Raw genomic sequence first — 57,671 nt, 5'->3', positions numbered from 1 at the left:
AACAAAGCCTGTAATTGCTTATTTGGGGTTAATTTGTTTCTATATCTCGATGGAATATTTACATGAAAGCTGGGATTTAGCCTTTCCGTGGATGACATTAGGAAATGGTTTTGCAGGAATGCATCAATTGGCACAATGGTACGAGTACACGGGCATTTACGGTGGCTCTTTATGGATTTTGTTAAGCAACATTTTAGCTTTTGAAGCTTATAAAGCATTTAAAAAAGGTTCGATTGCTAAAGTTAAACTGACTTTGAGCTGGATACTGGTAGTTTGCCTGCCTATCGGATTTTCCTTGTATACCTATTTTAAATACGAAGAGAAATCGGTGCCAATTAATGTGGTAACAGTACAGCCCAACATCGACCCATACGAAAGGTATGGCAATATATCCACTACTGATCAAATTGCGACACTAATAAAATTATCAGACTCTGTTGCTCAAGTTAATACAGAATACTTTTTATGGCCCGAAACTGCCATACCAAGATATGCTGATGAAGAAACTATTAGAACCAACCCAGATTATTTGCAGGCACAGCAATTTTTAAATAAGTATAAAAATGGCACCTTGATCACAGGTATAGAAAGTGTTAGATTTTATGAGGATAAAAAAACTATTTCTGCAAAAGTGAATCCGAATGGTGGCTTTTATGATAATTATAACTCGGCTGTACAAATAGAAAATTCAGCTCAAGTTTCGTTCTATCATAAGTCAAAATTGGTTCCTGGTGCCGAAAAACTACCTTTCCCAGCGGTATTTTCATTTATTGCTCCTGTTTTTGATAAATTAGGCGGCAGTGTATCAGGTTGGGGATGGCAAGAAAATCCAGCTGTTTTTTATTCGCAAAGCGGAGTTGGCGTGGCACCTGTAATTTGCTACGAATCTATTTGGGGAAGTTGGGTTGGTCAATCGGTTAAAGATGGCGCACAGTTTATCGCCATCATTACTAACGATGGTTGGTGGGGAAATACTTCGGGAAAAGACCAGCACATGTTATATGCTAAACTTAGAGCTATCGAAACCAGAAGATACGTTGTTCGCTCTGCGAATACTGGTATTTCATGTTTCATCAATCAGCGGGGTGATGTAGTTAAACAATCTAAATGGTGGACTAGAGATGCCTTAAAATACGATATCAATTTAAATGATGAAATTACAACCTATGTAAACAATGGAGATTATTTAGCGAAGATATTGGCAGTTATCGGGTTAATCTTGGCCTTAATTATCCCTTATAAAACTTGGATTAAAAAATAGGCGATGAAACATCAAAAGAACTTGCGATTATTTCTTATACTGTTAATTGTAGCGTTAAATACTGGTTGCGATCAGGTATCTAAAATTATAGTTAGAGAAAAAATAGATTACCATGAGCAAATCAGCATTATTAAAGATTATTTTATATTAATTAAAGTAGAAAATACGGGAGCCTTTTTAAGTGCAGGAAACGATTTACCTGATGCCTTAAGATTTATCTTGCTTAGCATTTTACCAATAATTGTTTTAGGTTTTGGCTTATACTATTTAATTGTGAAAATTAATCTGCCAAAAACAATGCAAATTGGCATGTGCTTTTTAATTGGTGGTGGTATTGGTAATATTATTGACCGCCTACTGTATGGCTCGGTTACTGATTTCCTACATATTGATTTTGTTTTGTTTAGAACTGGTGTATTTAACCTAGCTGATGTATCTATTATGATTGGCATAGGCATCTTAATTATCAATTCCATTAAACAAAAAATACTTGTTTAAACACCTATAAATCAATTTGTTATATACTTAATTAGTTTTATATTTGATGTTCATCTAGATAATAACAAAATGAATATCGAAAATCAACAACCAGAAGAAGAAAAAGGCTTTTTTGATAACCTTTCAGACAAGTTTGAAGAATTAAAAGACAAAGCTGAAGAGCAATTTGAGGTTTTAAAAGACAAAGCCGAAGATAAATGGGATGAATTGACTGAAGAAGCAGAAGAGCTTACTTCAGAAGCTAAGGTTAAATTGGCTGAACTAAAAGACAAAGCAGAAGACAAATGGGATGAGCTAACTGGCGAAAATCCTGCTGCAAAAGTTTAAAAAAATGTCCCGATAAATAATCGGGACATTTTTTTTATCTATTAATTTCAATTATGGGTGATATTTACCAACAATTGGCATTCTTCGGCCCATGCCAAAAGCTTTTGGCGAAACCCGTAATATTGGCGGCGTTTGGTACCGTTTAAATTCTGCTTGTGTAACCATCTTTAAAATCCTGTTTACCAATGCTTCATCAAATCCTTGATTAATTATAGATTTAGAGCCTTTTTGAAGTTCGATATGTTCAAATAAAACCTTATCTAAAACATCATATTCAGGTAGAGAGTCAGAATCTTTCTGGTCAGGCCTTAACTCTGCCGAAGGTGGTTTAACAATTGTATTTTCTGGTATAATTTCTCCATCCTTGTTTATATATCTTGCCAGCTGAAAAACTTGCATTTTATATACATCACCTATAACACCAATTGCCCCACACATATCGCCGTATAGGGTTCCATAACCTACTGCACATTCGCTTTTGTTAGATGTATTGAGCAAAATGTAACCAAATTTGTTAGACATGGCCATTAAAATAATTCCTCGGCATCTGGCCTGAATATTTTCTTCTGTTAAGTTTGGCGCCAAACCTGCAAATGGTTTAGCTAACATCGCATCAAAAGCATTGGCTGCATCTTTAATCTCGATAATCTCATGCTTACATCCAATATTATTTACCAACTCAAGCGCATCTTTTACAGAATGATCTGATGAATATTTAGAGGGCATTAAAACAGCCATTACGTTTTCTGAACCTAAAGCCCTACATGCCAATGCACATACAACAGCAGAATCTATTCCGCCAGATAAACCCAAAACAGCTTTTGTAAAACCAGATTTTTTAAAATAATCTTGAATTCCTAAAATTAAAGCATCATGTATTTGGGCAATATCATTAGCTCTTTCTGCTGCAGGATATTTATTCTTAACGTTTTGTACTTCTTCTAAATCAAATACCTGAAGATCTTCTTCAAAATATTTCATCTCAGCTTTTACCTCACCAGTTTCATCAAACACCAAAGATCCTCCATCAAAAATAATTTCGGTTTGCGCCCCTACTTGGTTAACATAAAATAATGGCAGCTGATATTTTTTTGCGTTATCAGAAAGTACTTGAATGCGATCTTCATCGTGTCGGTAATTAAAAGGCGAAGCGGCAATATTGATCATCAAATCTGGAGATTGTTTTATCAATTCATCCATCGGACAAGAAACATAAAGTGGATTATCATTGATGTTCCACAAATCTTCGCAAATCGTTAATGCAATTCTTTTGCCTTTAAAATCTATACAATTAAATTCTGTATTGGGCTCAAAATAACGATACTCGTCAAACACATCGTAAGTTGGCAACAAGGCTTTTTTGGTAATTGCTTTAATTTCACCATTCTCAATAAAGTAGGCTGCATTGTATAAATCCTTACCCGCTAAAATTGGGTTTTTTAATGGCAAACCTACAACACAGGCAATATCATGGCAATGTTTAGCTATTTCATGAGCCGCAGCATCACACTGTGCAATAAAATCTGTAAATTCTAAAAAATCACGAGGTGGATAACCACAAATTGCCAACTCGGCAAAAACTACAATATCTGCACCTTTGGCTTTTGCCAAAGCAATGTTTTCGATAATATGTTTTGTATTATTTTCGAAGTTTCCGATGTGATAATTGAGTTGCGCAAGTGCTATTTTCATCTTCAAATTTTATATTTTACTTTTCTATTCTTTTAAAAAAACACAGCTACATTAATCCCAACGTAATGATTTCTAACCGAATAGCTGTTTTCTGTTAATTTGGTAAATCCATTATTAAAAGTTAAGCCACCCATAATGCTTGTTTTTTCATCAATTGCAAACTCTCCGCCTGCACCAATAACAAGTCCTGCTCTATAAAAGTTAGTAAAATCTGTAGCATTGATATCATCAGCAACAACATTTCCGCCCAATTTAGCATCCTGTCTAGCTCCAATTCTAAAACCACTAGATAAACCAAATTGTCCGTACCAACGGATATCCTTAATTTCTCCAGTTTTTAATTTGATCGTTAGCGGAACTTCAATATACTGCATCATATATTTTAAATCGTAAGTTCCTGGGGCTGTGTATTGAATCGGATTAATTTCGGTACTTTTCCCATTAATAGTAGTAATGGTTAAACCTGTGGCAAAACTATAATTTTCAGCAAAGTTAAAATCGCCTAAAAGACCATAAGTAAAACCTAAATTAGTTCCATTTCCCTTTCCACCTTCGGCTTTAATAAATCCAAAATTAGGATGTGCAGTTAAACCTAATCTAAATCCATTTTTTTCTTGAGCGTTTGTGGTGGCTGCAAATAATACGCATGCAATTGCGATAAGTGTTTTTTTCATCGTACTTGTTATTATATTTGTTTAAATGAATAAAAAGGGAAGATCTCTGCAAAGCTATCTATTTTTTTTGTGTGTAGCTGTAATTTTTTCTTGTAAACAAGATAAAAGACCAGACATAAGCAATATTGATTTAGCTATAAAAATTGAACGGTTTGATCAAGAGTTGTATCAAGCCAAAAATAAAGATATTAAACAAACGGACCTTGCTTTGAGTAAAAAGTATGGCTCATTTTATGCTGATTATATTCAAAAAATGGTCGGTACACCTGAGTTGAATGGCACAGATGTGCTCAATATTTTGTACAAAGACCAAGCTTATGAAATGCTTGCCAAAGAAGTTGATAGTGTTTATCCAAATACAAACAAAGTTGAAACTGAACTTACCGAGACTTTTAAATACATCAAATATTATTACCCTAAAACCAAAGTTCCAAAATTTATTTCTTACCTATCGGGATTTGCTTATCAAGTCGTTTTAGCAGATGATTATATAGGTATTGGCTTGGATATGTTTTTAGGCAGCAACAGTAAGTTTTATCCAGCAATAGTACAAAGTGTGCCTTTATATGCATCTAAAAGATTTACACCGGCTTATATTACACCAAGAGTAGCAGAAGTTTATGCAAGAGAAGAGCTTTTTCCTGAAAAAGATGCAGATCGAACTTTATTAGATAAAATGATTTACAATGGTAAAATTTTGTACTTTTTAGATCAGGTTTTGCCCACAAATACTGCTGACAGTATAAAAATTGGTTACACGCAAAAGCAAATGGAGTGGAGCACAAACTACGAAGGAAACATTTGGGGATTGTTATTGCAAAACGAACTGCTTTTTCAGACTGACATGCAAAAAATACAACCTTTTCTTAGTGATGGTCCGTTTACAAATGGTATTGGCAATAAAAAAGAATCGGCACCAAAGTTGGGATACTTTATAGGGTGGCAAATCGTTAAAAAATACATGGCAGAAAACCCTAACGTTACTTTGCAGCAAATGATGAAAAAAACAGATGCTCAGCAGTTTTTAACCGATGCAAAGTACAAACCAAAGGAGAGTTTGTAGTTCTCAGTTTGCAGATTGCAGTTTACAGTTCTCAGTTTGCAAATGGCGATTTGCAGATTAGACAAGTGAACGAATGAACTAATGAACCAATGACATTATTGAACTAATAAACAATGACACAAATTAAAGCAAAGAAAAAAATAGGTATTGTACTTTCTGGAGGAGGAATTAGAGGAATTGCCCATTTAGGCGTTTTAAAAGCATTTACCAATTTAGGTTTAGAGTTTTGTCATGTAAGCGGTACAAGTGCTGGCTCAATTGCAGGTTCATTTTTCGCAGCGGGCATCGATCCAGAAGAAGGACTAAATATCTTCATTAAAACCAAATTATTGCGCTTTATTCGTCCGGCTTTAGGTTCACTAGGATTAATTAACATCGAAAATGTAAGAGATATTTTGAAAGATCATTTTCCGCATGATAAAATTGAAGAATTAAAAATTCCATTAACCATTTGTGCAACCAATTTTAGCGAAGGCACACTCAAATATTTTACCGAAGGCCCATTAATTAGAGCAATACTGGCATCTAGTTGTATACCAGGTATTTTTAAACCCATCATGATTGACAACCACATGTATGTTGATGGCGGAATTTTAAATAACTTTCCGGTAGAACCATTGCTGAACAATTGCGATTACATCATCGGCTCATCATGCAATCATTTAAAACCTGTAGATAAAATCACAAAAATATCAAGCCTCATGCAAAGAGCAGGCATCATGTCTATCAATCATGATATGGAAAGAAAAGTAAAGTTTTGTGATTTGTTAATTGAGCCCAAAGGAATGGGAGAAATCAGCACCTTCGACATGAAAAAAGCAGAATCTATTTATTGGACTGCTCATGAAGAAGCGCTAAAAGCGATTAAAAACAGTGAAAGTTTTCAAGAATTGATGAAAAGTTAAGTCGCTCTCTTAACCGTCATTTCGAACGAGTTTTTTAGGAGGAGAAATCTGCCAATTTAGCACCACAAGCTCAACATATTTTGATGATCCTTAAGCGGACGGATCTCTCGTCGCTGCGATCTGTCGAGATGACAAAATTTACATTAAGGCCACCAACTTCTCACCTTCCAATACCGGTATAACTTTACACATATCAACCTTCAAACAAAACTTCACATCTTCTTCAATGTTCAGTTGTTCTAAGCGATGATTGTGAGATGATTTTTTCAAATAACCCCTCAAATCATTTTTAGCTAGTACATACATATCCTCTGCGGCTACGCAAGCATCATCAAAATGTACAAAATCTTTGCGCAACACATTAACAACAGCACCTGCAAATAAGGTATCTTCTAAATTAAATTTATCTTTCCAACCAGCACAAAGCAAAAGCACATCTTTATCTTGTATTTTTAACCAGTCACAAAGTGATGTTAAATTTAAAAAAGAACCTACTACTACTTGATGTGCTCTTTCTTGCGCCATATGCATGGCTTTGGTACCGTTAGTAGTGGTTAACACTATAGTTTTGCCAGCAACTTTCTCTTTAGTATACGAAAAAGGCGAATTACCAAAATCATAACCAACAACCACTTCACCATTGCGCTCTGCGGCTAAAAGATATCCCTTATCGGCATAAGCCAAACAATCTTCTACCTGCGCAACCGGAATAATTGCTGCTGCACCATTATCCATACCATAGGTTATAGATGATGTTGCTCTTAAAATATCAATTACCACTACAATACTATTTTCAATATTGTACAGATGTAGTAAGGCGGGTGTAAGGCAAACTTCGATGGTTCTAGACATGAAAATGAGATGTGAGAAGTGAGAAGTGAGAAGTGAGATTTAAGCCATCTAGGTCTCAAATCTCATATCTATTGTCTCAAATCTTATTTATAAAAAGGAAACTTAACTACTTTGGCTTTAACCTTGTTGTTTCTAATGTCAATATAAATTTCTGTACCTTCTTTAGCCAATTCTTTGTTTACATAACCCATACCAATAGCTTTTTGTAAAGATGGCGATTGTGTACCAGAAGTTACCTTACCAATAACATTTCCTTCTGCATCAACAATCGGGTAATCATGTCGAGGTATGCCTCTATCAATCATCTCGAAACCAATTAATTTACGAGAAATACCTGCTTCTTTTTGTGCTTGTAAAGCTTCTGAGTTGGTAAAAGGCTTGGTAAACTTGGTAATCCAACCTAAGCCTGCTTCAATTGGCGAAGTTGTATCATCAATATCATTACCATATAAACAGAAACCCATTTCTAAACGCAAAGTATCACGAGCAGCTAAACCAATCGGTTTAATACCATACTCAGCACCAGCTTCAAAAATTGCATTCCACATGGCATCCGCATGTTCATTATCAAAATAAATCTCGAAACCACCCGCACCTGTATAACCTGTTGCAGAAACTAATACGTTGTCTATACCTGCAAATTTTCCCTTTTTAAAGGTGTAGTATTCCATCGATGCCAAATCAATGTCTGTTAAACTTTGTAAAGCATCTGCAGCTTTCGGCCCTTGAACGGCCAACAAAGAAGTTTTATCAGAAATGTTATGCATTTCTACATTGGCAGTATTAAATTTTTGGATCCAGTTCCAATCTTTTTCAATATTACTGGCGTTAACCACCAACATGTAGCTTTTTTCGTCTATACGGTAAACCAATAAATCATCAACAATACCACCCTCTTCATTAGGTAAACAAGAATATTGTACTTTGCCATCGTGTAATTTCGAGGCATCATTACTAGTAACACGTTGTATTAAATCTAAAGCATTTTCGCCTTTTAAAATAAACTCTCCCATGTGGCTCACATCAAAAACACCAACGGCATTTCTAACTGTAGCATGTTCTACGTTTATGCCTTCGTATTGCACAGGCATGTTGTAACCGGCAAAAGGCACCATTTTAGCACCTAATGAAATATGTTTATCTGTTAATGCGGTATTCTTCATTTATTTTGTATTAGTAATTTAAAAACTGATAACTAATTTGGGTGGCCTAAATTACTAAGAATACAGCAATATTTATTGCCTTTTTTTTGGGTTTTGTCATTCTGAGCTTGCGAAGAATCTCTAGATGAAAAATTACCATTATAATAAACACGCAGCTCAAGAGTTGATTAAATTAGAAAAACAAAGTCAACATTTCATCGCGAATTCAGCCCCACTTTTCGTTTCAATCTTTTACCCCTTAATCCCAGCCGCGGCTGGGAGTGGCAAAAGGATTTACACTACAATTGGGTTTAGATAACGAGGGGATTTTGGCAAGACGTCTAAGTTTATCTGTGAATAAACCTCAAGATCCCTCTTTCCTCTGAATGACAAAAACACCGTTTCACCTTAATGAATCTAATCTGCTAATCATTCACTAATTAATTTACAATCAACTCCTGATAAATCTTAAGCATTCGCTCTGCGTTACTATTCATCTCATGGTCTCTTTTTACTGTTTTACGGGCATTTTCTCCAATCTCTCGCCATTTGTTAGGTTTGGTAATACATTGTAAAATAGAACGGTAAAATTCATCAGCAGTATTTGCAATTAAAATGTCTTTACCTGGTTTACAATTAATACCTTCTGCTGCCATTGTGGTGGCAATAATGCACTTTTCCATTGCCATCCCTTCAATAATTTTAACCCGCATTCCGCTTGCAGAGAGCAAAGGCACAATCATTATCGCTTTCGAGTTCATAAACTCTACCGCATCAAAAATCTCCCCTTCAACAATTAAGTTTTCAGAATCGTAATCAAAAAACTGCTTTTGCATATTCTTACCCGCAATGTAGAAACGCAACTCTCCATTAAGTTTTTCTATATCTGGCCAAATTTCATCCAAAAACCATTCTAAACCTTCTTTATTTGGTCGCCAGTCCATCGCACCTAAGTGAAACAAAGTCGGGAAACTCGTTTTACTGGTATCAACATTGTACTTATCAAAATCTATCGCCACTGGAAAAACATCTAGTCTGGTTTCGCATCCCATCAGCAAAATATGTTGCCTATCTGGTTCACTTATGGCAAAAACCTGGTGAAAGCGATTGATCTGCTCCGTCTCATAACTTTTTAACCTTCGAGATAGAAACTCCAGATATTTTCTTCTTGGTCTAAACTCTTCTCTGGCGGCAAGTCTTTCCCAAACATCAAACTCAATATTATGCGCTCTATAAATCAGCTTTGCTTTACTCAGCGCCTTAACAGTATCTAAGTAAGGTACCACAAACAAACCCTCGAATTGTACAATATCGAATTCATTTTCATGCAGTACATTTTCTAAAAGTTTAGCTGCATCTTCATCGTAAAAGCGAGATACATTGTAAGACTGGTTAGAGAAAATATTAAAAAAAGCACCCCAAATATTTACTTCGGTATCAATACTGTAAGAGTGAAAGGTAATTTTTTCAAATACTGGATCGTATATATCATCAACATCCACATTGTGTTTAGAAGTGTTAATACTAAACAAAGTAACTTCTACACCTAATTTAAGCAATCCCTTTATGGTGTTATAAACCACAATGGGGTAGCCGCTATTTGGCGGAAAAGGTACACGATTGGTTAGTATTAAGACTTTCACAAACCGAAATTACAAATTTTAAATTTGCTTAAAAAGAAAGTACCAATTGTGGATCGCTAATGTTGAAGGTTTTTCGGTGAAAAGGGGACAATCCGTTTTCCATTACAGCGTTGCGGTGTTGAATAGTTGGATAACCTTTATTCTGTTTCCAGTTGTAATGCGGAAAGTCATTGTGCAGCTTTGCCATATACTCATCTCGATGCGTTTTAGCTAAGATAGATGCAGCAGCAATATTTAGGTATTTACCATCTCCTTTTACAATACAACAATGAGGTATTTCAGCATACTTTTTAAATCGATTACCATCAATTACCAAGTGTTGAGGAACCACCATTAATTTCTCAATTGCCCGGTGCATAGCCAAAAAAGAAGCATTTAAAATATTAATCTGGTCAATTTCTTCATGATCGACAAAAGCAACTGCCCAATCTAAAGCCTCACGTTCAATAATTGGTCTTAGCTCATCACGTTGTTGGTGTGTTAACTTTTTAGAATCGTTTAGCCCTTCTAAATAAAAATCTTTTGGCAAAATAACAGCAGCAGCCGATACTGGGCCAGCGAGGCAACCTCTACCTGCTTCATCGCAACCAGCTTCAATTAAATCTATATTATAGCAATTGATTAACACTTTGCAAAGTTAAATAAATTAGTTATAGAATGCGACCTAATGATACGCAGCGCAAATTCAATTTAAACTTATCAACTGGTAAGTTATACCGTTACATTTTGTCCTTTTACATCAAAAGCATCGCGTAAGCCAATAGCAATTAAATTAAAAGCATACACTGTAAGCATAATTGCTATACCTGGTAATAGAGCTAAATAGGCTGCATCCATAATGATGTAACCGTAATGTTCTTTTATCATAGTGCCCCAGCTTGGCATTGGCGGTTGGGCACCAAAACCTAAAAAGCTTAAGCCTGTTTCTAATAAAATTGCTGAAGCAAAATTGGCAGATGCAACAACCAAAATCGGCCCCGCCACATTTGGCAAAATATGTTTTATAATTGTTCTCGAAGTAGAAAAACCTAAAGCTTTTGATGCTTCTACAAATTCAACTTCTTTTAACGACATTACTTGTCCACGTACTAAACGAGCAACATCTACCCATGTAGAGAGACCAACGGCAATAAAAATTTGCCAAAAGCCTTTACCCAAAGCAAATGATATAGCAATAACCAAAAGCAATGATGGTAAAGACCAAACCACATTCATGAACCAGCTGATTGCAGCATCTATTTTACCGCCAAAGTAACCTGCAACTGCGCCTAAACTAATACCAATAAATAACGAAATTATAACAGCCATTATGCCTACTGATAGCGAAACGCGAATGCCCAAAATGAGTCTACTGAGCATATCTCTACCATTAATATCTGTTCCTAAATAAAAGGTTTGTTTATATATATTATGTTTAGCAAATAGCTGTTTAGTATTACCTAGCTTGCTTGGCAATGTGCAAGTAGAACATAAATCTCTTAAATTATAAACACTTTCCTTCGCAGTTTCTTCATCCCCAATATATTCGTATGCATAAACTTTATTTTCAGCTATGCGATAAGATGTAATGGGCACGCTTCTGAAATCTGCTTTTTGTCCGTAAAGCATTTTTTCGAAAAAGCCAACCTTTTCTATATTTTTAATTCGTTCTGTTATTAAAAACTGAAACGTTCTACCAGGTTTAACTTTGTTAAGCTGCAGCTGATAAGTATTTGCATAAGGCGTTTGATCTGGAATAATCAAGTAACCTAAAATTCCCAAAATCATTAAAATAGAGATGAAAATCAATCCACCAAACGCAAGTTTATTACGCTTAAATCTTTTCCATATTTTACTCGAAGGACTGTTACCCATGATTAATTAACCATTCTACCTTTCCAGTTGTATTTACCAGAATTACCCAATATGCCGATGTATATAAAGTATAAAATATGCGGAATATTAAGAATGGGAAGTAAAACTAACAAATGTTTTCGTTTAAAGAAATTAGTTACATCAAACAAGAAAATGAACTCAATGAGCAACTTCAAACCTAATTGTATTAATAAGAATTTTAAACTTTCTCCCGATGGAAAAACTAAAGCCAACAAGGCATTTACCAATATGCTTAGATTAAATAACCATATACTGGCACCAAGAATCAGCACCACTTTATCTTTGTATTTTGTTGTTTTAGATGCCCATCTCTTACGTTGCTGTATAAATTCACTAATTGTTGGTTTGGCATGTGTGTAAACAATAGCATCCTCATTTTTCAAGAAACCAATTTTGTTATCATACATCGCTGCCATTTTATGTAATAGCAGCTCATCATCTCCAGAAGCTAAATCATCTATTCCAGTAAAGCCACCAACCTCAAAAAAAGCATCTTTTTCATAAGCTAAATTGGCCCCATTACAAGTGCTTGGATTGTTGTTTCCAATTGTTGATGCTCCTAGACCAATTAAATAGGAGAACTCCAATGTTTGCATACGTTCAAAAAAACTTTTTTCTTCAAAATAAGCCACAGGCGATGATATCATTTTATAACCTCTTGTTTCGTAGCAATTTACAATTGTTTTTAACCAACTTGGGCCCATCCTGCAATCTGCATCAGTGGTAATAATTAACTTTCCGGTTGTAGTATTTATTGCCGTTTGTATGGCCTTTTTCTTATAAGAATTTAAAGCATTTGCTTCTTTTAAAGTAATCAACTTTACACCATCATTTGTATAAGATGAGATAATGTTTGATGTATTATCTGTAGAATGATCGTCGATAACAATTATTTCCATTAGTGAGCGATCATAATCTTGAGCCAGCAAATCATCAATTGTTTTACCAATTAAGCGTTCTTCATTTCTGGCAGCTATTAAAACTGAAACTTTTGTTTGAGGTTTATTTCCATCTATTTTAAAGCGTTCGAGTTTTGCCCAACCTCTAATAAAGGTTGCTACTACGAAAACGTAAATGATGGTTAAAAAAATAGAAAAATAACTAAGTATGCTGATTACTTCCAAAAAAATTGAGTTTAAAAACGAAATAAGATCCTAATATAGCAGGAATAATAATATTAATTAACCAAATACTCGCAGTAACTGCCACTACTGCTACATGATCTGTGGTAACATATTTGAAAAAAAATACTGCGGTAATACTTCTTATGCCAATATCTAGTATATCTAATGATGGCAATGATGATTGTACAAAAAACAATATACTAACCAACATAATCACATCAAGAAAATGAATATCCGGAATAAACCAATTGAACATCACAAAATATTGAGTGCTAAAAACGAAATATCTTGCAAAGCAAAAACCCAAAATTTTAAGCAATTCTGCTTTCTTATATCTTCCTAAAATAGCGTAAAATTTTTTGTATTTACGGGTAAACTTCATCGATAATAAAATCCCATTTAACCATTTGATGTTAAAAAAAAAGATAATAAAAAAAAGACAAAATGCAATTGTAATAGCTAATACAGCTAAGTATAAGATCAATTCTATATTCGTAAAACGATATACAAAAATACAAACAGCTATGGCACCAAAAACATTAGTAAGCACCAATTGCCCAATATTTCCTACGGCCATCGCAACTACACCAACAATTCTTCTCTTGGGCGATAAAAAAAATACTCTACCACCATATTCTCCTAACCTGTTTGGTGTAAATATTGCCCAAGTTAAACCACAAAAAACAGATTGTATGGCCAACCAATTATCAATAGGTTCTATTGGTTTTATTAATCGCTTCCATTTTAAACCTTCAATACCCCAATTAAAAAACATTAAAAGAATTACAGCCGTTAAGGTGAGCCAAATTTGAGCTTTTGGCATTGTGCTGATTAATGTTAAAAACTGTTTTAGATCTTTGTGACCAATTAATTTTACATATATAAACCAAAAAGCAACTAAAACAATCACTATTTTAATAAGTAGAGAAAATATCCTTTTATTTTTCGCTGACAACTTTTTTGCTTTTTGTGTGTGCAAATATGCTTAATATTGTTGTAATGTTAATCGAAAAAAAAGAACGAGTGATAATGGGCATTGACCCAGGCACAGCAATTATGGGCTATGGCATTGTATTAGAGAAGGGTAGCAAAATAGAATTGGTGAGTATGGGAATTGTAAGGATGGATCATTTGGATGATCATTTTTTAAAATTGCAGCGTATTTTTGAAAAAACCATAACATTAATTGATGAATACAAACCAGATGTTTTAGCTATTGAAGCTCCCTTTTATGGCAAAAATATTCAGGTAATGTTAAAATTAGGCAGAGCTCAAGGTATTGCAATGGCTGCTGCATTATCTCGAAATATTTCAGTTACTGAATATGCACCACGAAAAATCAAACAATCTATTACAGGTAAAGGAACAGCTAGCAAAGAGCAAGTTGCAGCTATGCTGCAAAGGCTTTTAAACTTCAAGGAAACGCCAGAGTTTTTAGACGCAACCGATGGTTTAGCGGTCGCTGTATGCCACTCTTTCCAAAGAATAAACACGAGCTATACTGGCAAATCTTATTCAGGTTGGGATGCTTTTGCAAAGGACAATAAGAAAAGAGTTAAAGGATAGCAGTAACCACAGATTTACACAAATAAACAGAGATTTATCTACTCATTTGTCTGTGTTCATCCTTTTTATCTGTGGTTAATAATTAAACTTTCCTACTCTTCAAATAGTATCTAATTCCAAAAAACATCACAAATCCCATCACAAAGAACATCCATAAATGCGATAGCGCTAATATTAATTCTTTAAAGTATTTCCATCCATCAAGCATGTTCAAACCTAAACGTTTAAAAAAGCCAGGTTTGTAATCAGATAGATTATCGTTACCAACAATTAATGTTTTAACCGTATGATCTTGATAGAAGTTTAGCGTAATTGTACTATACTTTACACGCTGATCGATATTCATATTCTCAATCTTTTTATCAACAAAATCATCTTTTATGTAAAGAGATGTTTCTACATTGTTGCCTTTTCTTTTAGCGGTTTGATTGATGGTATTTATTGCTTCGCTTCTATTTTGAGCTTTTAGCTTATTTGATAGATAGGCAATACTCTGATCATCCATTTTCATAGCTTGGTTATCTACAAATACAGCCATTTTTGCCACATCATTTGTAAATTGGTCTAATCTTTCAGACGGAATTTTGGCGACTAATAAACCTTCCTTTTTATAGGAGGTAATTTCTGTTAAAGAATCAATAGAATATCTAACTTTTGTAGTTTCGTTGATATAACTGTTAATCGAAAATTCTGCTACAGTTCCACCTTGAGATTTAATTACTAAACTCAGCTTTTCTTTGGTGTCTTGAACATCTTTAACTCTAAACCGCATATCTGCAGTTTTTATTATTTTTTCTTTTACACTTGCGGAAGTATCTGTAGAAATTGCAACTTCCATTGCTTTTTCACCACTTGTAGAATCTGCATAGTCTGCTTTTTGCTCTCTGCTACAGCCAAACATGATTACCATGATAGCGGCACAACATAAATATTTTTTCATCCTGTTTAAATAAGGTTGTTATTTCTTAATGCTATTATGTCGTAGTTATTGCTACGCAATTTCTGCATCAAAATTTAAATAGTTAATTGTACCGGCCGGTATTGCTTAATGCTGATAAGATGCAGAAGTAACCTAAAATATTTAATTGTAACAGAGATGTTTCAATTAAAAAATCCTCTTCGGCTTAAAACCGAAGAGGATTTCTATTATGATTTAGTAGGATATTACTTTGCGTCTAAAATTTTAAAAACCGCTTTGCAGCATATAAAAGAGCCTATAAATAAAATTACCCATGATACAATTGAAAGAATTGTAGAGTCGAAAGCGAAGCGTAAAAACACACCGATCATACTTACAATTACACCAACTGCAATTAACATATAAATTGGAGATTGATTTGCACTTTCCATGCTTTTTTCTCTTTCTTCTGCTTGATTCATCTTTTATATTTTTTAAAAATGTGTGGTACAAAAATAATACTTATTCATTAAATAAAGCAATATTTTAGTAACTTTTAAGTTTATTCAATCTTTGTTTTGACTTTTCAGCCTCATTTTGCTTTTCATTGCTGTATAGTAACTTTTCCCAATCGCCATACATTGGGTTAGGTAAAACAATAAATCTTTTTCCAAACTGGTTCTGCAATAAGTCTACTTGCTCCCTAGTATTTTTTCCTTCACGGTAAAAAACATTCGAAAAATCACTTAAATTATCTCCACATAATAACAAAATATTATACTTCTCTAAAATCTTTTGCCTGCGAGGTTCTTTATCAGAGCTTATAGTTTTCAATAATAGATGGGTTTCATCAGCATTTGGAAACCCAAATTTTCGTAAGTTTTTTAAGGTACCGATGTGGTCTGCTTCTTCCCTATTGGTTACATAAAATATTTCTACATTCTTAGTAGCTGCAAATCTTAAAAAAGACAATGCTCCAGGAACTGTATCCGCTTGCCCTAAAGCAGTCCATTCTGTCCAATCGCTTTGCACATAACTCACTCCTTTTTTTATCTCATGACCTTGAAATGCTGAATTATCTAAAACCGTCTCATCAACATCTACAATTACACAGTTCGGTTTGCCATTTGCTTGCTCCCACAAAGCCTCTTTAAGAGATAGCTTAGCAAAGTTATAGGCTTGAAAAGCTAATGCCCTATACTCACCGCTATGTTGCTGCCAGAGGACTGCATTGGTATAGTCTCTTTCTGGATTTTTTTGTGCAATAGATAGCATTGGCAATAAACCAAGTATTAGCACTAAAAGATATTTTTTCATCGATATTGTTTTATTTAAATCCATAGAAATATAACAATTATACATCATAAAAATTACAGTTAACAAAAAACCCTTACCAATTAAGATAAGGGTTCGTATTTTTTTAAAGTCTCCGCCTCGGCGGGGATTTAGGGGTTTATCCATTTAACGCAGCAGCACCACTAACAATCTCGGTCAACTCTGTAGTAATAGCAGCCTGACGAGCTTGGTTATATGCCAATTTCAACGATTTAATCAAATCACCAGCATTTTCAGTTGCTTTATCCATCGATGTCATACGAGCACCATGTTCTGAAGCGTGAGAATCTAAAACTGCTTTGTACAATTGAATTTTAATCGACTTAGGAATCAGCTGTGTTACAATTTCTTCTTGGTTAGGTTCTAAAATATAATCAACGTTAGTAGTTTTTGCATCTGCAGTTGGCTCAGCTTTAGGCAAAGGCAATAGCTGTTCTGATGTTAATATTTGTACAGCAGCATTTTTAAATCTGTTGTAAACTAATTCAACTCTATCAAAATCACCTTTTGCAAAACCTTCCATTATTGCATCAGTAATTTTGCTTACGTTATCAAAATTTAAAGCCATGTAAACATCGTTGTTGTTACCAACAACATTATAATTACGCTTTTCATAAAAATCCTGAGCTTTTTTACCAACAGCAACAATACTCACGTTACCATTTTTTAGTTGCTCACTATATTTTTCGGCAATTAAATTATTCGCAGTTTTAATAACGTTCAAGTTAAAAGCACCAGCCAAACCACGGTTTGACGATACCACAACAACCAAAACTTTATTAGGCTCACGCTCCTGAATATAAGGAGATGAAGAACCTTCTAAGCTTGCCGAAAGATTTCCTAAAATCTCTTTCAATTTAGTTGCGTACGGGCGTAACTGAACAATAGCATTGGTAGCACGTTTTAACTTCGCAGCCGAAACCATTTTCATAGCTTTGGTAATCTGCTGGGTAGATTGTACCGATGATATACGAATTCTTACTTCTTTTAAATTAGCCATTTTTTATTGAGTGAGTATCAAGCTTTGAGTATCAAGTATCAAGATTTGGGCATATAACCTTTCTCGATACTTGATACTTACTACTCGATACTTATTAGTATTTACTTGAAATCTCTTTTGCTACTTTTTCCAACACTTCAACTGCATCATCTAACTTTCCTGCTTTTAATGAAGCTAAAGCTTCTGGATGACGCATTTCTAAAGCTTGTAAAAACTCAACTTCAAATTCTTTTACCTTGTTTACTGGCACAGAACGCATTAAGTTTTTAGTACCTAAGTAAACAATCGCAACTTGTTTCTCTACAGTAAATGGTGAGAACTGAGCTTGTTTTAACATCTCTACGTTACGAGCACCTTTATCTAGTACAGATTTTGTAGCAGCATCTAAATCAGAACCGAATTTAGAGAACGCCTCTAACTCACGGTATTGAGCCTGATCTAACTTTAAAGTACCAGCTACTTTTTTCATCGATTTAATTTGAGCATTACCACCCACACGTGATACCGAAATACCTACGTTAATAGCCGGACGAATACCAGAGTTAAACAAGTTAGACTCTAAGAAAATCTGACCATCAGTAATCGAAATTACGTTAGTTGGAATGTATGCAGAAACGTCTCCCGCTTGAGTTTCGATAATTGGTAAAGCTGTTAATGAACCACCACCTTTAACAATATGTTTAATCGACTCAGGTAAATCATTCATGTCTTTTGCAATCTCGTCGTTAGAGTTGATTTTTGCCGCTCTTTCTAATAAACGACTGTGCAAATAGAACACGTCACCTGGATAAGCCTCACGACCTGGCGGACGACGCAATAACAATGAAACTTCACGATAAGCAACAGCTTGTTTAGATAAATCATCATAAACAATTAAAGCTGGTCTACCCGTATCACGGAAAAACTCACCAATTGCAGCACCTGCAAATGGAGCGTAAAACTGTAATGGAGCTGGCTCAGCAGCCGAAGCAGCAACAACAACAGTATAAGCCATTGCACCGTTTTCTTCTAAAGTACGTACAACGTTTGCTACTGTACTTGCTTTCTGTCCACAAGCTACATATATACAAAATACAGGGTTACCTGCTTCGTAGAATTCTTTTTGATTAATAATGGTATCAATACAAACCGCAGTTTTACCAATCTGACGATCGCCAATAACCAACTCACGTTGTCCACGACCAATCGGGATCATCGCATCAATAGCTTTGATACCAGTTTGTAAAGGCTCAGTAACTGGCTGACGATAGATTACACCTGGTGCTTTACGCTCCAAAGGCATCTCATAAGTTTCACCTAAAATTGGTCCTTTACCGTCAATAGGTTCGCCAAGCGTGTTTACCACACGACCCAACATACCTTCACCAACTTTAATAGAGGCAATTTTTTTAGTACGTTTAATTGTATCACCTTCTTTAATCTCGTCAGATGGGCCTAACAAAACCACACCAACGTTATCTTCTTCAAGGTTCAATACAATACCTTGCAACCCGTTAGCAAACTCAACTAACTCGCCACTTTGAACTTTAGTTAAGCCGTAAACACGAGCAATACCATCACCCACTTGTAATACGGTACCAACTTCTTCAAGTTCAGCTTCTGATTTAAAGCCTGACAATTGTTGTCTGATAATTGCCGAAACTTCGTCTGGTCTTACCTCTACCATAATTTTTATTTTGATTTCTTTTTGAAAATGTAAATCTTGTACTCTTTTGTTATTTCAGTCCCGCTATTCGCTTCAATCTGTTTTGTCCTTCGACAAGCTCAGGATGACAAACAGTATTTACGCTGCTATCGGGTTTATATTTTTGCGCTTAGTAGTTCTTCGGTAGCTTTGTATCCCTCATAGTTGTTAAACCAATCTTGATACTCAATACTTGCATCTTGATACTCGATACTCAAATCTTGCTACTATACTACTCCTTGTGCAAACTCTTTCTTCAATTTATTTAATCCGCTAGCAATACTTGCATCAAACTGCTTATCACCAACTTTTAAAATAAAGCCACCAATTAATTTCTCGTCAACTTTTTCTTTAACGATCACCTCATTAGCACCAATTTCTTTTTTAACTAATGCCACAACTTCAGCTTTGCTTGCATCGGTTAATGCAATTGCCGATGTTACTTCTGCAGTTACAATACCTTTAATAGCATTGTATTGTGCAATAAATTGTTTTGCAGTATCAAACAAGATAGCAGAACGACCTTTATTTACAACAAGTTTTAAAAAGCTGTTGGTAATTTGGTGAACTTTAGTACCGAAAAGATCATTTAAAATTCCCGCTTTTTTATCTAAAGGAACAATCGGGTTTTTTAAGATAGCTTCTAACTCACTGTTATCATCAACCACTTGTTCAAAAAACACCATATCGTTTTTAATTTCCTCCAAAGCGTTTTGCTCTGTAGAAAGATCAATTAACGATTTTGCGTATCTAGCTCCTGCTTTACTTGACATATATTTTTTTTTGAGATTTGAGATTTGAGATTTGAGATTTGAGAAATACTTCTCTATCTATGCTATCTCATATCTCACATCTAGTGTCTCAAATCTAACTTAGTTTAATTCAACATCTTTTAACAAGCTAGCAACTAAATCTTGTTGTTTCGCTTTATCATCTAATTGGCTACGTAAAACACGTTCAGCAATGTCTAAAGACAAAGTAGAAACCTGTCCTTTTAATTCTGCTAAAGCTGCTTTCTTTTGATTTTCGATCTCGATACGAGCTTTTTCAATCAATTTAGCACCCTCTGTTTGTGCAGAAGTTTTAGCTTCGTTAACAATGCTATCCTTAAGAATTTTAGCTTCTTTTAAAATCTCATCGCGTTCAGCACGAGCTTGTTTCATTAACTCCTCATTTTGTGAAGTTAAACGAGCCATTTCTTGCTTTGCTAATTCTGCTTTGTTTAAAGCATCATCAATTGAGTTTTCACGCTCCTTGATAGCAGCTAAAACTGGCTTCCAAGCAAATTTTGCCAATAAAAACATCAACAATAAAAATGCTATTGTTTGAAATACAACTAAACCAACTTCTGGGATTAATAATTCCATTTTTTATATTTTATATTTTCTTCTTGTTTCACAAATAATAACCATTCTGCACAACAATCTTGTACAGAATGGTTAGTGGTTATTACATTAATGCAACAACAACCGCGAATAACGCAACAGCCTCAACGAAGGCAGCAGCGATTAACATCGCAGTTTGAATTTTTGAGGCAGCTTCTGGTTGACGAGCAATACCGTCCATAGCAGAACCACCAATACGACCGATACCTAGACCAGCGCCAATCGCAGCTAATCCTGCACCTACTGCAGCAATACTTCCTGTAATCATGATTTATATATTTATTGTTGTTAAAAAAATATTCTTATTAATGGTGTTCTTCTACTGCCATACCAATAAACAGGGCAGATAAAATGGTAAATATAAATGCTTGAATAAATGCAACCATCAACTCTATACCACCAATAAATATGGCAAAAGGAATAGATGCTGCAGAAACCCAAATACTATCGAATACGAAAATTAAGCAGATTAATGAAAGCACTAAGATGTGACCAGCCGTGATGTTAGCAAACAAACGAATCATTAATGCAATTGGCTTAGTGAAAATACCAATTAACTCTAAAGGCATTAAAAAGATCTTCATCGGCACAGGCACACCTGGCATCCAAAAAATGTGACCCCAATAATGCTTGTTACCATTAAATACGGTGATTAAAAATGTCATTACAGCTAAAACCATAGTTACAGCAATATTACCAGTTAAGTTTGCACCACCAGGTAAAAAAGGAACTAAGCCTAACATATTATTAAACCATATAAAGAAAAACACGGTTAACAAATAAGGCATAAAACGTTCATGTTTGTGACCCAAATTAGGTTTAGCAATATCATCACGAACAAAAAGAATTACTGGCTCTAACCATGATTGTAAACCTTTAGGAGATTTTCCTTTGCGTTTTTTATAACTATTAGCAACACTTAAAAACACAACTAATAATACTACTACAGAAAGCAATAAGGTACAAGTGTTTTTAGTTAATGAAAAATCTAAAGGACGAGCATTTGTAGCATGATGCTTTTCATCTAACGCTACATATTGACCATGTTCATTTGCAGTAGCCGATGCGAAATAAATTTTCTCGTGCATTTTAACGAAACGTTGTCCATCTTTTTCTACTACAACTTTAGCATCATTATCATGATGAAAATCATTGTCGTTAAAGGTTACAACTTTGCCATCGGCAAATAAAATAATAGGCAAACCGATATGGGTATCGCCAATTACATGCCAACTATGAGAATCGGCAATGTGATGCAAAGCAAATTTACCAATCTCAAACTTTTTCTTTTCTGTTGTTTCAACATGAGTCTCTTCTGCTTTTTGAGCAGTATCTAATTGTGCATTTGCACAAAGAGAAAGCAACAAAAACGCCGAAAAAAGCGTAAAAACAACAATTAACCTCTTAAACTTAAACTCAAAAACGTGGCTACAATCCATTTACTCGCAGATTTTTACTATTTATTTTGGTGGCGCAAGTTACGCAACAAACCGTATATTTCAAAGAAGGTGAACAATAAATATAAAGAAAAAAAATTAAACACAAAAACTAGGTCTTTTCCTTTGTTGTTTAAGCTGTAAATCAGCACGAAAGCCATAGAAAAAAGCATCTTTAAAGCAATAGAACCCATTATTGCCAAAACACCTGTTTCTGGATTACGTTTAATACCTAAAAATGCCAAAATGTAAGCGACAAAAGTTAAGCCACCTAAAAAACCAAAAACCAGCCAAAACTTATTGGCCAACAACTTAACATTAGGGAAAAGATATGGAAGAGCTATAGCTATACCAGCCAATAAGGCGGTATATAATAAATAAGATAAAATAAACTTTGGTAAACTCAAAACAGATATTTTTTACAAAGGTAGTATTTAATTTATTGTGCTCATTTGAACTTCAAAAGATTTTACTACCTAAAACCATTGTAAACTGGTTTATCATACAAAAAAAGTGAAGGTTAAACTCAGTTCCTTTAAATGTGTTGCCATTACCTAACATACTGCACGTTAAAAGGATGAGGTTTTGCCATGTAGAACTACCTTTGTAATATAAACCTTATTGAAGCGAAAAGCTACCGGGCGTTGGCCAATAGAATGGCTGAGGTACTTGTAGCGCAAAGAAGGGCGGGTTTTGCCAAAAGCTACACAGCTAATTTTCTAATTATTTTTATTTAATGATCTTATTACAGAAATTAAGGAGATGATAACACCAACTAGTCCGAAAATTGCGGTAAAAATCATTTTTGAACTATCGCGGTTTTGATCTATTTTGTAACCAATAAAGCAAAACAAACCTATAGTTGCCAGCATTTGAAAGGCTATACCAGAATATTTGGCGAAGTTAGTTGCTAATTTTTTATTAGGATTGTGCTCGGTATTATTCATTACAATTTACGATAAGATTAAATTTATGGTTAAATATTAAGTTTTTATTGTCGAATAAAATATTTTTGCATACATTTTGTTATATTGTAGCAATACCCAACTCAATTTTTTTTGAACAACTTTACAAAACTTAGCGTCAAAATTTTAACTGCTTGCGTTTGCATGGCTTTTTTATCTAGCTGTTCTACGCAAAAAGATAATGCAGCCAACCGCGGTTTGCAAAATCTTTCTGCACGTTATAACTACATTTACAATTCAAATGTTTTATTAGATACTTATCAGGAAAATCTTTCGCAAACGCATAAAGACAACTACGATAATTTTTTAGCCGTTTATATTGCGCCCGAAGCAATTGATTACAGCAGTACTGCACCAGCACCTAGTAACAACAAAGATTTAGATGAAATTACGAGAAAGGCACAAACTATTGTTGCCGAAAAAGGATTAAGCAACTATGTTGATGAGGCTTATATTCTTTTAGGGAAAACTAATTTTTACAAAGGCAACTTTTTTACAGCATCAGAATATTTTGATTACACCGCCAGAGCCTATAAAAAAGACAATAATGTTTTTTTAAATGGCCTAAACTGGAAAGCCAGAAGTTTAATGCAGTTAAATAATTATAATGCGGCTTTAAAAGTGTTAGATTCTGTAGTGCTCATTTTAGACTCGGTTAAAAGTGAAAAAGCTGAGCCATTGGCAACTTTAGCGCAAATGAGTATTAATCAGCTGGATTATAAAAAGGCAATTTTTTATTTAGAAGAGGCGATTAAGGAAAGTAATAAAATACAAAGCAGAACTAGATGGCCTTTTATTTTGGCACAGCTTTATGAGCATGAAAAAGAATATGATGCAAGCTTAAAATATTATACCAAAGTTGAAAACAGTAATGCTCCTTTTGAAATGTATTTTAATGCGAAGTTGAGCAAAATTAGGATTTATGATTTTTTAAACGACCAATCTTCTGAAAGGAAAACTGCCTTATTGAAGTTATTAAAAGATGATAAAAACCTAGACTACACCGACCAAATTTATTATGAAGTTGCCGAAGATTATTTAGGTGATAAAGACTACACAAAAGCAGAAGAATATTATAAACTATCAATCAATAAAAGCTTAGTTAACCCCTACCAAAAAGGAATTTCTTATTTAAAACTTGGCGATTTATATTTTAAAAACTTGGGAAACTATGTTAACGCCAAGCTTTATTATGATAGTGCAGCCAACACCTTACCTAAAAATTACCAAGGCTATGAGGCTATTGTTAAAAAAGCACAAAATTTAGAGTATTTAACACAGCGTTACCAAATAATTGCTAAGCAAGATTCGTTACAACTTTTCGCAAAAATGCCAGAGCAAGCTAGAGAAAAAGCTCTAGACGAATTGTTTGAACCTAAAAAAGAGCCTATTGTTGAGGATAAAAAAGATAACAATAATAGATCTGCTGTTGATAGAAGCAACAATAATAGGAATCAAAATAATGGCAAATTTTATTTCAGTAATACTTCTGCAGTGAGTAGTGGCTTCTCTGATTTTAGGAAAAGATGGGGAAACAGAGTTTTAGAAGACAATTGGAGACAAAGTTTAAAATCATCTGCACAGGTTAATAGAGAAAATCAAAATGCAGCGATTGGCAACTTACCAAATGCGGCTATTGAAAATACGGCCAGCCTAAATAAGGCAGAGCGAATAAAAGCCTACAATTTGTTGCTTCCTCTAACTGCTGAGCAAATGGTAAAATCTGATCAGCAGATTATTGATGCTTATTTTGAAATTGCCAGCTTTTATCAGCAGGTGCTGGAAGACGAGGCAGAAGCAACTAAAGTTTATGAAATTTTATTAGCAAGATACCCGCAAAACAACCATTTAGATGCCATTTATTATAGCTTGTATTTAGATTATGCAAAAACTGATAAAGCAAAATCTGAAAGTTATAAAAATATGGTGTTGGCAAAATTCCCGAGTTCGGTTTATGCAAAAACCATTTTAGACCCTAACTTTTCTGCTAAGCAAAATGCGTTGGATGTAGAAGTAAATAGAATTTATAATGCCGTTTTTGATAATTACGAGAAAAAGGAGTTTCAGCAGGTAATTGAACGCGTTAATGAAGTTAACCAACGTTTTCCGGGAAACAGCTTACAAGCGCAATACGAATATCTGAAAGCAATTTCAATTGGTAGAACTCAGCATGTTGATAGTTTGATTATTGCATTTGAAAAAATTATAGCAACAAACCCGAATGATGCGCTTATAACTCCTCTAGTTAAAGATCATTTGGCATACATTAATGCTAATTTAGCAAGTTATAAATCTAGGTCAATTGCCCTAATTGATTTTGATGGTGCTGAACCAAGATTTATTAAACCAAGAGAGCATACGGTTATTGCTGTTGTGCCAACTGTAAAACAAGATCCTGTAAATTTGCCGGTTGTGCAAGAGCCTAAAAAAGTTGTGCCAGAGCCAGTAATTGCAGTGGTAACCGCACCATTAAATGTACCAATTACAACAAACCAAATAGATACCCCTGTTGTTGCTAAACCAGATGTAGTTGCTGCAAAACCTATAGATAACTTATTCAGCAAAGCTGAATCAAATACATATTACTACGTTATTTCCGTTAGTGATATTACAGTGAGCGTAAGTTCATCGAGATTTGGTGTTGGGCAGTTTAATAGAGGGAACTTTTCTGGAACCGGCTTAAAACATCAGTTAGAAGAATTGGATGAAGATCAGTTGATTTATGTAGGTGATTTTGGCAATTTGGTTGATGTAAAAGAGTATACAGATGGAATAACGCCACAATTACCGCGTATAATGAAAGTGCCCGCTACAAAATATATTGGCTTTTTCATTAGCAAAGAAAACTTCGAAAAAATTAAAAACAGAGAAACATTAAATAGGTACATTGAGTTTTTCAGAAACAATTATTAATAAAAATGAGTAAATCTACATCGTTAACAGCAGAAGATATCAAAAAATACAATAGAAGGATTTGGAAATTGGTGATTGGTGGCATGGTATTCTTTGCCATATTTATTGTACTCATTGGTTTTGGTGTTTTCGGAGAAATTCCTTCTTTCAGAGCTATAGAGCATCCTAAAAGTAATGAGGCAACAGAAGTTTTATCAGCTGATGGGAAAATTTTGGGCACTTATTTTGTAAAAAACAGATCTAATGTTAACTACAGCCAGCTTTCGCCAAATGTGGTAAATGCTTTAATTGCTACAGAAGATATCAGATTTCGTTCGCACTCTGGTATAGATTTTAAAAGAACCTTTACCATTTTTGCCTATGCCTTAATGGGCAAAAAACAAGGTGGCAGTACAATAACGCAACAATTGGCTTTAAACTTATTTTCTGAAGAAGGAAGACAGAAAAACTATTTAAAAAGAATTATCCAGAAGTTTCAGGAATGGGTTATTGCCGTTAAGTTAGAACGTAATTATACCAAAGAAGAAATTATTACCATGTATTTAAACACGGTTGATTTTGGTAATCAAGCTTATGGAATTAAATCTGCTGCGAGAGTTTATTTTAACACCACACCAGATAAATTAACTATACCGCAAGCAGCAGTTTTGGTTGGGATACAAAGAGGTGTAACCAGATATTCGCCAACTAAAAACCCAGAAAGATCGCAAGCAAGACGAAATACGGTAATGGCTTTGATGGTGCAAGAAAATTACATGACGCAGCAAGAGTTTGATGTTGCAAAAGAAAGACCTTTAAACTTGCAATTTAGAGCTGCAACTAACTATGAAGGCATTGCACCTTATTTTAGAGCGGTATTAAAATCGGAGGTGAAAAAGATTTTAGAAGAAAGATCTATTACCAAAAATGGCATACCTTATGATTTGGATAGAGATGGATTAAAAATTACCACCACTATTAATTACGATATGCAGGTGTATGCTGAGCAGGCTCAAAAAGAATATATGAAAGTTTTGCAAGTCCAATTTTCAAAAAGCTGGAAAGGTAGAAATCCTTTTAAAGGAATGGAAATGCAGATTGAGCAAGGCGTAAAAAGATCTGATCGTTATAAAGCTTTAAAACTGGACGGTAAAACGGATGATGAAATAACGCAAGATTTTAACACACCTAGCAAATTAACCATTTTTACTTGGAAAGGCAACATCGATACTTTAATGAAACCTATTGATTCTGTAAGATACTACAAGCTTCTATTGCGCAATGCGATGATGGCGATGGATCCTAAAACAGGTTACATCAAAGCTTGGGTTGGTGGTATCAATTTCGAACACTTTAAATACGATCAGGTAAAAATGGGCACCAGACAGGTTGGTTCTACAGCAAAACCTTTTACTTATACCGTGGCTATTGAGAATGGAATGTCTCCGTGTTTAACCGTGCCAAATGTTCCTGTTACTGTTTCTAATCCGGGTAGCCCAGATTGGACACCGCGTTCTTCTGGTACCTTACCAGGGTCAATCACCATACAAAAAGCGTTAGCCTATTCTCAAAATTATATAGCTGCTTATTTAATGCAGCAAGTTGGCGCTACGGCTGTTGCCAATGAAATTAAAAAAATGGGAATTACTTCTGACGTTCCTGTGGTACCATCCATTGCTTTGGGATCTTTTGATGCCTCGATTTATGATATGGTTGGCGCTTACGGTGTTTTCGCAAATAAAGGAGCTTGGACACAACCTACATACATCCTTAAAATTGAAGATAAAAACGGTGTTGTACTTTACGATAGCAAACCTGTTATTAAAGTTGTATTAAATGAAGAAGTTGCCTATGTAATGACGCGTATGTTGCGTGGCGTAGTAACAGGAGGTACTGGTTATCGTTTAATTGGTAAGTATGGTATTACCGCACCAACTGGCGGAAAAACGGGTACAACTCAAAATAATTCTGATGGTTGGTTCATGTCTATTACACCAGATTTAGTTACTGGAGTTTGGACTGGCTGCGAAGATAGAGCATTTCATTTTACAAGCACAAGAGACGGTGAAGGCGCTAATTCTGCACTACCAATTTATGCTGGTTTTATGAAAAGAGTATACGCAAATCCCAATTTAAAGATAAGCAAGGCTGATTTTGAGCCACCTGCAGGAGGTGTATCTATTGTATATGATTGTAATCAATATCTAGCTCCTGAACAAACAACGCCTGAGCTCGATAAAAAATTAGGTTTCTAAACCATCCTATTCCCTATTTATTAAATGAGTGCTTTCGATTATAAAAAGGCATTGGCCGATATTCCGCATAAACCTGGTGTTTATCAGTATTACGATGCAGATGATACCCTGATTTATATTGGTAAGGCTAAAGATTTGCGCAATCGTGTAGGTTCATATTTTAATCAAGAGAATAACCAATTTAACGGTAAAACTCGAGTTTTGGTTTCTAGGATTAGACGAATAAGCTTTACCATTGTAGATACCGAAATTGATGCTTGGCTTTTAGAAAACAGCCTGATTAAAAAGCATCAGCCTCGCTACAATATCATGCTTAAAGATGATAAAACCTACCCATGGATTATCATTAAAAAGGAGCAGTTTCCGCGTATTTACTGGACTAGAAAATACATTAAAGATGGTTCTACCTATTTTGGCCCTTATGCTTCTGTTGGAATGATGCATACCATTTTAGATTTAATCAAAGAGACCTATACTTTAAGAACTTGCAACTTGCCTTTAACACCACAAAACATTAATGAAGGAAAGTTTAAAGTTTGTTTAGAATATCAAATTGGCAATTGTAAAGGACCATGTCAGAATTACCAAAGCAAAGCTGATTATGATCAAAATATTGAGGAAATTAAGGATATTTTAAACGGCAAGATTGGCAATGTAATTAGAACAGTTAAACAGGTTGTTAAAACAGCTTCTGAAGATTTAAACTTTGAGCTTGCACATGCTTATCAAAAAAAGCTTGGTGTTTTAGAAAAGTATCAAAGTAAATCTACCGTTGTAAACAGTGCAATAACCAATATTGATGTAGTGAGCATAGCTTCTGATGAAAGATACGCTTTTGTAAATTACTTAAAAGTAATGAATGGAAGCATTATACAAACGCAAACTATTGAAATTAAAAAGCGATTGGATGAAAGTGATGAAGAATTACTAACCATCGCAATTACCGAATTTAGAACAAAATTTAAGAGTACTTCTAGAGAAATTGTAGTTCCGTTTAACGTATCATTAGATGATGAAAATCTGAAATTGATTGTACCAAAATTGGGAGAAAAGAAAAAGCTTCTAGAGTTGTCGCAAAAAAACGTATTGTTTTTTAAACGTGAAAAATTAAATCAATACGAGAAGCTAAATCCTGATTTGAGAACCGAACGCATTCTAACCCAAATGCAAAAGGATTTGAGGTTAACGCAGTTGCCACATCATATCGAGTGTTTTGATAACTCTAACTTTCAGGGTAAATATCCAGTATCTGCAATTGTAGTTTTTAAAGATGCCAAACCGAGCAAAAAAGATTACCGCCATTTTAACGTGAAAACGGTAGAAGGGCCAAATGATTTTGCTACGATGGAAGAAGCCGTTTACAGGCGATATAAACGAATGTTAGATGAAGAAGGGACATTGCCTCAACTCATCATTATTGATGGTGGTAAGGGTCAATTATCATCAGCGGTGAGTAGTTTAAAAAAGTTAGGCATTGAGAAACGGGTAACTATCATCGGTATTGCCAAACGTTTAGAAGAATTGTATTATCCTGGAGATAGTTTCCCTTTATATTTAGATAAGAAATCCGAAACTCTAAAAATTATTCAGCAGTTGCGAGATGAAGCCCACCGTTTTGGCATCACCTTTCACCGCAAGAAAAGAGATCAAGGAACTTTAAAAACCGAGTTAGAACTAATTCCTGGAATAGGAAAAACAACTGCAGATAAGCTGCTGGTTAAATTTAAATCAGTAAAAAAGATTAAAGAAGCTAGTGAAAAAGATTTAAGCGAAGTGTTAAATAAAAAGCAAATGCAAACGCTAAGTAACTTTTTTAATGAGCAAAATCAGCATACATAAAGTTATAAAGTTGGCTTATATCTCGTGATTGCGAGTCAATAAGCATTCTCTTAAAGCATTTACCTTTGTAACGTTAACCTCAACTCAATTAATAAATTTACCATTTTTAGGCTTCTATCTTATCCGATAGGTCATGCTGAATTTATTTCAGCACCAGCTTTGCAAAACAGACCCTGAAATAAATTCAGGGTGACGACCGATCTTATTCAACGCACTAAAAAGCCTGAAAAATCATTATTTAAATATTGAACTCAGGCTTGTAAGCTTGCTTCGTTCTCGCAATGAAGTATTAATGAAACAAAAAAAGGAGCAAATTTAAATCTGCTCCTTTGTATACATCATGCTATGCCCTCTCCTCTGGAGAGGGTTGGGTGAGGCTTTTAATACTCCCAAAGACCTTGTTCAAAATCAGCCATCGCTCGTTTAATACGCTCAGCTTCTAATAATCTATCTTTTGGATTGAATAATACATCTTCAATCCTATTATCTGCAGAGTTACTCACCTTAGTAATATTGCTAAAGAATAATCTTCTTACAAAAACGTCATCAAAATTAATTCCAGAGTTGTCATTTTGGTTGTTTGCAATTTTATGCTTTACCAAAATCTCACGTAAATCTTCAAAATTTATCCAACCGGCTACCGTTTTTAAAGTATCAGCTAAAGGCTTCCCTGTTGTAGGGTCAGCTACTGGATTGCCATTGTTATCTACTTGAGTTTTCACATCAATTCTAACAGGAGCTATTCCGATAATACGTGGTTCAAAAATACCACGTCTGATATCCATAATCCAATCCTCTTTAATTCTTATTGTTGTAAAACTCGCAGCAAAAAATTCATTATTAGCCCTGTTAACTTCGTTGGTACCAGGGTTTACACCTAAAAATGCTGTATCTGCAGCAGAGCTATTGGTAACATTTGGATCATTACCTTTTTTTGAACTTAATGGATCTACAGACCAATCTTCAACATCGCTTGGATACAAATCTAACTCACCATTGCTTACGGCATTATAAATAATACCCATCAAATTGACTTTTGGTGATGCTAAAATTTGGTTTCCGCGGTCTCTTAAATCAATCTCACGCCAAACACGTTTGGTGTAGGCTACATCTTCTTTTCTAACCTCTGCATAAGGCACAACAGTATCAGCCTCACTTACTTCTCTGTAAATAAAACCATCTTGTTTAGGCGCTTTCTTTTTTACAACTTTCTTTTCTACTGGAGGTGGAGTAGTTCCTTGAGAAAAGGCTAAGACTGTACTGAAAGCGAAGAATGATAGCAATATTAATTTCTTCATAATTTTTTAGTTTACGGTAAACACCATTGAATTTAATGTAGGTGTACGTCCATCTGGCATAGCAGCTTGAATATTATCAATATATACTACCGACTTAAATGGCAAATTAGATAGAGCTGTTTTGGCTGCAGCATTAAAGTTATCACCTTGGCAATAGAAAACTTGCGCATCCTGACGAGGCCTAACCACCGTTACATTGAATTTTGTAACTCTTGCTTTAATATCAAATTCAAAATTTTCTAAAACTGCTAATACTTGATTTTCTCTAGCTAGAACATTTCCAGATATGATACCGCCCATTTTACCAGCAAATTTAGCAGTTGGATTTGGCACAGCCTTAACTCTAAATTTGTTTGTACCTAGGTTTAATGATTTACCATCAGCACTTGCAGAAACACTGATAGAAACTTCACTACCAATCATACCACCGCCAACATTAACCATAAAATTACCGCCTGATCCTGAAATTGAACCACCACTCATGCTTGCTTTGATACTTTCTAAAGGAAAACCTGGGGCAGAGATAGAAAATGGATTAGGAATACCTGCGTAAATTACGTTTAAGTTTTTAGAGGCAACAGTTGCAGATGGTTTTGCCACTTGATAAGTAATTGGTTGAGTTTCGTAGGTTTTAACTTCGCCGTTGGCTTGTTTAACTCTAATTGTACCTTTCCAAGTGAATGAACCAACCGAACTAGTTCCACCGGTATAAGTTCCAACGCCGTCTTTAACTGATAAAGAACTACCTCCAACAGAAATTTCTGGATTAGATTTAGAATCGCTAGCAGTTAAAAATACTTCAGCTTTGTAAGGCTGACCTTGAATAACGTAACTACCAGAAGGTACTGCAACTGCTTTAAACTTATCTAAAGTCATTTGGGTTGGATTTAACTCTCCGAAAATCTTTGTTACAATTTCAGCTTCTGCATTTTGTATATCAGATTGGATTTTAGTTAAAATAGTATTTGCAGCTGTTAAAGGAATACCTTCGCCAAAATTAATGTCTTCCCATTTTTTGCCAGTTCCAGTTTTAACTGGATCTTTAGCCTCTAAAGAAAATGAAACATTTGCACGATCTCTGGGATCAAGTAAAGCAATCAACTTTGCTCTAGTTTCATTGATTTTGGCTTTTAATTTTGCACCTTCTTTTTTATTGATCATGATATTTGCGGAAATATCTTGATTATCACGAAGAACAAAATCTCCAGTTTCTGGATCAATGCCATCACCTGCAGTTTCAAATTCTTTCTTTAATCTGATGATATCTTTATTTAAATCATCAGCATAAGCTTTAGCCTGCTGAGCTTTATCCCAGAGTGGTTTCGCTCTTTCTGGTTTATTTTTTAGTTCAGTATCTCTAAAAGCATTAAATTTCTGTTCTAAACCACTACTAACATTAGTTCTAGAATCATCCAAACTATCGTTTATATTCTTAAAAGCATTTAAGATTGTATCTGAAACGTTTAAAGCAAGCATTGCAAGCAATACCAGATACATCATATTGATCATCTTCTGCCTTGTCGTTTCTTTTCCTCCAGCCATGTTTAATTAGATTTTTTGTTACGTTTAAATAAATTACTAATTAGTACGAGGTTGGTTCATTGCAGTTAGCATATTGCCATAAATTGCATTTAACGACGATAAGTTTTTAGCCAATTTACCCACTTCTTCTTTAAACTGTTTCGAATCTTCCATCGATTCGTTAAAGTTGTTCATGGTTAAAGAAAGGTTTTGATAAAACTTGTTCATCGATTTTAAGTGTGCGCTTGAATCTTGCAACTCTAATTCATAAACCGCATTTAACGCAGATAAATTTTTGGCTAAGTTATTCACTTGTTCATGATAAGCTTTAGAATCTACATTACTTTCGCCCATTTCTACCAATTGTGCAGTTGCTTTACCAAAAGCAGTACTTAAATTATCAAAACTTGATGAAGCTGTTTTTACTTTACCAGTAAACTCGTTGGTGGCAATCGCAGCATCACTTACATTAGAAATTGTTGCTACTTTATCTCCAAAAGTGCGTAAACCTGTTCCTAAACTTTCAATTAATTCTGGCCCAATTTTAGCGTCAGTTAACATTTTGTCTAATGCAGCAGTAGATGAAGAGCCAACTGCAGGAGCAGCTTGTCTGATCGTAGCTTTTGGCAACTCGCCACTAAATCCATCAGCTAATTCTGGGTAAACCCTTTCCCAAGGTAATTCTGGTTCAGGAGGAAAGAAAGCTGTAACAGCGAATAAAATTGCTTCTGTCACTAAACCAATACCAATTACATAATTTGCGTAAACTCCACCTAAGTGTAAAATTTTTGCCAATGCTCCTAAAATAACCACACTCGCTCCTAGTGATATTGCTACGTGTAACCACCCTGGTTGTCCTTTTGCTGCCATAATTTGTTTAAAATTTGTGTTTTTCTTTTGTTTGGTTGATTGATTTTTTAGTTTAAAGCGTTTCCAGGGAAATCTGATACACAACGGAAACCGATGTATGATCTTGCTTTATCTTGATATTCGTAAGTTGCTACTGAATTTTGTAAAAAGAAGCCCATGTCTTTCCATGAACCACCTCTAACTACCTTTGCACCTTTAGCTACATTGGTATAGTTCGGACTAAAATCTTGCAACAAGCTAGTCGCAGATCTGTTGTGAGCACTGATAGTCCACTCTGCCACGTTACCTGCCATGTTATACAATCCATAATCATTTGGCAAATAAGCTTTTGCATCAACAGTGTATAAGCCTCCATCATCAGTATAGTTACCTCTACCAACTTTAAAGTTTGCTTGTAAACATCCTTTTGTGTTTTTGATGTAAGGACCACCCCATGGATATTTAGTTTGCGTTCTTCCGCCTCTTGCTGCGTATTCAAATTCTTGTTCTGTCGGTAGCCTGTATCTTAAACGACCATTTTCAGGTTGTTTTCTAGCTGCTGCAACATTTCTGTATAAAGCGGTTCTCCAATAAGTAAAAGCATTAGCTTGATCCCAGCTTACACCTACAACAGGGTAAGTATCATAGGACGGGTGACTGAAATATGCATCAACCATTGGATCATTTTGAGAGTAAGAAAAATCTAATTTCCAAACCAAAGTATCAGGATAAACACTTACAGAAGGATGTTCATTAGCTTTTCCTGGAGTTGGATTATCAGTATAGGTTTGGATATAATCTTGTCTACTAGAATTTGGATTTTTTCTTCCCGCAGCTTCTAAATTATGATCTAAGTAACTGAAAGCATATCTTAACTTTCTTACATCGATTTCATTTTTTCCAGGCAAGGCATCATTTCCAGCATAGTACATATTCTGAAGTTTCGCTTTATATTGACTGTTTCTGCCCCACAATACATTTCCGTTGCCAACTTTTTTCCAATCGATATTATCCTGTCCAGTTACAGCAGGCCCACCTGCAGTTGCTGTTGGCTGAGCTTTGTATAAAGTTGGCGCACCAGATTTACCTAATGAAGTTACTGCAACAGAATCTCTAACCCAGTTTACAAACTGACGGTATTCTGCATTTGTAATTTCGGTTTGATCCATATAAAAAGCAGGAAATGAAGTCATTCTGCTGGCATTACCAGAGTAAAAGGTTTGGTCTTCATCGGTCATTCCAATTAAGGTTCGGCCTGCCGGAATAAAAACCATACCCAAAGGGATTGTTTTATTCTTAAATTTTCTGTTGTAAGCCCCAACCAATTCTCCAGACTGGCTACCACCCTTGGAACAACTCGCTAAAAAGCCACATACAATGAAAAAACCAAAAAGGTATATATTTCTCATAAAGTCAATTAATGCAGTACTGTAATTATTTTATAGCAATTTTATTGAATATCCGTGACATTAACAATTATTTGGATAAATAATTGCATGTCAAAGCCTCTCTAATTTCTTCTAAGGTAAATATTTTATATTAAGTTAATGTAAATTAACCTTTTAACAACTTTTGTAACTCTAAATAAAGTTTTTAAAAATTAATAAAAAAGCAAAAATATAGACACTTTAACGAAATAGTTTGACAAAAATTACTTGTTAGATTTTTTAATGTAGTTTTCTATTGCCATAATCATAGAAGGCGCTTCTGGACTAGGAGCTGCAATATCAACAATCTGACCCGCATCAGTTGCTGCTTTGTGCGTATTTAATCCAAATGCTGCAATCCTAGTATTATTTTGTTTAAAATCAGGGAAATTGGTGTAAAGAGACTGGATACTTGATGGGCTAAAAAATCCGATGATATCATAAAAAACCTCTGCTAAATCAGAAAGGTCACTAACTACCGTTTTAAAAAGCACAGCTTTCACAAAATCGTAACCGTTCTTCTGCAAAAAATTCATGGTATCTTCTGTAGCAACATCAGAACAAGGATATAAAAACTTTTCTCCGGCATGCTTTTTAAGCACCTCAGCTAAATCTGATGCAGTTTGTTTACCAAAAAAGATCTTACGTTTTCTGTATTGTATATATTTCTGTAAATAAAGCGCTGTAGATTCTGAAATACAGAAGTATTTAAGATCTGCCGGAACTTCGTATCTCATCTCCTCACAAATCCTAAAAAAATGATCAACTGCATTACGGCTTGTAAAAACAACCGCTGTAAAATCTGCCAAGTTAATTTTATCCTTCCTAAAATCTCTGGCAGGAACTCCTTCAACGTGTATAAAAGACCTGAAATCAATTTTAACATTGTATTTCTTGGCCAGATCAAAATAAGGCGACTTTTCTGTTTCTGGTTTTGGTAAAGTAATCAGAATACTTTTTACTTTTCTTAACCTATCTTCGTTCTTTTCCTGCATTTTAACTTGTTACCGCTTAAAATCCTATTGTCTTGATTAATATTAATATAGGGCAAATTTCGAGGGTGCAAAAGTACAAAAATAAATACACTTTTGAAAACCTATAATGAGATAAAATATTTATTCCAGCTCTGATAAACTGAAAAACAAATATCATAGTCATTAAAACTATGGCAATTACAATGTAAACATGGCTATTTTTAAGTGGTGATAATGCAAATGCGACTACCAAAGGCATAAATAATAAGGATGAATTAAAATAGCTCAAGTACAATATCGACACATATTCATTAACTGGTTTTTGAATATTAAATACAAAACCAAGCAATCTTAATAATAGTATTTTAAGCACATACAACACTATGATTACGATGGATATGGTTATGTAGGATTGAAATCCATTAGCAGAAAAACTCTGATTTTGATTTTTTGCAACCAGGTAAAAAAACATACCAATGGTAAAGCCAAATTGGATAAACAACAATAAAAATGGCCAAGAAGTAAAGAGATTATCTTCCTTGTTTAAATTACTTAATGCCCTATTACTGAAGAACGATTGCACTATAGCCGACAACTGTTTCGAAAAATTTTGCTTAAGTATTGCAAATACCAATAATAAAAATATAACAAAAGCCAGTACCCAATTCTCGCCTTTAGGCAACTCTGAGCCGTCCTGCAATACGTTTTTATTGATAGAACTTAATCGATAAGCTTTGTTTAACTTATCAAAATCTAACAACGGATATCCAGGTCCTTTAGCTAAACTATCAGCAATAAAAGCTATTGTAGCCGAGTCTAATGGTTTTAATATTTTGGGTGTAATTGTATCTGGAAGTACCGTAATTAGCGAATCCAAACTATCTAATGGTAAATTAATGTTCTGAATACTATCTGCATTAACTTTTACTTGCTGGGCGTTTACAGTTACCGCAAACGTAGCAGAGCAGAAAAAAAAGAAGAATAAAATCTTTTTAAATATTGTTGTATTCAAAATCAACAGCTTATTGATAAAGTTGCAAATTTACTTCTTTATTATTTTGTTTGAGAAGGTATTGGCGCAAATAATTTTCTTCCTTAAAATCAGCCTAAAAACTAAACTTTAATTGCCCCACTAAATTATTCTGAGGTTGGTTTTACTCCGTATTTTTTAATCGGAGATCATCTAAAACCAAGTTTAATTTGCGCTGCATCTCAGTCAACAAATAATCCAGAGTGTCAGATTTCTGATATTGGGTGGCTTTGGTCTCCACTTCCCTTATCATTTCATTTAACCCTAAAATATCTAAATTATCAATGGAAGGCTTAATGCGATGTGCAATTTGCGAAATGCGCACAAAATCTTCTGCTTGATAGGCTTCATCAAATTCGTTTATAGCAATAGGAATATGTTTAATAAAAAGTGATATCATTTTATGTAAAAATTCTTCACTACCATTTGCTAAACTTTCTATTTTAGCTAGACTGTATAACTGATTTTGCTCAACACGATCAAGTTCTTTTGGTAGATTAGGCTGCTTTGGAAGATTTAACCACTTCCCTAGTATGGAAAGAAGTTTGGTTTCTTCGAAAGGTTTAGCTAAATAATCGTTCATGCCTGCCTCAAAGCATTTCTGATTATCTCCTTTTAAAGCAAACGCGGTAAGTGCAATAATCGGTATGTCGTTATCCATTTGCCTAATTAATTGCGCAGCTTCAATTCCATCCATAACTGGCATCTGTACGTCCATCAATATTAAATCGAATTTATGCAATTTAAGCATCAGCAATGCTTCATTACCATTTTCGGCTTCCTTGGTTGTTAACCCATGATTATCTAGAATAGTGCAAGCCAATAACCTATTGATTTCGTTGTCATCAACCACTAAAATATTTTTGCCAAAAAGCAATTTTGTATCGATTTCGAGCTCTTCTTTAACCGGAATATCAGCTTTAGTTCCCTTTTCAAGATTTAGTGTAAATGAAATTGATGTACCTTTTTCTTTGAAACTTTCTACATCAATAGTACCGCCCATCAATTCTATCAAATTCTTAGAAATGCTCATTCCTAGCCCTGTACCACCATATTTTCTGGTTACGGTATCATCTTCTTGAGAAAATTTATCGAACAGCCTTTCCTTAAAAGCACTATCCATTCCTATTCCAGAATCTTTTACCGTAATTTTTAAGATTTGGTTTGTAGCTAAATCATCAATTAAAGAGCATGAAATATCTACATAGCCTCGATTAGTAAATTTAATAGCATTGCTTGTTAAGTTGAGCAAAATTTGCCTAATACGGTAAGGATCACCAATTAGAACTGACGATAACCTACTATCACAAAAAGAATTTACAAATTGAAGCCCTTTTTCTTCTGCACGGTATCTCATTACCTGCATTACTTGTTCAATAACTTTCTTTGGTTCGAAACCAATTTTCTCTACTGCCATTTTACCCGAATCTATTTTGCTAAAATCGAGTATATCATTAACGATAATTAACAGGTTATCAACCGAAGTGATAATAGTATCTAGAAAAAATTGTTGCTTTTGATTGAGTGGCGTTTTATTGAGTTGATTGGCCATACCGAAAATGGCATTCATTGGTGTTCTAATTTCGTGGCTCATATTTGCCAAGAAATTTTCTTTAGCTTCTTTGCTAGATTGTGCGGCATCATGCGCAGCAATTAAATCGCTTTCTAGTAATTTTCTTTCCGTAATATCTAAGTGTATCCCAATTGAGCCAACAAGCACGCCATTATCATCATATCTTGGGGCGCCACTTACCAACCACCATCGTTTTAATCCATTTTTATCTAGCACTGGTATTTCAAATGCATCAGAAATGCCTGCTTTTCGCTGCTCCCTTTTAGTCAATAAGATACTTCTAGTATTATCATCTAGCAATAAATCTGTAGCCTTTTTACCAGAAATTTCATCCAAAGTGTAGCCGCTCATATTGCAAAAGCTGTGGTTTGCAAATTTGATTGTCTCGTCATTATCTACCTCCAAAAGTCCCAAATTCATGTTGGTTAAAATGGTACGGTATTTTTCTTCTCTTAATTTTAGGATTTGTTCAGATAGTTTGCGTTCGGTTATATCAGAATGTGTACCTATAATTCGCCATGGCTTACCGTCTTCTAAAAAGCTAACGGTCATTCCTCTATCTAATATCCAGATGTAATTGCCATTTTTATGCTTAATTCTATATTCCCTTTGATGGGTAATTATCTTTTTTTCTTCGTAATTTCGATCAGTTTGCTCAATGATATGCAAATCATCCGGATGTATTCTGGATTTCCATTCGTTGGGATCGTTGTTAAATTCATCCTCCTCATAGCCAAGCATTTTTTTATATTGGGTAGAAAAAAACACTTCTTTAGTTTGATGATTATATTCCCAAACGCCATCTCCTGTACCTTCTAATGCAAATTGCCACAATTCTTCGCTGGCTTTAAGGGCCTCTTCATTTTTTTTCCTATCAGAGATATCTCTAATAAATGAGCAAAAAAACACGGTATTTTCTTGCTTTACCGGCACTATAGAAAGTTCTATTGGAAAAATAGAACCATTTATGTTGATGGCCTGCAATTCCATCATTTTATTAAAAACTGGCGATGAACCTATTGCTAAATCAGCACTTTTGTTAGGATAGGATGGGATGATATCATAAACTGATTTTTTAGCTAAAACATCAATTTCTTTCCAACCAAAAATTCGCTCAGCTTGTGGGTTCCAAAAAGTAATTAAACCTTCTTCATTAAAAGTTATGATGGCATCTAGCGCCGAGTTCATGATTAAACGATTTTTTAATTCGCTTTGCGCAATGGCTTTTACCGCTCTTTGTCTCTCGGTTATATCTGTATAAGTCCATAAATGGCCTTTATAAACTTTATCAATAAATATGGGAATGTATTCTCGTTTGAGCACTCGGCCATCGGCCAAACAAAGTTCATTTACCTTAAGTACTCTTTCTTTTAATGCTTGATCAATGTCTGTTACAAAATTATCTGGATCTTGAAAAAGATTTTTTGTTTGTTGGGCACTTTGGCTACAATCTTGGCCAACCAAAACTTCTGGGTTAACTGGAATTTGAAAAAGATCACAAAACAATTGGTTGGTAAATACAATTTTTCTGTGCTCATCTTCTAGTAAAATTCCGCTTTGCGAATTATTAATCAAGGATGAAAATACTTTTTCGGCACTTTTACGCTTGTTAACTTGTTGAATTAAAAATTCTGTAATCGCTAATAAATCATCATCATTTTCATTAATTGAAACGCCTCCTATTTCTTCAATAGTTTGTTTTAACCGATCAATCGATTTCTTTTTAACGGCAATTTCATGTCCGAGTTTATTGTTTAATTGCGAGTATTCTTCTTCACTAATTTCAAAAGCTCTTTCTGTTAAATGCTTATCTCGTTGCAAAGCCGTATAAGATTCATCTACAACGCTAAGAAATTTTATAACTTCCGGATTTGAAGCAAGCTCAGCAGATAAATGCTTTTTAATTTGCCGTTCAAGTAAATTATGGTAATTCATAAAATGAAGTTATTGTCATGGTTTGGTTATGTAACTGGCAATTTACTTGGTTATTGAATGGAGAAATTTCACCATATGCGTAAAAACCCGCAATTGGCGTTTGGTTATTAAAAGTATCTGCTACAGCTTCTACTTCCTCTTCGGTACGTGGGCCTAAAATTAATTTACGTCCTACACAGCTTATTAGCAGTGAGAAATCTGGCACTTTTTGTGTGTTAAGCGTATTTTCTGCAGCTTTTGCCGCCGCATCTATCAGTTTATCAAAGTTTGCTTTCATTAAACGAACTTTAGAACCTTCGGGAATATCGCCTGCAAATGTCATTGTTTTATTTATTTCATCTATTGATAAAATGGTACGTACAATTGGCTCGCTATTACCAGAACTTACCGACAGTGGAAAAAGCAAAGCCGAACTTGGTAAACTTTCTGCATCGGGGCCGAGGTATTTTTTATATAAATCTAAAGCGCATTCACCATTAATTTCATGCAAAACATTTCCGTTTGATTTTGTGACTAAACGAGCCAATCCAAACATATCCCATCCGCCGTTCGAGCCATGGGTAACTAACAAATTATCTCCATAAAAGCCAATTGCCACAATATTACCTGTTGTTGGCGCACAATTTAAACCCAACAAAGTTGATTCAAATTTATCATTGTCGCCAGCAAAACCTCCAGTAACCAAAACATTACCAGCTGCTGCTCTTAAACCAGCAGTTAACTCGCTACCATTTACCAAACTTCCATCAGATAAAACCATAATGTAGTTTAGCTGTTCTTTTTTTAAATTGCCCAATAAAACCTGAGCAGCTTCATTGCTATTATTAAAATTACTAATATTAACTGATGATGTTGCAATTGTTGTTCTGTTAAACTTTAGTGCTACCGCAATTAGCGAATTGCTAAAAACAGTGTTTTGGTAAATTTCTCCGGCTGTGCTACACATGGTAATTTCAGCCTTCGTAAAAATGGATTTTAAACCTGTGAAGATATCGTGATTGATAAAGCTTTCTTTAGATCCAAAGCATAATACTAAAACGTAATCACTAAAATCTTTTGCTAAAGTATCGTTTTCACAAAGCCATTGATTTTCGTGGTATTTAAAAAGCGTAGCTACAACCATAGATAAATGTTTAAGATAGCGTTACTAACATCGTACCATATTAGATTTTACAACCCAAATACCTCATAATTAACTAAATAAGCAATATGTGAAGTTATCACTTTTCCAATATTTAGATTATTTTTCCAAATGTTGGAAAATTACAGCTCACCGTCTTTAATCATTTTGTAAATGGTGCTTTTGCCAATGTCTAATATTTGTGCAACTTTCACTACGTCATCATTATTTTTGCTTAAATAGAATTTAATGATATCGCAGGTGTAAGACCTTAAGGTTTTAGCCTCTAACATAAAAAGCCCATCTTGCTTTACGGTTCTAAAAGTAATGTCATCTTCATTTATTTCATTATTATCACACATTACAGCAGCTAAATCAATAATAGCTTTTAGTTCTCTTACATTACCAGGATAAGGATATTTTAACAATTTATCTTTTGCTGTTTTGCTTAAATTAATGGGCGAAAGCTTGTTGAGTTTTGTAAATTCTGCGATGAAGTGTTTGGCTAAAACTAAAATATCATTGCCTCTAAAACGAAGCGGAGGAAGCTCTACAGGCAAACCAATAATTCGATAGTATAAATCTTCTCTGAAATTCTTGTTTTTAACTTCCTCGGTTAAATCTTTATGAGTGGCAGTAATTAATCGGCAATCAAACTTAATTACTTCATTGCCACCAACTCTAACCACCTCTCGCTCTTGCAAAACCCTTAATATTTTGCTTTGCAGGTTAAGATCAAGTTCAGCAATTTCATCTAAAAATATAGTACCTCCGTTTGCTTCCTCAAATTTACCAATTTTACGAGCCATTGCACCGGTAAATGCTCCCTTTTCATAACCAAAAAGCTCGCTTTCAATTAATTCTTTCGGAATTGCCGCCATATTTACAGCTACAAAATTTTTATTTCTTCTATCGCTATTGTAATGAATGGCTTTAGCTACAATTTCTTTTCCGGTTCCGGTTTCTCCATTTATAGAAACATTAATATTGGTTTTGGTAGCTTTTTCCATTAACGAAAAAACTTTTTTAATGGCATCACTTTGCCCAATAATAGTTTTTTCGAAAGCAAATTTTTGCCCAAGCTCTTCTTTTAACTGAGCAACTTCTGCTTTTAGCGATTGATTTTCTCTAATTCTTAAAATGCTGTTCCACAAAAGCGATTTAACATTTTCATCTTTTACCAAATAATCCTTAACGCCATTTTTAAGCAAATCTACCGCTACATTTACATTTTCTTGTCCACTGATGATGATAATTGGCGTATCTGGATTTCGATCTTGAATTTTTTTTAGCAAATCTTTACCATTCATATCTGGCAAGCTATAATCTAAAGTAATTAAATCTGGCTTAAGCGATAAATTATCTAAACATTCTTTACCAGAAGTTAAACGTGTAATTCTGTAATCTGGATTAAGAGATAAATGGTATCCAAGAATTTCTCCATACCAAGGATCATCTTCAACAATAAAAATATGATAGGGATACATAGCGATTAATTTCAGTCAATGTATACATTTACAGTTACATTAAAAAAAAATTATGATTTTGTGATCAATATCATTTTAACGGAGCTCAGTTGCCAACTCCATTCTTTTAATGAAACGATACCACCTTTGAAAATGGAACATCATTTTTAAATAAGACATGTACAAAAAAACTGCAATCATTTGTATGATAATTACAAGATGAATGTTAGTGAAAGTTACTAAAATTACTGAGCCAAGTATTAAAATTGAGTGTAACGCTATCAATTTTTTTGCTGCCGCAGAATGCACTAAATAATGCCTTACCAAAAGGTGATGTAAATGCGTTCTATCTGCAGCAAAAGGAGATTTACCTTTACTCATTCTGCCATAAAAAACTCTCAAAGCATCCAAAACTGGTACCATTAAATATCCGCTAACAGCAACCAAAAAATATTTGAGCAATGAACCATCGCCTTGCCCTGCTATTTTTATAAACTGTAAACCAGCCACCGCCGTAAAAAATCCGAATAAAAGCGAGCCACTGTCGCCCATAAATATTCTCGCTGGTCGCCAGTTTAACTTTAAAAAAACTATTAAACAAATCCCGATAGGTAATAAGATAAATAACCAATTATAGCTTGCTGACACAATACTCATTACTACTAACACACTGATATTGATAAGGGCGAAACTGCCTGCCAAACCATCAATGCCATCAATTAAATTGAAGGCATTGGTTATGCCTATTATAAAAATGATACTTACTATATATTGTACCAACAAAGGCAATTCGCCAATCCCCAAAAACCCATAAAATGAAACTAACCTCACATCATTTGATGTCATAGCTAATGCACAAGCTAGTTGTAAAACTAATCTTAAACGAGGCGAAAGACCTATTCTATCATCTATAACACCAATTACAGTTAAAAATAATGCAGTAACGATGAAAACGCTTTGCGATAAAATAAAGCTGCGTAATTGGGGTGAAAAGATAGATACTACTGCCAATGAAATCACAATTACAAGACCGCCAATTGGTGGAATTGGATTTTGATGAAATTTTCTAAAATCAGGATGATCTACTAAACCTAAATAAGGACTGATTTTTATAGCAATTGGAAACAATAGGAGAACGGTAGCAAACGTAATTGCTGCCAATAGCAAAAGCTGAATGATTAGTGTATTCATGTATACTTATCTTTTTTCGTAGAACAATTCTTGAGTTTGCAAATGAGCAAGTTCAAATTTCAATAAATCTTCGTTGCTTAAAATGCTAAGGGCTTCTGGCAATAATTTTTGTTTGCCAGAACTTTTTAGTGCAGCTTTTATCATATATTCATATTTATTGGCAATGAGTTTCCAATTGTATCGTCGATTGGCAATACTTTTCATCTGCAGGGCGATATCTTTTAAATCAGCTAATTTTTTTGTTTCAATTAAGGAGGTTAACTCTTCTGCATTTGCAAAGTATAGCGCTTTACCTTCTGTAGTTGTTTTGTTGTAGGAAACATTGTAGGTCATAATTGGTAGACCAAGGTACATTGCCTCAACTAAAGACGGATTTGTGCCACCAGCACTATGCCCATGAATGTAGAGATAGCAGTTACTCCTCAATACATCTAATTCTCTTTGCTCATAAATTGGGTCTAATAAATAAAGATGGGCAGATGAGCTATACTGTTTTCGCAATGCTATGCCATATTCGCTATTATTCCAATTGCCAACCATAATTAAGGTATAATTAGGAAGTGCTTTAAAAGCCTTCAGTACCATTTTTATGTTGTTTTCTGGCTCAATTCTGCATACTTTAAACGCATATGGCTTATTTAGCCACGGATATTTCAGTAAATCTGTGGCATTAACATCTACTTTTAAAGTATGATCTGCGCCATATTCAATAATATTGCTTAGCGTTTTATATCTTATTGCAGTATAATCTTGAATAGATTCGTTATCAGAAATATCAGCATGAGAAAATTTAACGGCCATCCATTCTGCCGCCCATAGATAAATACGAGCTAATTTGCTCCATTTACTTCTTTTCCACTCAATACCATCGATTGAAATCAGGATTTTTTTATTGGTGAACAATTTGACAAATGGCAACATAAAGCCTCCGCTAACACCCAAAATCAATAATACATCAGCATAAAAAAGCGAGTGCAAGATGCTTATGCAATCGTATATGATACTCTGAATTCCGTTTGCATCAAATGGTAAGTAAATCAAGCTAGCATTTTTGTGTTTTTTTGGCCTGTTTGCTTCAGGATATTTCTTTGAAGAACAGTAAACAGTAATGTCCCAATTTTCTGCTAAATGCTCAACTAAATGTTCGGCTAAGGTTTCGAACCCGCCGTATTTTGCTGGCAAACCAACCGTACCAATAATGGCTATTTTTTTATTTGTCTTCATTAATAATTGTTAAGCTTACTTAGTATTTATACCTATGCCATTCACATACCAAAAACATAAACCACTGATAATTAGCGTATTTTAACTTGAGCAGTTTTATGTTTTTCCAAAATCTGGATTAGTTTCTATGGTAAGGAATTACGTTAATTAAAAATTTCTAAAATTTTATCAGCGAAAATCTGCTGAGAAAACTTGCTTGCTTTATTTTTTGCAGCATTGGCAAAACCCAAGTAATGTGCATCTTTTAACGATAGGAGATTTATCTTTTCGACAAGCTGTTGGATATCATTACTGTTGATTTGATACCCTTCTAAACCATCAGTTATCAATTCTGTAACGCCGCCAACTGGCGGAACAATAGCCGGTAAGCCATAGCGCATGCCTTCTAAAATTGTCATTCCAAAAGTTTCAACCCACAAATTGGGATTAGAAAGGTTTACAACAATATCAGCCTCCTCATAAAAACTAGAAGTTTGATTTTGCGTAGGAAATAATTTACAATTTTTAGGTATAGCAACTTCTGTGATAAAGGTATTACATTCTTTTATATTGGCATTAAGCACCAGATTAAACTGGCAGTGAGGCATTTTTTTAGCCAAAACAACAAATTCATTAATCCCTTTGTAAGCTTTTAAGGAGCAAAGCATCAATACTGTAAAAGGTAAATTGTTTTTTGGCTTTGTAAATTCATCAGCCCTCCTTACAAATTCATTTGGTAAAGCATTATAAATTACTGTTGATTTGATGTTTGATGTACTAAAATCTTTTGATAGGTAATGAGATACAAAAACAATTTGCTCACTGTAGTTTTGTGCAACATTCACTAAAAAACGTTTAAAGATTTTAGGTTTAATGCTCACCTCGTGAACATGATAAACCACTTTGTTATTTCTAAATTTTGCTGCAAGCGCTGCTCCAAAAGGCAATAAGGTATTAATGTAAACGATGTCGTTTTTCTTTAACCAAAAGAGCAGTTTAACAAACAGCAATATTTGAGACCAGCTAAACAGGCATAACGTGATGTATTTATTTTTGTGCCAATTGTAAAATATCCGATGAGCGATTAGACCTTTTGTTTTTGTTAAAAAGCCTTCGCCGCTTGGTGTAGCTGTAAACAAATGTATTTCATAAGTTTTATGCAAAACTTCTAATGCCTGCTTAAAAACCAAAGGACTTCCACTAAAATCGTTTAGCAAGTGTACCGCAGCAATTCTTCTAGAGTTCATGAATATTTTAAAAATTGAAAATGAATAGATATCGTTTAAGCCTCATTAAGCGCCCGAGCATAAACATCACGTAACATATCTCCTCTTACATTCCATCTAAATAATTCTTGAAAGCGGATTAGGGATAAAGCTCTTTCTTTTTCCATCAGTTTCTGATTGGCAAAAAGTTGGTTTAATTTGGAAGCTAATTGCGTTATTGTGGTAGAGTAGGTATCAATATTTACGGTTAAAGTACTTTCTGGATGAACGAAATCTCCAGGACCTGCACCTGCAAAACAAACTACTGGCACGCTATAACTCATGGCTTCTGGCACAACCATACCTGCACCTTCATGAGAAGGAAAGAGAAATACCCAAGCGTTTTGATAGTGGCATTTTATTAAATCATGAGGCATCCAATCTATAAAATCGATAGCCTGCAGTACACCTTCTACTAGTGCAATTTCTAATAAGATTTCTTTTGTTGGTCCTTTTCCAATTAAGGTAAGTCGGGTTTTTTGCTGTTGAGCTGGCGATAATTGATGATAAAATTTCGCAAAAGATTTGATGGTTAAATCAAAGCCTTTTAGCGGAACAAACCTGCCAACAGAAAGCACATTAAAAATATGTTGTTGAGGCGGCAAAACACCTTGTTCATCTGCCGCAACAGAAGGATGGATGATGTAGTTATTCTTTAACCTCAGCTTTGCCACAACATCTTCATTCATACAAATAATAACTGCAGCACGCCTTTTGCAAATAGCAAGAAATGGATCTACATACCAGAAAAAGTTCTTAATCGCCCATAAAAATCTATCTTTTAAAAAAGCAAAAGCACCATAGGTTTTATAAATATATTGCATGGGAATTTTGGAATGATGCCCTATGTGGCCCCAAACCAGTGGCTTACCGAGTATGAATAAAAATGTGGGTGTCCAATCGTTATGAAAATTTAAATTATGTACCACATCAACCGGCAGTGCTTTAAATTTTAGCCAAATAGCTAAAGAAAGTTGCCAAAAGTAGAAATAAATCATGCTTAGCAATGGCCCTTTTTTCCAAAATATGAGCCATTTTGGCCAATCGAAATAAAGAAATGAGAGTTGTGAAAATACCGTATTTGACTTAGGATTTAATGCTATAAATTGATCAATAGCTGGTTGATTATTTTTTCTGGTAACCACTATAACTTCATGATTTCGAGCTGCCTGCAAAACCATATTCCAACCCATTGCATCTTCAGAGCCTTTGTATGGGTTTACAGCGTAAGCGGTTATTAAAATTTTTTTCATTAATAATTTTTGTTAGATGAGCAAGATGGAATGGAGTTTTTTTAAATAATCACTTAGGTTCTTATCTTGATTAATTTTGCAGGCACGCCAGCAATAATGCTATTTGCAGCGAATGAGTTGGTAACCACAGCACCAGCAGCTACCACACATCCATCGCCCAAAGTAACTCCATCTAAAAAGGTAACTTTACTTCCAATCCAGCAATTATTGCCTATGGTAATTCCTTTGCGAGTTATACCTTGCTGACGGATGCATTGATGTAAATCGTTGAAATTATGATTTTCTGGATGACAGCTGAAATACTGCCCCACAATACAATCGTTGCCAATAGTTAAACCGCCTGCGCCACCCAAATAGGCAAACTCACCAATGCCCACATTGTTGCCTATATTAATTTCTAAACCTATTTGGTTAAACGAAGTTGATACAACTAACTGACTATAGGCACCAATGCCAACGTTATTTCCAAAAGAAATCCCTCTTTTACCCAATGCACTTAAAAAAACCCCATCGCCAAGTTTTAAGTAAGCTCCCCATTTTATTTGCTGCAGATTAAAAAACTTAACTCCCTTGCCAAGCATCAACTTATTAGGCTTTTTGAAGTAAAATATAACCCTAACTCCGCGTAGCATTGCACAAAATTGCTTGTAAGCAAAGCTGATGATTAGCGTTAATCTTAATTCTGGATCAAAGTGAAAGGCTGGGTTTCTTAACCTAACTATGCTTTGGATGATGGTTTTCATTGTGCTTATTCTGAATGTGATTAAATACCGTTTTTAATGTAGTTTCGAGCTCAATATTTTCAATTGGTAAATAGAGATTGGCGTTGTTGCTAATGCTTAATTTATCAAATAAACTGAGGTACTTTTCTGTAAGCGCACCAATTGTTGGCGCATCTAATTCTTGCTTTCTTTTCAATATGGTTTGATGATCGGCAAATAGAAAAAAGTTAAGTTCGGGCTTTGCAATAAACTTGTATAAAAAGCTTGTAAACTTAGTTGGTAGGTTAATATTGCTTCTTTTCCCATCGTTTATAAAATCGAAATAATAACGATCATATAAAACGATATATCCCCTTTTTAAATAGCGAAAGTTGATGTACCACTGGCCAAGTAAATAATCTAAATAATAATAGCTAAACCTTAATATAGATGAAAGTAAACCGCTGTTGGTTCCTTGTCTGGGTAAATTAGCAGCAGCCATGTTTTGGGCGGCAACCTTACCATGTTTAAAAGCACTTAAAATAGGGAACAATCCAGGTCGGTGCCTAACTACAACCACTCTATTCCTCATTCTTTTATCTACTAAATTTCGTGTATGTTCAATAACTGTACTTTTGCCAGCTCCATCTACTCCACTAAACGAAACGATAAATCCGCTTTGCTGAAAAAACTCTTTTACTACATCAAAAACATAACCTAGTTGATTAGCAACTTTACTAAAACCTTGATTTGCTTTGAGCCTTTTAACATCAGTTAATAATTGGCTTATGGGTATTTGATTAGCGTAATGCTGATATTTTTCTGGCAAGGGAGCGCCGTTAAGACCGAAAAATAGTTGCACATATTTCCGATCATCAGCAAGCTTAGGTACTTTTAAACCTGCATTATTTTCGAAGCTGTTTAAGAGCAACTCACGAGCATCCAAAAACACCAAAGATTTTCTCTTAAACTTGTGAATGAAATCTACACTTAAAGTTGTACCATCTTTTAAAAAAAGACTTAGCTGAAACATAAAAGATAATTTCTTGATACCTAAATTTGCAATCAAAGGATGATTTTTCAGCAAAGCAATTACGCTTAACGCATCATTATAATCGATACAGATATCCAAATCAGAATTTTCTGGCAACATTCCTATTTCCTGTTGCTGCCATTTTAAAATGGCGTAAGATTTTTGTTTTAAGTAAAAAGATAAATCCTCTAACATTAAAACGCGGATTGGCTTTATTTTTTTCTCAATTAAATGATCAGTTAATGCCGTATTCCAGGTATTTAAAAGCCATGTAATTTGCACATGCCATTGCTCTTGTTCATGGTAAATAATAGAATAATTAGCGATGGAATAAAGGAGGTATAGGCGTTCGGCTAATACCACATCCATATTTTGCTCATAGATGTAGTTCTTCCAGACTGGCGTTTCAAATAATTGGTCTATTTCTTTTCTAATGGATACATAACCTTTATTTCCAATTAAAATATTGGATTGGTAGATGTAATGAAACAAATCAAAAAGGATTGGCATTTGTTGTTGAGCCAACTCTAAATCTATCAAGTGCAATTTATTTTCTTTAAACATTACATTCCATGGTGTAAAATCGCCATGCGAAAAAGCCAACTTGATATAATTGTTCTTTCCTAAACTTTGGTTTAATAAGTTTAATTTCTCAATTAATAATTTTGGAATTCTGCTGGTGTCGGCTACATCATTTAATAGCTTTAGTTTTTGATTTAACGATGAACAAAACGCAGAAGAGTGGAAAGGATGTATAGTTTTATCTAAACTTAACCACTTTTGCAAAGCGTTAATGGGTAGCTCATTTAAACGGTCTGTTTTTAGCGTTGCCTTGCTAACATCACTCAAATAAAGGGCATTGCTTTCGTTTAATTTTACTGTCGGAAAGCACGAAAAACCAAGTTGCTTGTTTTGAAGAAATTGCAATGCATTAGCTTCACGAATAGCGTTTTCTTCGGCTCGTTTGCTTAGCGGAATTTTCACAAATGTGGATTTTTTATCTGCCTTGCACCACAATATTGCCTTTTGGTTCGGACCAATTGTACCTGCAAACCAAGCCCAATTATTTTTCCAGTTTTCACTAATAGTCCATTTATTTCTTGCACTAGTGTAAATTGTAAAACTGCCATTGGCAAACCATTTCAGCAACCCTAAATAGCCCATCACATTTAGTGCAAAATTGATAAGCTGAGCTTTAAAACCAGATGAGTGGTAGAACTTTAAAAAATAAGGTCTTTTAGCCGACTTAGGCCAAATCCAACGGATGCTTCCATCAGGATTATTTTTATAGCAACAGCTAATGGCTATACTTTTTTGACTGGTTGCAACCTGACTTATTTCTATGCCGATTTTTTGTAAGGAATTTATAAACAATTGGAGATCCATTTTATAGCGTATGTAATTACAATCGTGCAATACGATTATAATGCCAGAAGAAAAACATATTATAATTAATTGATTAATAGATATTTATGAATAAAATGAACTTACAAATAATCTATTTCAGAGAAAGATTTCCATTTTATGGAAAAAATTTATTTAAGATAGCACTAGGTTTGGGCGTTTACGTTTGAGCTCTTTTATTTCAGATTGGATAAGCCGTTTTGGTCGATCTAAACTGATGGAGAAAATCAACATCTGATAAAATAAAATTCCATAATTAGTTTCTCCAAAAATTCCAAATTCGGTAAAAGAATTGATTAAGATTGGTATGAGGATACCCAGTAAAACCAACATTTTTTCGTTGTTCTCTTTTAAAAATCCTCTTATGGTAAAGCCTAATTGTGTTAAAGCTAATATTAAACCTATAAAACCCAAATTCATTAATACTTGCATAAACGTATTATGCGTCATGTGACCTGCATAGGTATGCACACTTTCGAAATGATCTTTATAATCAATTCGCATAAAACCAAAACCAAACCAAGGTTCTCTAGGCAATCCTTCATTAATTAATGCCTTCCAAAAAGGCATCCGCCCTGTCATCGATAAAATATCATCAATACCACCTTTTCTTAAAATTAAGGTTTGCACAGCAATAGGCAAAACGCTGGCAATTGTGGCGTAAATAGCATATTTTAATATTTTATGGTTCGATTTTCGTAAGTGGAAGAAAATAATGAGCAACAAGCCAATTAATGAGGAGCGAGATTTTGTTAAAATAAGGGCATAAACTAAAATAAGTAATTTAAAAACCGTCCACCATTTGTGGTGATTTCGGTATAAATCAAAAATTAAGCAAGATATACCAAGGCCACAAATCATGCCCAACTCATTCGGATTCATGATATAACCGCCCAATCTTTTGTCTTCACCACCCTCAACTAATCTAAAAAAATCATCAGGATTTACGAGCATTCCTACAATAAAAATAAGCAAAATCATGAAAATTGCATCGCCCATTAAATTAAAAAACCGAATTTTATTGCCAGGAAAAAAATTTTCTAACAATAAAAAACACTTCATAAAGTAAAAGGCAAAAACTAAACTTTCGAAATCCATAACCCATTGCAAAGTGCTGTAAGACACATCCGTACTCCATAAAAATGAAACAAGCGACAAGCCTAAATAACCACAATACAAAAATGGAGACCAAGGATTTTTCCATGTAAAGGCACTAATTGCGCCATAATTAACCAAGGCACGGTGCAAAAAAAAGGCAGCAACCGTCATCCCAATTCTCGAAACTACTTTAATTACCCTTGTAATAGCAATATTTTCACTCCAAGTAAAAAATCCTGCTATCATTAAAAAAAGTACAATCAGCATGATCCAATAGATGTTTCTTAAAAATCTTTGGTCTGATAGTTCATGATTTTTCGCTTTCATTATTGATATAACTTTGCGAACTGTTTTACAATTAAATCCCAATTAAAAGCCGTGCTAACCATATTTTTTGCATTTTCGCTAAGCTCTTTAGCACGATCTTTGTTTTTTAATTGATAATATAAAGCTGATATACCCTCATTAATTTCTTCTGATAAAGTATTTGATATAACCAAACCGGCATCAAAAGAAGAAATATAACCGCCCATATTTGTGGCTTTTGTTACTAAGCAAGGGATGCCTAAGGCGGCAGCTTCAAGTACCGCCGTTGGTAAACCTTCGTTCCTACTTGGTGCTGCAAACAAATTACATCGCATAAGCAGCTCAAATTTATCTATTCCAAACTTAGCGCCATGAAACACAACAGCGTTGGATATACCCAAATCAGATGCTAGCTTCATTAAATATTTTTTCTGGCTCCCATCTCCAATTATCCACAATTGAGCAGTTACATCACTCTTTAAAAAGAAATCTTTAAATCCCTCTAATAATTCTGCTAATCCTTTCGTGTATACATCTAAGCGCCCGCAATAGCCCACTATAAATCTATAATTACTGGAATTTGATTTAAAAGCTGCAGTATTTAATTGAAAGCCATACGGAATTAGCTTTGCATTTGTATCTGGCAAAATTGTATCTAAACCGTTCAATTCAGATTCGCCCAAAACATGAATTTTATGGGCATTACTTAGCAATTTACACTCAAAAAACCTGTAGTACATCGCTTTTATAAATCCGTTTTTACGCATAGCGATGAGGTTATAGCTTCCGTGAGGAGTAAAAACAAACTTGATATTTTTTTTTCTTAAGTATTTGGCTACGGCATACATCGCGGGTAAAAAACCACCATGAAGATGGCAAACTGTATCATTATTTAAAGCTAAAATTGCTCCCTTTAAAGCTTTGTCAATTGCAAAAGGGTTTTTCTGTGCCAAAAATAATTTTGTATCATAAATCCTATCGGGATAATTATGTTCAAGCTGGTTAGTTATACCCCAAAGAGAAACTGAAAAACCTACTAACTTCTGCCTGATGGCGAGCTCGTTAACAACTTTATTTACGCCATTCATCCTATCGGGATTAGCTTTACCAAGTACTATGTGGATGATTTCCATAAAAAAGAATGTTTGATTTGAAGAATGATTACCCAATAACCTAATGACACCAACTGAGATCCCATTAGGCCTACTAAAACACCAATAAGCCCATAATTTGCCAATAACCATGGAGCGCTAATTAAACTAAAAGCAACTGAAATGATATAGGCTTTGAAATAGGCTTTATCTAAATGCAAAACCCTAATTACCATTCGTATAGGATAGCCTACTGCCATTACGATATAAACTAAGCTTAAGCCATAAATTACAAAAGTGTATTGCTCATAAACCTCGCCACCAAGTAGATGTAAAAACTGCTTCGCAAAAACGCAAAACACAATAAGAAATGGCATTACAATAAGCAGGAATTTTTTCGAAATTCGAATGTAATATTGCTTTCTATTGCTGTTAGACTGGGTAAGTTTTGGTAGAGCATAATTTTCGAATGCCTGTAATATTAAATTAACCATACCAAATAAATACTGTACTAACCTTAAAGCACCTAATGCTGTAACTCCTAACCACCAGCCAGACGCCAATACAAAGAAATATCCAGAACCCCATTGTAAAGCAGATGAACCAACTAGCCAGCCAATTTTATTTTTTTGCAGGCTCCAACAATACATAAAAGATTCCTTACTAAGTGCTTTTAGTTTTAGTAAAACAATACCCGAAACAACAGATGGTATAAAGCTAAAACCTATAATTAACCAAGCCCAAAACTGATTTATTTCTACTAAAAACCAAGCCATTACTAATGCAATTAATTGAATGGCATTGGTTATCATGTCAATTAAAAAAGCTTGCTTCACTTTGTTTTGCGCAATAAATACTCTTCTTAAAAAATCTTGAAGAATATACAAACATGTACTTATACCAACCAAAAGCACAACTTGCTGATAAGGCACATACCAGTTAAAGTTGAGCAATGACATGATAAACCAGCACATAACAGCTAATAAAATAATTACCAATCCGATAAATAATTGCTGAATAAGCATGCCTGCGGTTAGTTTCTCTTTTTGTATATCATTTAATGAATGATAAACTACTTGGTAAATTTGTGTGCTAGACGCCATTACGATTGACAAGACAAAAAGTTGTACCATTGCTATTGCCGAAAAAGTACCATAACCAACTGCTCCTAATGCCCTAGCTAAAAATAAATTAGTTAAAAATGCGGTTCCACTAACTACTATTTGATCTGCCAATACCCAATATTTAGGCTGTACATTTCTTACAATTGCTATCATCGCTTTAAAATTTTTCTTATCCTTAAAATCTGCAGATATACTTGAGACCAAATGCTCGGCGTATAACCAGCCCTATTTAATATAAATTGTACATTTTCTAAAGCAAGCTCTTCGCTCAAATTATCCATTTCGGTAATTCTATTTTTGGTGGTGATGCGACTATCTAAAATCACTAAATTGAGATGACCGATATGCAGTAGATTTAAAGCTGTAGAATCAATTGCCATTGGAACATTGCGAACTATAATTATTTCATTGTTTTTCCTCTGGTTAGCAAGGTAATTGCTCCACATGCTGTGGTTAATCAAATTTTCATCAATTGCTGCGGTATCTATATAAATCACTTTTTTGCCAATTAAGCTTAAGGCAACAGCCAGATGTTCTGAGATAAATTGGCTACCTTCTTTTACATCAAAACTTGATATGGTAATAATTGTATTTTCTTCAACAAATTTTTTGATATCTAATTCTAAAGCCCATCTTTTAAAGTACATTTCAGTTAACTTTGCTTGCTTTAAATGAGGTATAGAGGCAGCTATTGGCAAATCAGATAACCGTTGAATAACCGCAGCATCATTTACTTTATTTTTTATAAAATGAACAAACAAAATAGCCGCTATTCCTCCCAAAAAACCTAAAATTGTAGCTAATACTTTAATAATTGCTGAATTTGGTGATACTGGTTTATTAGGAACCTCACCAGTAAAAATGATACGGTGAAAGGATATGGTTGCAGCCTTTGCAATCTCTGCTTCAGTGCGTTTTTCATGTAAAAATCTATAAATCTGCTCATTTAAACCAAAATCTCGATCTAGGACTGTCATGTTGCGCTCTTTTTCTGGTAAGCCCTCAAAAACCTGCTCAGCATCAGCTATGCTTTTGGTTAAATCATTGTATTTAATCCTTAAATTATGACTTGTATTGTCTATGCTTTCTAACAAATATTGATGTATATCTGCGAGGTTTGCATCAATTACTTTTACTTTATCATTACCAGGCGTAAATCTGATCAATAATTCTCTCCTATCTCTCTGTAGTTCTTTAACTTTCTTAACCATTTCAGTACTTAAGAAATCTGTGTAGGTATCAAAATTTGGCGCCAATTCTAATAAATTTTCTGAGCCATTTTTTAAGTTAAATTTTAAACTATCAACTGCGTTTAAATTCATTTGCACGCCAGCAAGCTGCTTCTTTAAATCGGCAATCTTTTTTAAATCGGTATCAGTTTCTTGAGAGATATTTACGATGTTATTATTTATCCGATATTGTTCTCTAGCATTCTCACTAACTGCCAATTTCTTATTATAAGATTCCAATTGATTGTTTAAAAAATTCGCACTAGTATCAGCAGATTGATATTTCTGATGGATATAATCTTCGATATAAGTAGCGGATAAAGCATTAACCACATCTGCAGATTGCTGCGGTACAGGAGAAAGATAACTAATTCTCAATACCGGAATGTCTTTATCAACTGCCATCACATCTAAATTTGAAATGACTTTGTCTATAAGCTTTTCATCAGAGTTAATGATAAACTCATACTTATCGTTAATCTTTAAATCTGGTCTTTTGGCTAACAGATTTTTATTGATTTTGATAGAAATTATACCCCCATCAAATTTTATCACCTTGTTAAATTTTGAGCTAATTGCGTTACCAGATGGTGTTTTTATCACGATGGTAGAGCCGTTGGTTACAACAACTTCAAAAGGAACATTATAAAATTTAGGGTTTTGGATTTCTGCCTGTACAACAAATGGACTTTGGTTATAAAGTTCAGTTTTATGAATATCACCTACGCGATAAATGGCAATTTTCATATCTAGCTTTTCTAGCGTTTTTTGAATTAATACACTCGATTTAAGCAACTCTACCTCTGCTCCAATTTTATTACTCGTTACAAATACATCAAAATCTTTAAATAAGTTACTGTTAGAAACTCCTTCATGTAGATCTGCAAGCTTAATTTTCGCAGTACTTTCGTACATTGGCGTTGTGTATTTCAAATACTTATTTGCAATGCCAATAGCGATGATAACGATTAGTAAAATGATTGGAATACCTCGATATAATGGTCTAAAAATGCCCATGTTTGCTTTGAAATTTTCCATCCTATTTTAAAATCCCCCAAACCAAAACAGCTGTACTTATTGCCGAAGCTATAGGCACAATAGTAGATGCAGCTCTTCTATCCCAATTTTTACCAGACCTACTTGGAGCATACACCACATCACCAGGTAATATGGTAATATTTGCTTTTGCTATCCCATCTGTGGCACTTAGGTTAACTGTAAAGTTTTTAGCTACGCCATCAACCTCTCTAATGATTTGAATTTTTTTCT

At 34.3% G+C, this 57,671-nt stretch carries 49 protein-coding genes (2 of these 49 running past the window's edge); 9 read left to right on the top strand and 40 right to left on the bottom strand.

The window, feature by feature from the left end:
• The 3 genes from lnt to AC07XU_RS07235 all read left to right on the top strand — a co-directional run.
• On the top strand, positions 1–1,261 hold the 3' portion of the coding sequence (gene lnt / locus AC07XU_RS07245) for an apolipoprotein N-acyltransferase (protein WP_494942953.1). It extends 362 nt beyond the left edge of the window; only the last 1,261 of its 1,623 coding nucleotides appear in the window; its start codon lies beyond the left edge, outside the window; it ends in the stop codon at positions 1,259–1,261.
• 3 nt (positions 1,262–1,264) lie between these two features.
• Positions 1,265–1,759 (top strand): signal peptidase II, encoded by a 495-nt coding sequence (lspA, locus tag AC07XU_RS07240; protein WP_494942952.1) that lies wholly within the window; start codon positions 1,265–1,267, stop codon positions 1,757–1,759.
• 69 nt (positions 1,760–1,828) lie between these two features.
• Positions 1,829–2,086, top strand: coding sequence for a hypothetical protein (locus AC07XU_RS07235; RefSeq protein WP_494942951.1), 258 nt, complete (start codon positions 1,829–1,831; stop codon positions 2,084–2,086).
• A 51-nt stretch (positions 2,087–2,137) separates the two neighbouring features.
• On the opposite strand, the gene AC07XU_RS07230 is transcribed toward AC07XU_RS07235, so the two are convergent.
• Together AC07XU_RS07230 and AC07XU_RS07225 are read right to left on the bottom strand one after the other, a co-directional pair.
• Positions 2,138–3,778 carry an NAD+ synthase gene (locus AC07XU_RS07230; RefSeq protein ID WP_494942950.1) on the bottom strand — a complete coding sequence of 547 codons (1,641 nt, stop codon included), beginning with the start codon at positions 3,776–3,778 and terminating at the stop codon, positions 2,138–2,140.
• A 32-nt stretch (positions 3,779–3,810) separates the two neighbouring features.
• Positions 3,811–4,452: a porin family protein gene (locus tag AC07XU_RS07225; RefSeq protein ID WP_494942949.1), complete on the bottom strand. Its 642-nt coding sequence runs from the start codon at positions 4,450–4,452 to the stop codon at positions 3,811–3,813.
• A 25-nt stretch (positions 4,453–4,477) separates the two neighbouring features.
• Here AC07XU_RS07225 and gldB point away from each other — a divergent pair, with 25 nt between their 5' ends.
• Positions 4,478–5,515 (top strand): gliding motility lipoprotein GldB, encoded by a 1,038-nt coding sequence (gene gldB / locus AC07XU_RS07220; RefSeq protein WP_494942948.1) that lies wholly within the window; start codon positions 4,478–4,480, stop codon positions 5,513–5,515.
• 113 nt (positions 5,516–5,628) lie between these two features.
• On the top strand, positions 5,629–6,420 hold the full coding sequence (locus AC07XU_RS07215; RefSeq protein ID WP_494942947.1) for a patatin-like phospholipase family protein: 792 nt from the start codon (positions 5,629–5,631) through the stop codon (positions 6,418–6,420).
• 138 nt (positions 6,421–6,558) lie between these two features.
• On the opposite strand, the gene AC07XU_RS07210 is transcribed toward AC07XU_RS07215, so the two are convergent.
• From AC07XU_RS07210 to AC07XU_RS07180, 7 genes are all read right to left on the bottom strand, one after another.
• On the bottom strand, positions 6,559–7,272 hold the full coding sequence (locus tag AC07XU_RS07210) for a 2-phosphosulfolactate phosphatase (RefSeq protein WP_494942946.1): 714 nt from the start codon (positions 7,270–7,272) through the stop codon (positions 6,559–6,561).
• A gap of 83 nt (positions 7,273–7,355) precedes the next feature.
• Positions 7,356–8,435 (bottom strand): glycine cleavage system aminomethyltransferase GcvT, encoded by a 1,080-nt coding sequence (gene gcvT / locus AC07XU_RS07205; RefSeq protein ID WP_494942945.1) that lies wholly within the window; start codon positions 8,433–8,435, stop codon positions 7,356–7,358.
• Positions 8,436–8,854: 419 nt separating this feature from the next.
• Positions 8,855–10,057, bottom strand: a complete 1,203-nt coding sequence (locus tag AC07XU_RS07200; protein ID WP_494942944.1) for a glycosyltransferase family 4 protein — start codon at positions 10,055–10,057, stop codon at positions 8,855–8,857.
• 28 nt (positions 10,058–10,085) lie between these two features.
• On the bottom strand, positions 10,086–10,685 hold the full coding sequence (rnhB, locus tag AC07XU_RS07195; protein ID WP_494942943.1) for a ribonuclease HII: 600 nt from the start codon (positions 10,683–10,685) through the stop codon (positions 10,086–10,088).
• An 83-nt stretch (positions 10,686–10,768) separates the two neighbouring features.
• Entirely contained in the window at positions 10,769–11,911 is a 1,143-nt protein-coding gene (locus tag AC07XU_RS07190; protein ID WP_494942942.1) for an ABC transporter permease, read from the bottom strand.
• Between the two features lie 2 nt (positions 11,912–11,913).
• On the bottom strand, positions 11,914–13,056 hold the full coding sequence (locus tag AC07XU_RS07185) for a glycosyltransferase family 2 protein (protein WP_494942941.1): 1,143 nt from the start codon (positions 13,054–13,056) through the stop codon (positions 11,914–11,916).
• The gene (locus AC07XU_RS07180; RefSeq protein WP_494942940.1) at positions 13,034–14,011 is read right to left on the bottom strand and encodes a hypothetical protein; all 978 of its coding nucleotides are present in this window, start codon (positions 14,009–14,011) and stop codon (positions 13,034–13,036) included. Before AC07XU_RS07180 ends, AC07XU_RS07185 begins: the two co-directional genes overlap by 23 nt.
• 44 nt (positions 14,012–14,055) lie before the next feature.
• On the opposite strand from AC07XU_RS07180, the gene ruvC reads away from it, so the two are divergent.
• Positions 14,056–14,622 (top strand): crossover junction endodeoxyribonuclease RuvC, encoded by a 567-nt coding sequence (ruvC, locus tag AC07XU_RS07175; protein WP_494942939.1) that lies wholly within the window; start codon positions 14,056–14,058, stop codon positions 14,620–14,622.
• Between the two features lie 82 nt (positions 14,623–14,704).
• On the opposite strand, the gene AC07XU_RS07170 is transcribed toward ruvC, so the two are convergent.
• The 11 genes from AC07XU_RS07170 to AC07XU_RS07120 all read right to left on the bottom strand — a co-directional run bounded on the left by AC07XU_RS07170 (position 14,705) and on the right by AC07XU_RS07120 (position 23,307).
• Entirely contained in the window at positions 14,705–15,562 is an 858-nt protein-coding gene (locus tag AC07XU_RS07170; RefSeq protein WP_494942938.1) for a DUF4349 domain-containing protein, read from the bottom strand.
• 224 nt (positions 15,563–15,786) lie between these two features.
• Positions 15,787–16,002 carry a hypothetical protein gene (locus AC07XU_RS07165; RefSeq protein ID WP_494942937.1) on the bottom strand — a complete coding sequence of 72 codons (216 nt, stop codon included), beginning with the start codon at positions 16,000–16,002 and terminating at the stop codon, positions 15,787–15,789.
• 64 nt (positions 16,003–16,066) lie between these two features.
• Complete coding sequence (locus tag AC07XU_RS07160) at positions 16,067–16,837, bottom strand: 5'-nucleotidase, lipoprotein e(P4) family (protein ID WP_494942936.1); 771 nt, start codon at positions 16,835–16,837, stop codon at positions 16,067–16,069.
• 136 nt (positions 16,838–16,973) lie between these two features.
• The gene (gene atpG / locus AC07XU_RS07155; protein ID WP_494942935.1) at positions 16,974–17,855 is read right to left on the bottom strand and encodes an ATP synthase F1 subunit gamma; all 882 of its coding nucleotides are present in this window, start codon (positions 17,853–17,855) and stop codon (positions 16,974–16,976) included.
• 94 nt (positions 17,856–17,949) lie between these two features.
• Positions 17,950–19,521, bottom strand: a complete 1,572-nt coding sequence (gene atpA, locus AC07XU_RS07150; RefSeq protein ID WP_494942934.1) for a F0F1 ATP synthase subunit alpha — start codon at positions 19,519–19,521, stop codon at positions 17,950–17,952.
• A gap of 245 nt (positions 19,522–19,766) precedes the next feature.
• A complete protein-coding gene (gene atpH / locus AC07XU_RS07145) occupies positions 19,767–20,312 on the bottom strand; it encodes an ATP synthase F1 subunit delta (RefSeq protein WP_494942933.1) in 546 nt (181 codons plus the stop codon).
• A gap of 99 nt (positions 20,313–20,411) precedes the next feature.
• Positions 20,412–20,906 (bottom strand): F0F1 ATP synthase subunit B, encoded by a 495-nt coding sequence (gene atpF / locus AC07XU_RS07140; protein WP_494942932.1) that lies wholly within the window; start codon positions 20,904–20,906, stop codon positions 20,412–20,414.
• 82 nt (positions 20,907–20,988) lie between these two features.
• Positions 20,989–21,189 carry an ATP synthase F0 subunit C gene (gene atpE, locus AC07XU_RS07135; protein WP_055132568.1) on the bottom strand — a complete coding sequence of 67 codons (201 nt, stop codon included), beginning with the start codon at positions 21,187–21,189 and terminating at the stop codon, positions 20,989–20,991.
• A gap of 40 nt (positions 21,190–21,229) precedes the next feature.
• Positions 21,230–22,363 carry a F0F1 ATP synthase subunit A gene (gene atpB, locus AC07XU_RS07130; protein ID WP_494942931.1) on the bottom strand — a complete coding sequence of 378 codons (1,134 nt, stop codon included), beginning with the start codon at positions 22,361–22,363 and terminating at the stop codon, positions 21,230–21,232.
• 17 nt (positions 22,364–22,380) lie between these two features.
• A complete protein-coding gene (locus AC07XU_RS07125; RefSeq protein ID WP_494942930.1) occupies positions 22,381–22,767 on the bottom strand; it encodes a hypothetical protein in 387 nt (128 codons plus the stop codon).
• A gap of 312 nt (positions 22,768–23,079) precedes the next feature.
• Positions 23,080–23,307, bottom strand: a complete 228-nt coding sequence (locus tag AC07XU_RS07120; protein ID WP_494942929.1) for an AtpZ/AtpI family protein — start codon at positions 23,305–23,307, stop codon at positions 23,080–23,082.
• A 162-nt stretch (positions 23,308–23,469) separates the two neighbouring features.
• On the opposite strand from AC07XU_RS07120, the gene porW reads away from it, so the two are divergent.
• From porW to uvrC, 3 genes are read left to right on the top strand one after another with little or no spacing between them, the layout of a single operon-like run.
• Positions 23,470–26,238 (top strand): type IX secretion system periplasmic lipoprotein PorW/SprE, encoded by a 2,769-nt coding sequence (porW, locus tag AC07XU_RS07115; protein WP_494942928.1) that lies wholly within the window; start codon positions 23,470–23,472, stop codon positions 26,236–26,238.
• A gap of 5 nt (positions 26,239–26,243) precedes the next feature.
• Positions 26,244–28,472 (top strand): transglycosylase domain-containing protein, encoded by a 2,229-nt coding sequence (locus tag AC07XU_RS07110; protein WP_494942927.1) that lies wholly within the window; start codon positions 26,244–26,246, stop codon positions 28,470–28,472.
• A 24-nt stretch (positions 28,473–28,496) separates the two neighbouring features.
• Positions 28,497–30,311, top strand: a complete 1,815-nt coding sequence (uvrC, locus tag AC07XU_RS07105; protein ID WP_494942926.1) for an excinuclease ABC subunit UvrC — start codon at positions 28,497–28,499, stop codon at positions 30,309–30,311.
• Between the two features lie 380 nt (positions 30,312–30,691).
• On the opposite strand, the gene porN is transcribed toward uvrC, so the two are convergent.
• From porN to AC07XU_RS07005, 20 genes are all read right to left on the bottom strand, one after another.
• Positions 30,692–31,609, bottom strand: coding sequence for a type IX secretion system ring subunit PorN/GldN (gene porN / locus AC07XU_RS07100; protein ID WP_494942925.1), 918 nt, complete (start codon positions 31,607–31,609; stop codon positions 30,692–30,694).
• Between the two features lie 6 nt (positions 31,610–31,615).
• On the bottom strand, positions 31,616–33,151 hold the full coding sequence (gene porM / locus AC07XU_RS07095; RefSeq protein ID WP_494942924.1) for a type IX secretion system motor protein PorM/GldM: 1,536 nt from the start codon (positions 33,149–33,151) through the stop codon (positions 31,616–31,618).
• A gap of 36 nt (positions 33,152–33,187) precedes the next feature.
• Positions 33,188–34,000 carry a type IX secretion system motor protein PorL/GldL gene (gene porL / locus AC07XU_RS07090; protein ID WP_494942923.1) on the bottom strand — a complete coding sequence of 271 codons (813 nt, stop codon included), beginning with the start codon at positions 33,998–34,000 and terminating at the stop codon, positions 33,188–33,190.
• Positions 34,001–34,047: 47 nt separating this feature from the next.
• Positions 34,048–35,388, bottom strand: a complete 1,341-nt coding sequence (gene porK, locus AC07XU_RS07085; protein WP_494942922.1) for a T9SS ring complex lipoprotein PorK/GldK — start codon at positions 35,386–35,388, stop codon at positions 34,048–34,050.
• A gap of 242 nt (positions 35,389–35,630) precedes the next feature.
• Entirely contained in the window at positions 35,631–36,401 is a 771-nt protein-coding gene (locus AC07XU_RS07080; RefSeq protein WP_494942921.1) for a uroporphyrinogen-III synthase, read from the bottom strand.
• A 16-nt stretch (positions 36,402–36,417) separates the two neighbouring features.
• On the bottom strand, positions 36,418–37,392 hold the full coding sequence (locus tag AC07XU_RS07075) for a DUF4271 domain-containing protein (protein WP_494942920.1): 975 nt from the start codon (positions 37,390–37,392) through the stop codon (positions 36,418–36,420).
• A 142-nt stretch (positions 37,393–37,534) separates the two neighbouring features.
• Positions 37,535–40,918, bottom strand: coding sequence for a PAS domain-containing hybrid sensor histidine kinase/response regulator (locus tag AC07XU_RS07070; RefSeq protein ID WP_494942919.1), 3,384 nt, complete (start codon positions 40,916–40,918; stop codon positions 37,535–37,537).
• A complete protein-coding gene (locus AC07XU_RS07065; protein WP_494942918.1) occupies positions 40,905–42,041 on the bottom strand; it encodes an FIST signal transduction protein in 1,137 nt (378 codons plus the stop codon). The genes AC07XU_RS07070 and AC07XU_RS07065 overlap by 14 nt, the downstream gene beginning before the upstream one ends.
• A gap of 140 nt (positions 42,042–42,181) precedes the next feature.
• Entirely contained in the window at positions 42,182–43,525 is a 1,344-nt protein-coding gene (locus AC07XU_RS07060) for a sigma-54-dependent transcriptional regulator (RefSeq protein ID WP_494942917.1), read from the bottom strand.
• Between the two features lie 75 nt (positions 43,526–43,600).
• Positions 43,601–44,695: an MraY family glycosyltransferase gene (locus AC07XU_RS07055; RefSeq protein WP_494942916.1), complete on the bottom strand. Its 1,095-nt coding sequence runs from the start codon at positions 44,693–44,695 to the stop codon at positions 43,601–43,603.
• Positions 44,696–44,701: 6 nt separating this feature from the next.
• The gene (locus tag AC07XU_RS07050; RefSeq protein WP_494942915.1) at positions 44,702–45,919 is read right to left on the bottom strand and encodes a DUF1972 domain-containing protein; all 1,218 of its coding nucleotides are present in this window, start codon (positions 45,917–45,919) and stop codon (positions 44,702–44,704) included.
• 143 nt (positions 45,920–46,062) lie between these two features.
• Positions 46,063–47,145: a glycosyltransferase family 4 protein gene (locus AC07XU_RS07045; protein ID WP_494942914.1), complete on the bottom strand. Its 1,083-nt coding sequence runs from the start codon at positions 47,143–47,145 to the stop codon at positions 46,063–46,065.
• 35 nt (positions 47,146–47,180) lie between these two features.
• Entirely contained in the window at positions 47,181–48,416 is a 1,236-nt protein-coding gene (locus AC07XU_RS07040) for a glycosyltransferase family 4 protein (protein ID WP_494942913.1), read from the bottom strand.
• Between the two features lie 53 nt (positions 48,417–48,469).
• Entirely contained in the window at positions 48,470–49,159 is a 690-nt protein-coding gene (locus AC07XU_RS07035) for an acyltransferase (RefSeq protein ID WP_494942912.1), read from the bottom strand.
• The gene (locus AC07XU_RS07030) at positions 49,131–51,524 is read right to left on the bottom strand and encodes a phosphotransferase (RefSeq protein WP_494942911.1); all 2,394 of its coding nucleotides are present in this window, start codon (positions 51,522–51,524) and stop codon (positions 49,131–49,133) included. Before AC07XU_RS07030 ends, AC07XU_RS07035 begins: the two co-directional genes overlap by 29 nt.
• Before the next feature lie 165 nt (positions 51,525–51,689).
• Entirely contained in the window at positions 51,690–52,979 is a 1,290-nt protein-coding gene (locus AC07XU_RS07025) for an O-antigen ligase family protein (protein ID WP_494942910.1), read from the bottom strand.
• Positions 52,979–54,091 (bottom strand): glycosyltransferase family 4 protein, encoded by a 1,113-nt coding sequence (locus AC07XU_RS07020; protein ID WP_494942909.1) that lies wholly within the window; start codon positions 54,089–54,091, stop codon positions 52,979–52,981. Before AC07XU_RS07020 ends, AC07XU_RS07025 begins: the two co-directional genes overlap by 1 nt.
• The gene (locus AC07XU_RS07015; RefSeq protein WP_494942908.1) at positions 54,073–55,326 is read right to left on the bottom strand and encodes a lipopolysaccharide biosynthesis protein; all 1,254 of its coding nucleotides are present in this window, start codon (positions 55,324–55,326) and stop codon (positions 54,073–54,075) included. The genes AC07XU_RS07020 and AC07XU_RS07015 overlap by 19 nt, the downstream gene beginning before the upstream one ends.
• Positions 55,323–57,440, bottom strand: a complete 2,118-nt coding sequence (locus tag AC07XU_RS07010; protein ID WP_494942907.1) for a GumC family protein — start codon at positions 57,438–57,440, stop codon at positions 55,323–55,325. Before AC07XU_RS07010 ends, AC07XU_RS07015 begins: the two co-directional genes overlap by 4 nt.
• A 1-nt stretch (position 57,441) precedes the next feature.
• Positions 57,442–57,671, bottom strand: the end of a protein-coding gene (locus tag AC07XU_RS07005) for a polysaccharide biosynthesis/export family protein (RefSeq protein ID WP_494942906.1). 502 nt of this gene lie beyond the right edge of the window; the window shows 230 of its 732 coding nt (coding positions 503–732); its start codon lies beyond the right edge, outside the window — the gene reads right to left on this strand; its stop codon occupies positions 57,442–57,444.

The organism is Pedobacter sp. GW456-11-11-14-TSB4 (genome assembly GCF_059424425.1).
The sequence above is the reverse complement of the archived record's forward strand: the minus strand, read 5'-3'. Positions and strand labels throughout refer to the sequence as shown.

Bases quoted from the DNA above. Each gene is read 5' to 3' on its own strand.
- AC07XU_RS07110 (WP_494942927.1), top strand. From the start codon at position 26,244: ATGAGTAAATCTACATCGTTAACAGCAGAAGATATCAAAAAATACAAT.
- porN (WP_494942925.1), bottom strand. From the start codon at position 31,609: ATGAAGAAATTAATATTGCTATCATTCTTCGCTTTCAGTACAGTCTTA.
- AC07XU_RS07170 (WP_494942938.1), bottom strand. From the start codon at position 15,562: ATGAAAAAATATTTATGTTGTGCCGCTATCATGGTAATCATGTTTGGC.
- uvrC (WP_494942926.1), top strand. From the start codon at position 28,497: ATGAGTGCTTTCGATTATAAAAAGGCATTGGCCGATATTCCGCATAAA.
- AC07XU_RS07210 (WP_494942946.1), bottom strand. From the start codon at position 7,272: ATGTCTAGAACCATCGAAGTTTGCCTTACACCCGCCTTACTACATCTG.
- atpG (WP_494942935.1), bottom strand. From the start codon at position 17,855: ATGGCTAATTTAAAAGAAGTAAGAATTCGTATATCATCGGTACAATCT.
- AC07XU_RS07120 (WP_494942929.1), bottom strand. From the start codon at position 23,307: ATGAATAATACCGAGCACAATCCTAATAAAAAATTAGCAACTAACTTC.
- atpB (WP_494942931.1), bottom strand. From the start codon at position 22,363: ATGGATTGTAGCCACGTTTTTGAGTTTAAGTTTAAGAGGTTAATTGTT.
- gldB (WP_494942948.1), top strand. From the start codon at position 4,478: ATGAATAAAAAGGGAAGATCTCTGCAAAGCTATCTATTTTTTTTGTGT.
- AC07XU_RS07060 (WP_494942917.1), bottom strand. From the start codon at position 43,525: ATGTATCCCTATCATATTTTTATTGTTGAAGATGATCCTTGGTATGGA.
- atpA (WP_494942934.1), bottom strand. From the start codon at position 19,521: ATGGTAGAGGTAAGACCAGACGAAGTTTCGGCAATTATCAGACAACAA.
- porM (WP_494942924.1), bottom strand. From the start codon at position 33,151: ATGGCTGGAGGAAAAGAAACGACAAGGCAGAAGATGATCAATATGATG.
- AC07XU_RS07160 (WP_494942936.1), bottom strand. From the start codon at position 16,837: ATGAAAAAATATCTTTTAGTGCTAATACTTGGTTTATTGCCAATGCTA.
- AC07XU_RS07190 (WP_494942942.1), bottom strand. From the start codon at position 11,911: ATGGGTAACAGTCCTTCGAGTAAAATATGGAAAAGATTTAAGCGTAAT.
- gcvT (WP_494942945.1), bottom strand. From the start codon at position 8,435: ATGAAGAATACCGCATTAACAGATAAACATATTTCATTAGGTGCTAAA.
- AC07XU_RS07225 (WP_494942949.1), bottom strand. From the start codon at position 4,452: ATGAAAAAAACACTTATCGCAATTGCATGCGTATTATTTGCAGCCACC.
- AC07XU_RS07040 (WP_494942913.1), bottom strand. From the start codon at position 48,416: ATGAAAAAAATTTTAATAACCGCTTACGCTGTAAACCCATACAAAGGC.
- AC07XU_RS07025 (WP_494942910.1), bottom strand. From the start codon at position 52,979: ATGAAAGCGAAAAATCATGAACTATCAGACCAAAGATTTTTAAGAAAC.
- AC07XU_RS07055 (WP_494942916.1), bottom strand. From the start codon at position 44,695: ATGAATACACTAATCATTCAGCTTTTGCTATTGGCAGCAATTACGTTT.
- AC07XU_RS07235 (WP_494942951.1), top strand. From the start codon at position 1,829: ATGAATATCGAAAATCAACAACCAGAAGAAGAAAAAGGCTTTTTTGAT.
- AC07XU_RS07065 (WP_494942918.1), bottom strand. From the start codon at position 42,041: ATGGTTGTAGCTACGCTTTTTAAATACCACGAAAATCAATGGCTTTGT.
- AC07XU_RS07215 (WP_494942947.1), top strand. From the start codon at position 5,629: ATGACACAAATTAAAGCAAAGAAAAAAATAGGTATTGTACTTTCTGGA.
- AC07XU_RS07020 (WP_494942909.1), bottom strand. From the start codon at position 54,091: ATGGAAATCATCCACATAGTACTTGGTAAAGCTAATCCCGATAGGATG.
- lspA (WP_494942952.1), top strand. From the start codon at position 1,265: ATGAAACATCAAAAGAACTTGCGATTATTTCTTATACTGTTAATTGTA.
- AC07XU_RS07010 (WP_494942907.1), bottom strand. From the start codon at position 57,440: ATGGAAAATTTCAAAGCAAACATGGGCATTTTTAGACCATTATATCGA.
- porK (WP_494942922.1), bottom strand. From the start codon at position 35,388: ATGAGAAATATATACCTTTTTGGTTTTTTCATTGTATGTGGCTTTTTA.
- AC07XU_RS07045 (WP_494942914.1), bottom strand. From the start codon at position 47,145: ATGAACTCTAGAAGAATTGCTGCGGTACACTTGCTAAACGATTTTAGT.
- porW (WP_494942928.1), top strand. From the start codon at position 23,470: ATGGCTTTTTTATCTAGCTGTTCTACGCAAAAAGATAATGCAGCCAAC.
- porL (WP_494942923.1), bottom strand. From the start codon at position 34,000: ATGGCAGCAAAAGGACAACCAGGGTGGTTACACGTAGCAATATCACTA.
- AC07XU_RS07035 (WP_494942912.1), bottom strand. From the start codon at position 49,159: ATGAAAACCATCATCCAAAGCATAGTTAGGTTAAGAAACCCAGCCTTT.
- AC07XU_RS07050 (WP_494942915.1), bottom strand. From the start codon at position 45,919: ATGAAGACAAATAAAAAAATAGCCATTATTGGTACGGTTGGTTTGCCA.
- AC07XU_RS07230 (WP_494942950.1), bottom strand. From the start codon at position 3,778: ATGAAAATAGCACTTGCGCAACTCAATTATCACATCGGAAACTTCGAA.
- atpH (WP_494942933.1), bottom strand. From the start codon at position 20,312: ATGTCAAGTAAAGCAGGAGCTAGATACGCAAAATCGTTAATTGATCTT.
- atpF (WP_494942932.1), bottom strand. From the start codon at position 20,906: ATGGAATTATTAATCCCAGAAGTTGGTTTAGTTGTATTTCAAACAATA.
- AC07XU_RS07080 (WP_494942921.1), bottom strand. From the start codon at position 36,401: ATGCAGGAAAAGAACGAAGATAGGTTAAGAAAAGTAAAAAGTATTCTG.
- AC07XU_RS07165 (WP_494942937.1), bottom strand. From the start codon at position 16,002: ATGAATCAAGCAGAAGAAAGAGAAAAAAGCATGGAAAGTGCAAATCAA.
- ruvC (WP_494942939.1), top strand. From the start codon at position 14,056: ATGTTAATCGAAAAAAAAGAACGAGTGATAATGGGCATTGACCCAGGC.
- AC07XU_RS07015 (WP_494942908.1), bottom strand. From the start codon at position 55,326: ATGATAGCAATTGTAAGAAATGTACAGCCTAAATATTGGGTATTGGCA.
- AC07XU_RS07070 (WP_494942919.1), bottom strand. From the start codon at position 40,918: ATGAATTACCATAATTTACTTGAACGGCAAATTAAAAAGCATTTATCT.